Source organism: Luteolibacter flavescens (genome assembly GCF_025950085.1).
In the GTDB taxonomy this organism is placed as follows: domain Bacteria; phylum Verrucomicrobiota; class Verrucomicrobiia; order Verrucomicrobiales; family Akkermansiaceae; genus Haloferula; species Haloferula flavescens.
Genome location: NZ_JAPDDS010000021.1, coordinates 1 through 54,810, shown reverse-complemented (window position 1 = coordinate 54,810; position 54,810 = coordinate 1). Strand labels below are relative to the sequence as shown.

Genomic DNA, 54,810 nt, shown 5'->3' with positions numbered 1-54,810 from the left:
CGTCGGCCTCGTCCATGTCCGCCACCCGCCGCAGCGTCATGATCGACGCCGTGCCGGTGTTGAAGGTCCCGCCTGCAAATTCCAGCCCCAGCGCCGCCAGGGATTGCCCGTTGATTGCCCAGTTCGTGCTCATCGGTTGTTTCCGTGGGGGATGTCGTTCGTGCGGAGCGCCTCGCCCCTCCAGCGGGTCAGGTCCTCGATGCCCTGGCCGAATTCGAATTGCCTTTTCGCGTCGTTCTTCAGCTTCTCCTTCACGATCTCCAGCATCTTGATCAGTTTGTCGAAGGTCTCCGCCGAGGGATCGGCCTCCACCGCATCCCCCGCTTCCTCGATCGCCTTCGCGGCCCTCGGCATGTCCTTGAGGATCGACTTCGCGATCGTCTCGCTCCGGCCCTCCGCCTGCCGGCCAATCCCGGCCACGCGCCGTTCTTCCGCTTGCACGCGCCGCGCCTCCTGCTCCTCCTCCCTCCTCTGCCGGTCTTCGGCACGGCGGGCTTCTTCCGCCGCGCGCTCGTTCGCGCGGGTCACCTGGCTCGCCGTCGCGGTCGCCCGCGCCTGCTGGTCCAGCGGGGCCGCGCCCACGATGCCCTGCCGCTCGATGGCGCTCAGTTGCTTCGTCTCGTCCCGATTCCGGGCTTCCGCATTGGAAGCCTCCACCGCCGCGGCGGCTTTCTCTTTCAGATCCGCCGCCGTATTCTTCAGACCGGGGATCGTTTCCTCGAGTATCTTCAGATCCAGCACCTCCGCCTCGGTGGCCACGTTGCCACTGGTCCTGAGATTTTCGACGTTCTGCAGCGCCTCCTGGAGTCTCGCCGCCGCCTGATCCCTTTCTGATGGGCCGAGATCGGAAAAGGGGGAGATAACTCCCCGGATGGCCCGGTGTGCGCTGGTCTCCTTCCGATCAGCAGTCTCGAATTCCTGCTGTGCCCTCTGCGCCGCTGCTTCTGCGGATTGCAGGTCATTGCGGGTCGCCACCCGGCCCAGCAGCCTTTGCTTCTCGGCTTCGGCATTGGCCACATCGTCCTCCGCATCCCGGGAGGCGGTGTTGGCAAAGCGCGCCGCCATGGCCTTCGTCTCGGCATCCGCATCCGCCTGACGGTTCCGGTCGGCCAGGTTCTGCAGCTCTTCTCCCGTCCGGCGGGCCTCTCCCCGCTCGCGGATCTCCGCCCGGCGCTTGATCTTCTCGGCTTCCGGAATCGACTCATCAGCGTCGATGGCCGCCAGATCCGCCCGGTCCTTAGCATCCGCCACCGCGTTGTTCGCATCGCGGCGGGCCTTCTCGAGCCGGATCGTCTTCTCGACCTCGACGTTGACCTTGCGGTAGCTCTCCGCGTCCTTCTCCAGCGCCTCGCGGTGCTTGTCATTGGCTACCCGTGCACGCTCGATCGCCACGTCCGCCAGCCGGTCGCGCATCCGCTCGAGGTCGTCGTTGATCTTCTCGTTCGCCTTCGCGGCATCGATCTCCATGTCGAGCCAGGCGCGGGCCATTTGTCCGAGCAAGCCGATGGTCGCGCCCACGGCCGCACCGATGGGTCCGAAGGTCAGCATCCCCGCCGCGGCCCCGCTGGCCACCGCGCTCAGCCCGTTGGTCACCTTGGCCGCTTGCTCCGCATTCTCGGCCAACTCGGGGTTGACCTCGCGCAGCTCCTGCGACGCTTCCTTGAGCCCGGCCGCAAGCTGGCCGAGACCCTGTGCCGCCATGTCGAGACCCTGCCCGATCAGCAGCGTGCGCATCTGCCGGGATTCCTCGCTGAAGGCCTTCGTCTCGTTGTTGAGATCCTCGGTTTCCTTCTTCGTTTTCTTCTGCTGCTCGCCCAGCTCGCCGGTCGCACTGGTGCGCAGGCGGATCATCTCGACCGCCTCACGGCCGGCCCGCTGGGCTTCCTCGTCGCTCGCCCCGCCTACCCGCGCATCGTCAAAGGCGAGGTTGTAGGCCGCCAGCTCGTCGGCGGCATCCGCGGAGACATGGGCGAGTTCCTTCTGCGCCCCGGCAAGGTTCTCCACGGCTTCCGCGGCCTTGTTGGTCGCCTCCGCTCCCTCCTGCACCCGGTTCATGACCTCCAGGGGCATGGCCATCGGGTTGATATTGCTTTCCGAAAGCCCGTTGATGACCTTCTGCAGGTCCCCGCGGTTGCCGACGGCGATGTCCTCCGCACCGAGCAGCGCGTTCAGCCCCCCCTGCGTCGGGTTTCTCCGCGCGAGGTCAATGTTGCTGCGGATCGCGGCTTCGGACGCATTGAGCTGGTCCGTCAGCATCCGCAGCGAGTCCGCGTCCTTCTTGTTCGCGTTGGCCCGCAGCTCCCTCACCTGGGCCTGCTGGCTCTCGATCTCCATCAGCGCGCGCTCGGCCTTGGCCACCGCTTCGGTGACGTCCAGCTTCTCCTCCAGCGCGCGGGTCGATTCCTCCGCTCCCTTCTTCTCGGTATCGGCCAGCGCATCGACCGCCTTACCGGCATCCTTCGCCGCCTCCTCCACCTCCTTGAGCGCGTCGGTCACGCTCCGCGTCGCGTCCGCGGTCTCCTTGCCGGACTTCCCGGCCGTCTCCTTCAGGTCGTCCAGCGCACGCTTCGCCGCCTCGGCTCCCGACGTGTCCGCCGTGATCCCGATCTTCAGGTCCTTGTCATTGCCGGATGCCATGCGTGAAAGCTGTTAGATGATCACTCCCACTCCGCCCCGATGGGATACTCAACGAGCTCGAAGCTGCTCAGCGAGTAAGCGTAAAACGATGTGGCTGAGACCCCGCTGTAGACCGCCGGCGACATGTAGACCGCCCACGACGGCAGCGGATTGGGGCCCGTCGGAGTGAACCACACCTCGGGCGCGTAGGGCACACCTTGGTAGTTGCAAAGGAGGCAGGAAATTCCCTCCTTGGTCCTCTGGATCGTCACCTCCGAGTTCGCGGAGATCGACGCGATCGGCACCGTGGTATCGATCACATACACCGAGGTCCCGCCGCTGATCAGCTCCAGCTTCACGGTCGTGTCCGGGGTGCCGGACGTGTCCACCCGGATCCCCACGCCGTTCTGCGGCTTGACCGCGGATTCCAGCGAGTAGATCCCCATCCGAAAGACGGCCGCCGTCTGGAGCTCCAGATTGAACTTCCACCGCATCCGCCAGTATTTCTGGTTGGGCGGCTGGAGCTGTGCGGACGCGAGTGCCAGGCGACCGACGTTGGTCGACGTGTTGTTGCCGGAGGCGATGCGCACCATCCCGGGATTGATCGGGTTGTTTCCGGCGGCGAGGCTCGCCGTTCCGGAAACCCCGGTCAGGATCCACCCCAGCTCGCAGTAAGGGGACGCCGCCTGCCGCGAGATGAACTCATCCTTGATCACCGTGCCATCCTCCATGTCCCGCAGGCTCGCATAGACCCGCCGCACCTTCTCGGTGCGGCTCAAGGTGGCGAAAGTGTTGTCGGTGTACCGTCGGATGCGGTTGAGACCGCCCAGAGCGATCGGGATCTGTGTGTTCGCGGTATCGAAGATCGCGAACCCGGCGCTTGAATTGATGCGGACCGAGGTCTGGTGCTTGGTCGCCTCCGGGATCTCGTTCCGCACCAGCACCCCGGTGGTCGCGCGCAGGCCCTTGACGTAATCGACCGACAGGTGAACCTCGTCGCCCGTCTGCTTCATGACGAAACAGTTCCCGGTCAGGTCCTCGACGTTGATGGTGCCCACCGAGAGCTGGCTATCGGACATCTCGACGACGGTCGTCATGTAGTTGAAGTTCCCGTTCTGGAGGACCACATTCTTCGAGCCGCCGACCTTGAAGGTGGTGATGGCCGTGGTGGAACTGCAGTTGCGGATCAGCACTCCGTCATGCCTCCAGATCTGGAAGGCGATGTTGCAGTCATTTGACCAGCAGTGCGAGATCTCACCATCCACCGCGTTGCTTGACGCAATCCCGATATTGAAACCGTCCGTGTTGCAGTGGTGGATGAGCGTCCGGATGTTGCCGAAGTATTCTCCGGACACGCCATAGTCCTCACCAAGCTTGATCCCGTAGCCGGTCCTTTTCACCGAGCCGACCACCGAGATGCCGACAATCTGCGCACCGAACACTCCCCCATTGGTCACATCCCCGTAGATCACCGGCAGCGTGGCGACCGCTGGCATCATTGCCGTCGGCAGCAATTGGCGCGACGCCAGGTAGTCCATCGTCGGCAGCCCGTGCAGGAGGTTGGCGCGGTAGCAGCCGGCAAGCCTCACATGGCTACGTTGCCGCACGTTCGCGAGGAAGATGCCCGGCGGCACATACACCTCGCGCACCACACCGGAGTTGTAGGCGTCATCGAGCGCGGCTTGGATCGACGCCGTGTTGTTCGTGCCGAAAAAGGCCGAGCGGGCCGCGCCCGTGAGCACCGTGGTCCCGGCATTGGCGGCCAGCGTCACCTGCGTGGCCGATTGATAGCTGGCGATGGTCGTGATCAGGTCCGCGCCTCCAGGCCCGGCATTTTCGACCCTGATGTATTTGCCGACGTAGTAGGGAGTGAAGACTCCCGACGCGCTCGTTAGCACCGCGGCGCCGGAGGTGATCGCCACGTTGTCCGTGCGCATCCCGTCCCCGACCGCATTGTAGGGGGCCTTGGTGACATCGATCGTGTTGGCCTTGCCGTCCACCGCCGCCTGCGTCGCCAGCGTCCCGGTCGTCGGCAGCGTCACGTTCGTCGCGCCGGTCGTCGTGAGCGTGAGCGCATTCGCCCCGCTGGTGACGAGGTTCCCGCCCAGCGTGATCGTCCGCCCGCTGTTGTTCACTCCGGTGCCACCCTTCGCCGCGGAGATCAGGTCCCCGTTCCACGGCACCGGCGCGCTGAAGAGTTCGGCCAGCGTGATCTTCTTCGAGCCTGCGGCACCTGCGGACACGTCCACGATCGGCAACACGTCGGTAGCAGCGGCACCCGCGCCGGTCAGCGCCGGCAGTTCGGAAATCTTGGTCTGGCCCGCCGCGAGCGCGGCAAGGGCCAGATACGATGAAAGTAGTAGCTTCTTCATGATCATGATTCGTCGGTGATGATTTCCCCATCCTCGGTCACGAGGTATTCGCCGTCCTCGGTGCCCAGCGACTCGGGCGGCACCTCGCCCCAGACCGGCCCCTCCACGTAGCTCCCGGCATCGAGCGTGATCTCGCCGCCCAAGATGCTCACCCGCTGGCGGCAGACGTGGTCCTCATGGTCGTGAGGCCAGCTCTGCACCGCGCAATTCTTCACGCGGAATTGCCGGCCTCCGGCGAAGGACAGCAGCACGTCGGCTTTCCCGCGGGGAAGCTGCAGCGCGTCGGTGAAATTCGCCTCCACCGCGGCCAGCGGCGAGGCCTTCACCCGTGCGAGTGCGAAAGCGATTGCATGGGACTCGTTGCCCCGCGGCAGGTTCACCACGCCCTTGGCTCGCACCGGGGCGGTCACCTGCACCTCCTGACGGCCGTCCACCTTCACGGGCTCCCACATCGGCGCGCCATAGGGCACCAGGACGAGTCTCACCCCGCCCGGGTCCCACATGACTCTCACCGGGGAATCCCATAGGTCCATGCGAAGGGGTTGTTAGAGAGCGATCGTCTCGGGTGGCAGCGGCAGCCCTCCGGTCCCACCGGCCAGCGCCGTGAAGGCCATCGTTTGCACCAGTCCCGCGCCGGTGTTGCCGGCCTTGTTCGCCACCGTCACGAGCTTGGAAGCCTCGGCATGGCCGTCGATGGCCGCCTTGACCTGCGTCGCGGTGCTGGTGATCACGGCTGAGCCGTCGGTCGCAAGCAGTACGGTGATGTCCCGGCCCTCGACCTGCACGGCCGTCGATTGGTTGGAGAGGTTCGGGTGCTGGTAGCGCACGCGCACGTCATTCCCCAGCCGCCCCGGCAGCTTGCTCGTGAAACTCAGGTCGTCATTGGTCCCGGACAGGTTGGTTTCCATCACCGCGAACGTCGTGGTGCTGGCACCGGCAAGGTCGAGATCCACCGGAGCCGCCTGCGTGCGGGTCAGCGCGGGCGTGCCCGCACCGCCACCCGCTGCCGTCCATGTCGCCACGTCCCACGGCCACAGGCCTGCGCCCGTGAAGCGGTTCGTCGCGCTGGTGCGGATCGCCCAGTTTCCCGGGCTCGTCTGGATCACCTCCGCGGTGCCCGCCCCGGCATAGCGCCAGGCGCTGCCGTTGTAGGGCGCGAGGGTGTAGGCCACGTTCAGCGCCGCGGCATGGGTTCCCGTCACGCCCGCGAGCGTGAAGGCAGGCCACGGGCCGCTGCCACCCGCGCCGAGATCGATCGAGACCGGAGGATCGGGGACCATGGCGGGATCAGGAGAGGTTGGAGACTTCGCCGGTGTTGAGCGTGCTGGAGAGCTGGCGGACGATGAAGCGGTAGGCCGTCAGGTTCTCGCCAAAGGTGTAGGGCTCCACGCGCGCCTCGCCCCACACGTTCAGCGCGAGGATCTGGTTGTTCTCGTGGTCGTATCCCTGGATCAGGAACCAGCCGCGGATGTCCTCGGTCGCCCCGTTGGGGACGAAGACACCGGCCACCGGCGCGGAGCCGCCGAGCAGGCCCTCGGCCAGCGTCATGTCGCTCCACTCCTGCAGACCCAAAACATACTCGATCTGCTGGTTCGTGATGATGACCGCGCGGTCCTGGAAGCGGCCCGGATCCGGCGAGCGGCGCACAAGACGGTTGCCCGTGCGGCGCGGCTCGAAGCTCTCGCAGTGCGCCACGCGGGTGTAGTTGCTCTCCGGACTCGTGTCCGGTTTGGCGTCGTCCGCGACGGTCACGCCGTCGATGACAGCGCCTTCACGGGCGAGGAAGATATGGTAACCGGCGATGATGTCTTTCATGGCAATCGGAAATGAAAAGGGGTTCGTCTGTCAGGTCGGGGAAAAGGCATCAGGCCACGTCGAGGATCTCGGCCTTGCCGGTCTCCACCAGGTGCTTCGCGTGCTCGAGCGACACGCCTTCCACCACCTTGCCCTTGGCAAAGGTGAAGCCCTTCGCCTTCAGCACATCGCGGCACAGGATCTTCGCGATGGACCCGCTGGGAGCGCGGGGCACTGCCCCGCTTGGCAGGTCGGGTGTCTTGGAGGCGGCAGGCGTGGCAACAGGATCGTTCATGGCTCGATGAGGGAAACGGGTTCGGAGGAAAATTGGACGACGCTCTCGGCATCGATGCGGATCACGTGGAAATGCTCGGCATCCGCCGTCTGCATCCCGGTCACCTCGAATCGCACCTGGCTCTTGGTCGGTGTCTCCACGGGAAACCAGTGGTGCATCGCGCGCGCGGCCAGCTCGGCCACGTCCGCGGGCTCCTTGCTGCCGTCGCGCGGGACGCCTGCCTTGATGACCGGCTTGAAAAACAGGGTGACACTGTAGCGGGCCGCGAGCCGCACGGAGTTCAGGTTGCGATCCTTGTTGGTTCCCCCGAGGAAACGGATCACGCCCAGCCCCAGCTTCTTCGCCGTGGCCTTCGTGAATTCGCTGTCGAGGTTCCGCGCCCGCTCCACCATCCACGTGATGCCCTGCAGCCCGTCCACTGTCATCAGGTAGGCGGCCAGGGCATCGGCGCGGGAGAGTAGGACGCTCATGGGGTGCGCAAAAATCAGAAGTCCATCAGCGGCTTGCTGCCCCACGAGCCGGACACCGGCACGGGCGGCACTTCCGGCACGTCGGCCAGCACCTCGCAGCGCGCGAGCTGGTCGAGATACCGGTAGGCCTCGCGGGTCTCCGCGGCGCGCGGATCGGTCTGGCCTTCCATCGTGGGCTGCGCGGCCACAAGCCCGGCTCGGCACAGGCTGACCGCATGCCACAAGGATCCTGACGGGATGGTTCCCGCGGGTCCCATGGTATTGCTGGAACAGCTCGCCACCTTCGACCGGACCAGAGAGGTCACCTGCTCGATGATCCCGCTGAGCTTGTCCGTCGAGGTGTCCTCGCCCACCGCCTCGAATGCCTCCTTTTCGTCCGTCGTGAGACGGGCGAGGACGTGCGTGCTGGTGAGCTGGACCCATGACATGGAGGATGCGGATAGCGTGTGTGAGGGAAGCAAAGCCCCGCCCGCCGGAACGGACGGGGCCTCGACTCGTAACCAATGGACCGACCCAGGAAGATGTTAGGCCGAGATGGTCAGGCGGACCGCCGCGTCGGCGTTGTTGACGTAGGCAGCTTCGGTCCACTCGGTGATGACCTTCTCGCCGAAATCCTTCTCCTTGATGCGGACGCCTCCGAAGGGATTCGCCTGCACGCGGAAGGTCTTGAACGCGGAAGCATCGAAGGTGTTTGCACCGTCAGCAGCGAAGTAGATCCACACCTCGGGATTGGTGGCGGTGAGAGCGTTGGCCTTGCTGACCGGAGCATTCAGCTTCCCGTTGTCAAACACCACGGTGCTCAGTTCGCATCGGGTGTTCGGGTTCAGAAAGAGGGAGCCGACATCCGCCAGCTTGGGAGCAACCTCTGCGGCACCGGGATGGCGGGCAATCACCTTCGGGTGATTCTTGAAAATCGACCATGCTCCGAGGGCGAACACGACACGGTTGGGCAAGAGCCCGAGACGGTCCGCGATCACCTTCATGTAATTGTCGATGTCCTTGATCGGGTCTTCGGCATCCGCCCAGGATTCCGGAGTGGCAGCAACGCCGGCGCGCAGCACCGTGAGGGTTTCATACAATCGGCTGTTCCCAGCTTGGGACACCAGGTTGCCGACGCGGGCCTCACGGAGCAGGCGGGAGCCTTCGCCGGTGGTAGCCTTGTCGAGCTCGTGCTTGTCGATCATATCGTGCAGCGCATAAGGCTGCAGCGAAATGTTGATCTTCTCGCCATCGGTCACGACGGCCTTGGAGTCTCCACCGATCGCTCGTTTCGCATTCGGCACCTGGAAGGCCGAGCGCTTGGCATAGTCAATGATGCTGAACTCTGCCGCGCCGGTGACAACCACGGGCGCAAGGAAGTCCGCAAGGGGGCTCGCCGAGCTCTGGAAGAGCCCCTTGGCGAACTGGTTGAGGGTATTGATGTTGGCAGGCGTGGCCATGATTCAGAGGGATGAAATGATGAGTGATGTTGGGGCTTGGCCCGCTTACGGCAGGATGATGTAGCCGGGCGAAAGCACGGCCTCGATGAGCTGACCCGCGGCGGTGGATGGCTCCAGCGCGATGGCGAAGACCTTGTGCGTCGCGGTCGTGCTCTTGTTGCACTGGCCATTGGCAGCCGGCACCAGGTTGTCTCCGATGGCGATGCCGCTGGCGGAGGCTTCCACCAGCACGATTGCGCCGGATCCTGCCGGGGCCACGCTTGCGACACCGCCCGCAGCGGTGTCCTCGGTGATGACGCCGAGAGCGGCGTCCGTCGCAGCGGTCGTCACGATACACGTGCCGGCGGAGGCCTTGACGATCTTGCCAAGCGTCACGTTCGCAGCGCCGTTGGGGATCGGAACGATGGGGACTTCACGGGAAAGAGCCATAATCGGAAGAGATGATTGTTAGAGTGGATGGCGGGACGCCTTACACGAAGGCAGGCGGGTCGATCTCGGCGGCACGTGCCCAGACTTCGGAGAAGTTCGCACCGGGCCCGAGTTCGTTGCGGGCCTTGGTCTGCGCGGCGGAGATGCGCTGCTCGTTGTTCTTCGCCCCGCCACTGTCCCGCGCGGTGACGATCGGCTTGGTGATGTCATCGTCATCATCGCCTTTGCCCGCTTCCGCGGCGGCCACCTTCTCGGTAAGCAGTTCGAGGGCGAAGCTGTCATCGGCTTCGGCGGCGCTGAGATACCTGGCCTTGCGTTCGGCATCGTCGGCCTTCTCCAGCCCGGCAGTGACGGCACGCTTGAAGAGCGCGAGACCGGCCTTCTGCTTGCCGTCCTTGACCTCGCCCTTGAGCTTGGTCACTTCGCCTTCCAGCCCCGGCACCCTGGCGGCGGCCGCCTGGATCTCCTGGAGCTTGGTGAGGCCCGCCTGATCCGCGTCGGAGCGGGAGTGGTCGATGCCGAGTGCGGCGAGGATGATTAGCGATGACATGGTCTGCTGAGATTCGGTTGGCTTGTCCGCGTCTGCATCAGCCGCGGTGATGGCCGGAATCTCCCGGAACGCTGGCTCGGTGCACAGAGCCCCCACTGGCCCCCTGTCCGGCAGTCCCGTCGGGACGCCATCGTCGCCGATGTAGAACTCCGGCGAAAAAAACCGCGCATCCCTGCCTTCCACCGCCTCGCGCCCGCTCTTCGACCACTCCACCGTCGCCACCACGCCCTGTCCGGGCACGTAGCGGAAGCTCGTCGGGTAGCAGGACACGGGATACTTGCGCGAGTGCTCGAAGTCGCACCACGCCGTCACGTTCTCACGCTTCGCCAGCGCCTCGTTGAAGGCCGCCGCCACCTGGGCCCCCTTATCCGCCGGCATCTTCACGGTGATGCCCTTCGGGTGCGACTGCGGCGTCAGCTTGTGCTCGCCCTCCGGCAAAAACACGAACTCCGACGGCGCTCCCTCCCCCTGCAACGCACAAGCCAGGGCCGAGAAAATCAGGACATTCGACATGCCCCGGTCATCTCACCCCGTCCCCGACACAGCCACCCCGCCCACTGGCCCCCGTTACATCATTTGTTTCCTCCAGACATGTGACTCAAAAACTCCCCTAGCGATGTTGGACCTCCATCATCTTTGATGATCCCGGACGTCGAAGGCCTGAAAATCGGAGCCAGGACAATCGCAACATCCTCTTTTTTAAGGCCCTCTTGAGCGGATGTTCGACGCAGCAATGCCATGAATGTGCGAATCATGATTGTCCTTTCTTCCGCGTCTGCAGCAAGATGAAGATTGCTCAACATCAGCTTTATTGTCAGCCTAACGAAAGAAAGGGCAAAAGTGCACACCAGAAGAAATATACCAAGAGATCTCCATGGCACCGTGTCTTTAGGGTAGAACTCTGGCAATAGAATGTAGGCGCTTAGACTGATCCCAGCAAATGCAGCCAACGAAGCAATAACCACCCAATTTCTGAGCTTTTCCATCTTTCTCGTGTGGAGATGATTTTTCCCGCTCCAATAAGATGCCGGAGCCTTCAACGCCATATGCTCGTCATAGGTGACTGTGAGAGCCTTCAAATCCTGCGCGCTTTCGCTCATTGTCTTATCAATCGAACTTTTATAAAAGGCTTCCAAATCCACAAACTTCCCCCTTGCTTCCGCATGAAAATCCAAAAGTTTTTGTGCCGCCTCCTTAATCTCTAAGTTCTGAACGCCAAAGTCATCCTTTAGCCCATCAAATGTCGCCTTATACCGTTCAAGCTCCTTATCCCACTTGCCCACCATTTTCGCGAACGCTTTATCATGAAACTCGGGACTTCTTTTATGACCTGCGGCAAATAACAACGCATCCATTCTACCCTTAGCATCTAACGAGCGCGGGTCTGGCCGATATTGACGAAGCTCTAAAAACTGATCCAGGGCATAAACCGCTTCCGCAGGATGTTTCTTCGCATATTTCTTCAAAAATTGCGCTTCGGGCTCTAACGAAAGTATCCGGGTGCCCGCCGATGCCACTGCCGAAACGACGACATTATGTAGGTCCCCACGTAATATCACCACTCGCTTTGCTTTCTCAGCAAGAATCTGGTCGACTCGTTCTAGTCCCTCCGCCCTTGCACCCTCTGTCGTGTTTGAGTGACTGATCCTAAAGTTCGCGTCATTTATGGATGAATCGAGTGCTGCCCACTCAGCCACAAATTGAGCGAGACACTGACTAACCTCACTCTCGAATTGGTGGAATCGATGCAGAGAACCAAACGTGTTCGCGTGCGTGCTGGACGGCTCTTCCCGCAAAAAGCTCCAGAACGCCACCTCATCTCTAAACCAATCCTCAAACTCGCCTAGGGTGGGAAAATCGAGAATTCCGCCCCTTGCACCGAGGTCGAGATTTAAGCCGATTCGAACTGCGCGAGGATCAACTGTGTGAGGATCGGGGAGGATCATGAATAAAGTTAGAATCGGGACCAATCCTGCCAAATGTCCGTCATGTCATTCATTAAGTATCGACCTCCAGAAAATCCAGCACCGCCTGCCGCGCCGCCGCCGACAGCTCCGCATCCGGCGGGATGATTCCGGGATCGGGCGGGTAGGTGTAGCGGCTCATCAGGGTATACATCAGGGGCCCCGCCCGCCTCAGCCTCGGCTTGCCCTTGTTCCGCCCTCGCGAGATCAAGCCGTCCTCGATCGCCTCGAAGAGATAGCCGATCACGTCGCCCTCCATCGCCCGGATGAAGGCCAGCTCGGCATGGTCCTCGCGGAAGCGCCCCGGCGCGATCCGCCTGCCGTCCACCACCGGCACCCGCTCGGACGGCTTGGCCAGGGCCCGCGTGAGCTTGCCCGTCCACGAGCTGATGCTCTTCCCCGGTGTCGTCGTGCCGCCGTAGTAGTAGAGCTCGATGAAATCCTGTGTCACCCGCACCATGCCAGCCTCGGCGCTGGACGTGCTCTCCAGCGACCGCTGCACGTCGGCCCAGTAGTCGAGCTGTCCCTCGTCCTTCGGTTTGTAGTGCGCCTCGAGGTGGGCATCCCACGCGAATTCCACCGCCGCTGCCGCCGCCAGATGCAGCGACTCCTTGTCGGCCGTCGCCGCCGCGAGCTGGTCGATCGTCAGCCCCAGCCCCGCGGCATCGATGGTGATCTGGATCATGGCTGCACGCCCTCCTCCAGCGTGATCGCGATCCGCCGCGAGACCGGATACTGCACGAAGTCCACCACCCGGAATACCTTCCCGCCCACATAGACGTAGCCGGGCTTTCCCGCCGGCCGCAGCGCGCGGACGTCCTTGGCCAGCGTCACCCCGCGCACCGTCAGCGTGACAATCCACCCCGCGCCCGGCTCGATCGTCGCGGCCCGCGCCGCCTCGGCATGGAAATCCCATCCTGCCCGGTCTCCCGGCACGCTCATCACCCGCCGGCGCAGCCCGGTCATGAGCTCGTCCGCCGCCTTCGGAGTCAGCGGGTAGCTGCGGTGCAGTTCCCGCGGCAGCGGCTCGGCATTCTGCAGCCGGTCGAAGAGCCTCCGCAGCGTCACCCGCGGGTCGGTCTTGTCCGGCGTCAGGCCACCGTCCCACGCCTCCAGCTCGTCGCGCTGGGAAACCTGGTCATACCCCGGCGGCGCGGGCTTGGCCCACACCTCCGCCAGCTTCTCCGCCGTGTAGGGCTTGGTCCCGTCAGGATCCGTGAAAACGATCTTGTCCCCCTCCCACTCGCCGAAGCGCCCGAGGTCCTTCGACAGCTCGTCCCGCGCCTCGGGCGTGGACAGCGGCGGCGTGGCCTCCAGCGTCTCGTTCAGGCTTCGCTCCTGCGGCACTGCCATCGGCGAGTCCTTCGGTGGCAGCACGTCCAATTCCTTCGCCTGTGCCCGTGGCACCGGTCGCACGCCCACCCCGCTCCCCCAGTCAAAGGGCGGATACGGCTGCTGGAAGGCCGAGATCTCGATCCAGATGGGATCGTTCACCGGCGCCACCAGTGTCCAATTGGAGATCGGGTCACCGGGCGAGCCACCGCCCTTCTCGATCCGCTTCGCCATGGTGTCCGATCCCAGCTTGTCCATCGCCGCGATCCACCGCGACGGCCACTGCCGTTTCTCCACCCGGTCGGAGACGCGCACCAGTTGCAGCGCCGGGAAGACCTTCAGCGTCTGCTGCATCCGCAGCCACCGCGCATGACCCCGCACCATGTCGAGGTTCATCGTCAGCACGACCGAGATGCGGCGCAGGCTGGAAAGATCCTGGAGCCCGCCCGCCTTCCCGGCTGGCGCATTGTAGCCCTTCGCCTCCAGCCAAGCCTCCAGCTCCTTGTCCAGCGTGTTGCGGTCCTTCCTCCCGGCCACGAAGTCATCCGCCGCCTGACGGAAGCGATCGAGGACCACCGCATCCTCCACCTTCGACATGAAGAACGACCGCTCCCGCAGCTCCCGCGCCACCAGCGAAAGCTCCTCCGAGTCCATCGACGTCGGCAGGTTCTCCCGCTCCGCGAAGAGCTTCATCGCCTCGGACATGTCACCGTCGCTCGCCATGGGTCAAAATTCTTCCACCGATCACGGATCACCGATCACCCGGCACATTCCCTTCAATCCACACCGCCGCCATCGCCTCGGCCACGGCATCGACATCGAGCAGCCCGTCCTTCTTCAGCTTCTCCATCCGCGCCACCATCTCCGCGGCGTCCTCCGCATCAGTGGCCTCGACCTTATCCTTGTCCTCATCCTCCTCCTGGGAGCGCGGGGCACTGCCCCGCTTGGAAGGTCCCGCCTGCCCCGGCAATGGCTTCCCATCCGGACCAATTCCCGGCACCTCCACCGGTTCCGGCTTCTCCTTGAATAGCTCCGCTCCCTCCTCCGGCATCGGCACCCCGTGGCGCTCGTAGAGCCATGCCTTGTCCACCGGCATGCTGCCATCGAGCAGGCCCAGCGCCTTGTCCCGGTTCGCCAGCGCCTGCTCGTCCTTCGCCTCCTCCCACTTCGCCCACATCGACGGCATCTCGTCCACGCTGTCGCCGTAGTTCGCCGCGACGATCGCCGGGATGAACTGGTGCGTCAGGATCTCCCCCACGAAGTCACACACGCCGGCCAGCAGCTCCTGCCGCACGCCCATGTGCACCTCGCCGAGCGACTGGCTCCCGCGCTCGCCCTGCGAGCTGGTGAGCGTCTGCCCGAGGATGAAGATGTCGCACTGCTCGTCCGCCAGCTTCAGCAGCTCGGCCTGAGCCAGCGAACCCGAGCCTTTGTTGGTGTCCATGAACTCCAGCTTCACGCCCTGCTTGAAGGCCGCCCACCCCTGCGAGCCCATGTTCGCCATCATTGAGCCCAGCTCCGCCTTCGCCTTCGCATCGCCGTCGGCGTACGTCGCCCAGCGGAAAGGAATGCCGAAGAGCTGCGCGAACTGCATGAACCACTTGAGCCCGTAGATCGCCGCCAGCCAGTAGCCCGCTAGCACGCGCAGCGGTGCCGAGTGCGCCGGGTGACCGCTGTGGCCACCGTTCACCGCGATCAGAAAGCGATGCGGCGGGAAGTCCTCATACGACGTCGTCACCATCGAGCCGGCACGATCCAGCATCAGCCGGTCAGGACCGTCCTCCATGGAGGGATATCCGTAGTAGCGCGGCGGCACCGGCAGCGTGGACACCGGCACCACCCGGCCATCGGCCCGGCGCTTCCAGTGCGGCTCGAGCACGTGGTGACCGAGGAAATACCCCATCGCCAGCTCCTCCACCGTCCCCTCGAAGCCCTTCAGCCCGCGCACAGGATCCGGCTTCATGCCCCACACGATGCGCTCGACCTCCTTGGCCAGCTTCTCCGCCTTCGCGTCCGGTTTCTCCCCGCGGTCCGCGAACCCGCACACCTGCCACGGGGCCTTGCGCGCCGCCAGCTTCACCTCCCGCAGTGCCTTCTGCAGCCTCGGCCACGTGTCGATCATCGCCTGGAAGAGCATCTGCTGCTGCCACAGCGAGGAAAACAGCGCACCCTCCAGCGTGTTCGCCACCTCGGTGGGCCGCTGCACCCGGTCGAAGATCTCCAGCATCCGCTCCCGCGCCTGCGGCACCACGATGCTCCCCGTGTCCACATCCCCGCCGATCACCGCGGACGGCGACGCCGCCCTCGCGGTCACCAGCTCATCCCGCCGCGCCGGCAACGATCGTCCCACAGGTGCAAAGCCATGTCCCATGCCAGACTTTGCCTCTGCCAATGGCCCCCGGTGCAGTCCACCCACTGGCCCCCGCCCCCGTGGGAACGCGGGGCACTGCCCCGCTTGGACGGATCTCCCTACTTACGTCCCGCGTAAGCAATACGCGTAATGCTTACGGCTGCTCACCGCCCGCTTCCTCCCCCACCACCGGAGCCTTCCGCGCATCATCAAACGCCACGATCGCCCCCATCGCGCCAAACACCCCGTGCATCGCGCCCAGCGCCTCCGGCACCGCCGCCACCAGCTCCCACAGCGGCAGCCGGATCACCCGCACCTCCGCATGGCAGATGTTCCCGGTCGCCTGGTTGTAGGGCACCAGCTCCGCGTAAAACTCCCCGTCCTCCGGGCTGTTGCTCGTCACGTTGAAACGCCGCACCCACCAGTGCGGGAATACCCGCTCCGCCGCCGCCGGGATCGTGAATGGATTTTCTGCTACGATGACCATGGTAAATCGAGGCTAGGTTGGATGGTTGGTTTGATGGATCGGTTGCCCGGCCGGACAAGGGATCAAGGCGCAAGGGTGAGGGTCGCACTGCGCACCACCCCGTCGCTCCCCTTGTAGCGGAACGTGAGCTGCGTGTTGCTAGTCGCCTCCATCACCAGGTTGCCGTTGTTCGCCGGCGTCACCGCGGCCGAGGGCGAGAGGGTAAGGTTGCCCGCCGTGACCGTGCCGGAGGCGGTGAGGTTGAGGGCCGATAGAGATGCATCGGCAGTGTTGGCGCGATTCCTGAGCTTCAGGAGCCCGTCAATGTCACCATCCAGAGTGTACCCCCTAGCGTTCCCGGAGTTGGTAACACGGAGCACCGTGTTGCCCAATGCCACAACATTAACTCTCCCTGACCATGACAACGTCTCTGCGGACCCAATGGTTAGCCCGGATGATAGCGTTAGGCTAGATCCTGTCGCCGCCCCGATGTTACCCCCGCTCCGCACGAGCCCCCCCGTCCCCGTCGGAGCAGCCCCCCCCAGCGCTGTCAGCCAAGTATCCCGCGACGCCGCCGTAAGGCTCACCGTCGCCGTGTCCGGATAGCTCGACAGCCCGTTGACCGTGATCGCATCGACCGTCTGCACCCCGCTCCACGTGTTCCCGCCCGCCAGATTCGCCTTCCCGTCCAGCGTCGTCTGCAAGCTCGCGACCTTCGCGATGGTGAGGCTCCCGTCCGCGATCCGCGCCGCCGCCAGTGTCCCCGTCAGGTTCGCCGCATTCGTCCCCGTCGCAAACGGCCCCGTCCCCGTGATCGTCCCGATCGCCTGCGTGCCCGTATGATTACCCCGCTGCACCGCATACGCCTGCGCCGCCGCCGCCGATCCCGCCGCCTCGAACCCGCTCACCGCCAGCGCCACCGGCTGCTTGCTGCCATTCCAGCCGAGCAGCGAGTTCGCCGGTGGACTCACCAGCGCTCGCTCCCATGAGTCCCCGTCCCAGCGGAGCAGATAGATGTCATCGGTCGCCGGCGGTGCGGCCATCACTGGCAACACCGCAGCGAGGGCGAGGAATAGATGGATCAGCTTATTCATGATGGTTCTTGGATGCGTGCCGCCACGCGGTAGGTGACGCCGTCCACCTCGGTGACCAGCTCGCCCTCCGCGGCGTCATATGCGAAGGCCTGCCCGCCCCCGCCACCGATCACCGTGTCTTGCACGGCGATCTTCACGGCAGTGACCAGCGGCCTCACGATGACCTGGATGGCGGGCTCGCTCATAGGGGCGGTTCGGTGATGGTTGGTCCGAGGTCCACGTCGCCGGTCACCCACGGCCGTCCCGCGTCGTCAATCAGGTCCCACCGGGCGCGCCCCTTGGCATTCGTGGTCTGCGCCTTGGAAAGGCTCAGCGTAATCTTCCCGGCGGCGAGCTCCGCGTTGTCCACCGCGATCTCCGCAATCAGCGGATCGGTCCGCTTCATCGCCCGGATCTGCGCGCGGAAGGGCCCGTAGGCCGTCAGCGGCAAGGCCGTGCCCGCGGCATCGGTCAGCTCCAGCGTCTGCTGGAACTGCGACCCAGCGGGGATCTTCAGATGGTAGATGCCGGGTTGGATCATCGTTGTTCGAGCCGTTCCAGCCGGCGCTTCACCTCGCGGATCTCCGTGGCCGCACGATCCACCTCGCGGCGCGTGTTCGCCCCGTCCTCCGCCACCTTGGCCAACCGCTGCAGCGCGTCGGTCTGCACCGCCTGCACGTTCTGCATCGTCCCCACCTCTTTCTTCACCTCCCGCATGTCATCGGGCAGCGTCTGGAGCGGGGCGAAGTAAAACGCCGCAGCGACAAAGCCGCCTATCAGCGTGCAAAGCCCAACCACCGTGTTGAGGTTGAAGGTCCGGGATGTCTCGCGCGTGGGCATGGCTTAGGAAATGGGCCCTTCGATGAGGATGTAGGGAAACTTGGTCTGGCTGTAGCGCTTGATCTGGTCGGTCACGAGCGCGTGGAAGGCCGCCCACTGGGAAGGAGGTACCGTCTGACAACCGGCCGAGCTGGTGGTGGAGGTGCCGCCGCGGTGAATGTTGATGGCGACGCCCGGGCGCTTGCTTGGCACGGCGGACTCGCCATCTCGCTTCACGGGGAGCTCTTCACCCTTCGTGGCCGGACGGAAGGCCGGGTAGCCGCCGCCGGGCTTGCTGATACCATGTTTTCCCGGGCGATACCAATGGACACCGGGAAGCAAACTGGCCACCGCGGCCTTGAAGGCCGAGGGATCGGTGTTCGCGTTGAAAGCGGCAAAGGTCTCTGGTCCGCAAACAAAGATCGCATCATCGTAGATACCACGATCATTCATGCCGGGCTTACCCATGGTGTCCCGGTAGTAGCCTCGCACGCCTACCAGGAAGACAGGTGGGAGATGCACGCCACCAGCCGCCACGATTGCCTTGGCGGCGAGGGCCTCGACGATTGCCTGTCGGGCGGCAGGGCGGGATACGGGGATGGTCTTGCTCATGGAAAGAGTTCGTTGGAAAGGGTCCCGGGCCGCGGTTGGCCACTTTGCCGGGTCAAGGCGCAAAGGGAGTGACACCTCGGCACTTCGCGGACACTCACGGCTTGTCCGTCTTGTTCGTTCGCTGTCTCGGTTGCTAGGGCTGTCGCACAAAAATCTGGGGATCACTTCCCGCCATCCACGGCAGGGATCACGATCGGCTTGGTGGGCGGCGGGATCACCACCGCGTTGCCATTCTCGTCAAAGCTGATGGTCGTCCCCGCGAGGTGCTGGCAGGCCACCATCCCGAAGCACATCACCGACAGCACCAGGAAGAACGCGATGGCCTTGAAGCTGCCGTTGATCTGGCCGTCATCGAAGGCATCGCCGAGGGCGCGGATCAGATGGGTCAGCACCGCCAGCGCAGGGAGTGCCGTGGTCAGCCCGGTCGCCACCTCGTTGGGGAAGAGATGGATCATGCCCGACAGGTCGAGCCCGCCCAGCACCGTGAGGAATGCGGCAATCGCCGCGAGGATCGAAAGGATGCGTGCCTTCATACGCCCATCACCCTGCCCTCTCCCCCTCAACTCTCCCAACTCACCCACTGGCCCCCGCCCGCGTTCCCGTAGATTGACGGCCAGCCGCGAAATCCCTAACACGCCACCGTGAAAGTTTTCCTCTCCTGGTCCGGCGAACGCAGCAAAGCCGTCGCCTATCTGCTCGATGACTGGCTGCAATCCGTGATCCAGACCCTGCAACCATGGATCTCTGAGCGGGATATCGACCGCGGCGCGCTGTGGTTCAGTGAGATCGGCGACCAGCTACAAGAGGTGAAAGCGGGCATTGTCTGCGTGACAGCCGAGAACCGGGAGAAGCCTTGGATTCTCTTTGAATCCGGCGCTCTCGCACGCGGCCTGCGTAGCCAGCGGGTCATCACCTTCCTGGTCGATGTAGAGAAGTCCGAGATCCGTCCTCCGCTCTCGGAGTTCAACCATACCCAGCCCACTAAGGCGGACATGTGGCATCTTGTCCGAACGCTGAATTCCCTTCTATGTGACTCCAGCCTAAAGGAAGGCAGGCTAAATAGTGCGTTCAGCAAGTATTGGCCAGACTTTGAGGAAAGGTTCGCAAAGATTCTGATTGATTGCCCTGTCGGCGCTCCGATGCCCGCACGTTCGGAAAGCGACAAAATTGATGAGATCCTCCAGCACATGCGCGGCATGGATCGCCGGATAAGAGAAATCGAAGAAGCTTCTCCCACCGCCAAAACAACTTACATTCGCCCTCTACAGGCAAAAGCCCCATCAACGACGTCCGCGGCAATGTTTTCTTTGCTCAAAGACATATTAGATGCTCACAGCGTATCAACGGAAGACACGAAACAACTTGTGACCCGGCTCATGTCCGCAGGACTGCCGAAGAATAAAGCCACAGCATTAGCTGGGTTGCTAGAGCTTACAGAGGATTCTAATGATGCGTTGAATCATTACCAAATGATGTATTAAAACACCTCCACCCTCGTCCCGAAGTCCCCCGGCTCCGCCAGCACGCTCCCCACGTCCTCCGACGTCATCGCGCCGCTCATGTGGCTTCCCACCATGATCGCCCCGAGCAGCGCGTCCGCCCGGTCCGGGCTCTTCACCCCACGCTTGGCCATGTCCTCCTTGCTCTCCACCTTCTTCTTCCCGTTCTTGGCATAGTTCAGGTAGCGCGTCGTGAGCTGGCGAAACGTGTCCGGGTCCAGCTCGCCCAGGTGCAGGTTCCCGCGCTCGATCTTCCGCACGCCCTGCAGCCACACCTCGGTGATGAGGTTGGCGTAGTTCACCGGGTCGAGCGCCGACTGCCCGCCGTGGAATTCATTGATGGGAAATCCCTCGTCCTTGAAGATGTCGATCATCGGCCCGCCCAGCCCGTCCGCATCGCCCCACACGCTCCCCGACGGTACGGACGTGAAGTCGTTCCGCGGATCTTCCTGCTTGAGCAACCGGATGAACCGCCGCACCGCCTGCACGCCGTCCTTCTCGCGCCACGCATCGATGATCCGGACGTCATTCCCCCGCCGGATCGCCAGCACGTTCTCGTCCCGCCCGCGGGCGAAGTCGCAGAAGGCCACCGTCTCGCCCCGGTGCGGCGATCTCGTCTGGAGGTCCAGCGCCGCCCGCAGCGCCAGCGGCGTGATGATCAGGAACTCCCCGCCCTCGGTGAATTCCGCGAGGTGCATCGAGCGGTAGATGTCGCTCGTCTCCCCGTGGATCTCCCGGTCCCGCTCACGCTTCCAGCCCGCGATGTGCGGGCACTCCACGCTCGGCACCTGACGGCTCCAGTAGTATTTCCGCAGCGAGTGAAAGCACTCGAAGAACCGCCCCGACGGCGGCCCAGGCGAGCTGATGATGAGCTGGTATTTCAGCGTGCAGCGGTCGAAGGCCGACCAGATCGCATCCGGTACCGTCTTCGCCTCGTCGATCAGCAGCATCACCGGGTCCACGTCCGGCGAGATGGTCGGGTGCCATCCCTCCGCGCGCCCGGCTTCCTTCGTCGAGAAGCCCGTCCCCTCGCCTCCCTGCGGCGTCTCGATCCTCAGCGGGGCCGATCCCCGGCGGATCGAGTAGAAGTCCGGCAGGCGGCTCTCCAGCGCCGGCCACGTCTGGTTCTGCAGCTGGTTGAAGCTCGATGACGTCGCCACCAGCTTCCCCCGCGGGTGCTTCCAGAAAAACCAGTCCACCGCATTCCCGGCCAAAACGGTCGTCTTCCCCGCCCCGTTGCACGTCGCCACCGCCGTCGGATACCCCCGCCCGAAGGCCTCCAGCGCCTCGATCTGCCACGGGTAAAGCTCCCGCCCCCGCGCAATCGCCCACTGCCAGGGAGTGAGGTTCATGCGGCGGGTGCGTTGCCCATCATCTGCGCATAGGCATGGAGAGCATCCACGAGCCCCTGCTGCGATCCGTGCTCAAGGAGATTCCCGATGATGTCATCCTTATCCATCCAAAGGAACTCGACCTCGCCATCCGGCCATGTCGCTTCGATTCTCGCAGCTCCTTTACCCCGCGCCGCTCGCCGGGGATTGAAGCCCACAAGGACCATGAGGGGCGTCTCTTTCGGCCCGTCTTTGGAAGCTTCGTGGACCTTGTCCGCCATGAAGGCATAGACCAGGTTGGTGAGTTGGTGAACATACACCCCGACGATGCCCGACTCCCATGGAGCTTCCGGATCACGCAGGTTCCAGCTTGCCACGATCTCAGCCAGATCTGTCATCCCATTCTCCTGAGAGCATTTCACGTGCAGGTTGCGCGCGTCCTCGACGCTGAGGTGCCCGTGCTTGGTCAGATACTCGATGTCGAACGATCCTTGTGCCGTAGTGCTCATGATTCTTCGTTTGGTTTCCGTTTGCTGAGTTCCGCCGCCGGAGCCTCCACGTTCGCCGCATGCGCCGATGCCGCCGCGATCTTCGCGATGGATTCCGGCGTGATCACCAGCTCCATCGGCTTCCCGCCTTTGCCGGAGATCTCCGTCTGCACCTTCGGGCCAAAGCGGTCCGGCTCGCGCTTGCTCAAGATCCACATGCGCACGTCGATCTGCACCTTCGACCGCTGCACCGCGGCGATGTTCGGCTTCGGGCCGAATTCCGACGGCACCAGGTCCTGTGACTTGTCATCCGCCAGCCGCAGCATGTCCTCCACCATCAGGTCGGATCCGTCCTCGCACGCGCGCGCGTATTGGCCGGAAAACCCCTCATGACTCTTCCGCCACTCCCTCACCGTGTCCCGGTGCGGCATCGCCCCGTCCGAGCAGATTTCCCGCATCGACTTCCCCTCCGCCAGCAGCTCGCAGATCCGGTCCGCCAGCACCTGCGAAAAGATCGTCGGCCTCCCCGGCTTTCGCTCCTGGGAGCGCGGGGCACTGCCCCGCTTGGAAGGTCCAACTTTCACAGCCCCCGCCTGCTTCCCCGCCACCTTCTTCGCCTGCTTCCTCGCAACCACAGCTTTCCCCGCGACCGGCTTTGCCACCTTCCGCGCCTTCGCCGTCTTCTTGGCCGCCACCGCTTGCTTCCTCGCGGGCTGCTTGCCCTTGCCGCCAGCCACGCGCTTATCCTTGTCCTTCATGATCCGTTCTCAATCCCGCCCGCTGGCCCCGGTTTCAGTTGTAAAGGATTCCTTGAGCACTGGCTGAGTTCCCTTCGCCCGATGGCTCTCCCCCTTGCCCTGCTTCCGCTGCCTCCGCGGCTGCACTGTCAGCCCCAGCTTCCTCAGCGTGGCCAGCACCAGCGTGCGGGCCTTCAGGGCGGTATCCAGGTCCTTGGTGGCGAGATGGAATTTCATACGCTTGCCGATGACCTTGGATCCTCGGCTGATCGTCAGGCGCAGCACCCATCCCTTGTGTTTTTCCCAGTGGAGGTGATGGCTGTTGGAGAGCGCCATCCGCTGGCGGCGACCAAGGCCGGAGGCTGGGGCTGATGACGGCTCCAGCATCTTGAGCACTGCACGCTGCACTAGGACGCTAGGCACTATCTTTCCGGTCTCCCAGCGCCACCACGTGCTGACATCTACAGGCACCATTTGCGCAGCCATATCCTGCGTCAAACGGCGCGATTTCCTTTTTGCAGCAAGGGTTTCCGCGAATGAAAAAACTTCTAAAGGCGCTTCGCGAAAACCTGCATGACGCATAGTCGCGCCCTCGCCCGACGCAGACCGAACCGCCGCAGCGACCACGTCAAAGAGATGTAGCTGCACTTCCTTCATCCGCGCCTCCCTCCGATTTCTGGTGCCTCGATGTTCCATCCGCGGCTCGCCTCGAGGATGCGTCCGATGATCGGTCCGCCGCGCTCCACGCTGATCGCCTTGGTCCGCAGCAGTTCCGCCAGCGGGGTATTCGCGGTGATGATCGTCGGCAGCAGCCGCGTCTTGCGGTGGTCGATGAGTTCGAAGAGCCGCGCCTCCAGCGAGGGCGTCCACGTGTTCTTGCCGAGGTCGTCGAGCACCAGCACCGCGGCGTGCTTCCACTCGCGCAGGGCCACCCGTGCCGCCTCCACCGTACCGTGGTGGTTCGAGCGCAGGTCCTCCACCGCCACCTGCAGCTCGATCGCTGTCGTCCACACCAGCCGCACCCCGTCCATGATCATCTGCTTCGCCAGCAGCGAGACCACGCGCGTCTTGCAGCGGCCCGGCAGGCCGGTGATCAGCAGCCAGCGGCGGGTGGCCGGCGTCCACTCGCACACGAGCAGCCACAGCGCGCCGTTGAAGGCCACGTGGCCGGTGCGGGTCTCCAGCATCTCCGGCGGGATGGTGGCATCCAGGCGGGCCAGCCGGTGCCGTCGCTCGGCCAGTTCGGTCTCTTCCTCCACCCTCGCCGCGCTCTCGCGCTCCGCGGCCTCGTAGCACGCCGAGCAGAGGTCCGGGGAGAGCGATGGGAACCACTGACGGATCTCCAGCAGCGTGGCGTCCACGGGTGCTCCACAGCCGCACAGCGGCCCCGTGGCTGCGGCATCCTGCCGCAAGCCTTCCGTGCCCTGCCCGAGGATGCTCGCGGCATCCCTGCCGCCGGCGGTCTTCGCCTCGCGGATCGCCTTCTGCCGGTCGATGTCGTGCTGGTAGCTCATGGGTTGGAAAATTCTCAGTAGTCGAGTCCTCTGCCGCCGAGTTGCAGCGCCACCTCTTCCGCGCTCATCTCGCCCTTCCCTACGTGACCGTTCACCGCGCCGGCAGGCGGCCGGATCAGTGTCGCTGGATCGTCCATCCACCGCTTGTCCTCGAAGAACCTCAGCGCGCTCGGCGAATACTTGTTCGCTGCCGCGCTCGGTGCCGTGGCCAGGAATGCCGCCGCCGCCTTCGTGCCCGCCAGCATCGCCTCGAAGGATTCCCCGGAGGCAAGCTGCCGCTTCACGCTCATCAGAGCCTCGGCATAGCGCTCCCGCCGCGGGAAGGCCGCCACGATCTGCTCCGCCTTTCTGGCGATGTCAGCGTCGCGCACGCTCTCTCTCTCTCCTATTACCTTTCCTTCCCTTACCTTACTATTACCTTCCGTTGGGTTTTCGCTTGGGTCCTGTTTGGCTTTTGCTTCGGTTTCTGCTTCGCCCTCAGCTTGGGTTTTGCTTGGGTTTTTGCTTCGCCCTCCACTGCGTCCGTTGACTCGGGCCGCTTGGGTCTTTGCTTCGGATGATGCCTGACCTCCCAGCCTCCCGGCCTCGCGTTTCGCGCGCAGCTTTTCCTCCTGCGCCAGCGGGTAGAACATCACCCGCAGGTCATCCCCCTCGAAGCTCCACAGCGCGCAATCGCGCAGCATCTCGTGCCGGGTGATTCCCAGCACCTGCTGGCACTTGCGGTCCTTCCATTCCTTCGCGCCCGCGATCAGGCCACCGTTCTCCTGGTGGGCGCAGTAGCCGATCAGCGAGAGCCACGTCCCCCGCTCGACGGGTTCGCTTCCGCGATACTCCTCCGAGTTCAGGTCCGCTAGGTCGAGGTTGAGATACTCCATTTGCTTGGGTGAAATTTGAAATCTTCCATCTGCGATCCTCCATCTGCCGTCTGTTAGACCAATCCCCCCGGCAGTCCGTCGGTGCCGCGGGGTTGGAAGATGGTGAGGGTGAGGGGCGGGACGTCGCCGCCGCGGACCTTGAGGTAGCGGTTGGCGATCATGCCCTCGCCGCCGGTGAAGCGGATGAGCAGGTAGTCGTGCGCGCGGTTGATGCACGCCTCGCAGCGCGGGAGGCGGGCGACGAGCTGGAGGATGGCGAGCGGGATGTGCATGCCGTCGCCGGTCCACACCGGCTTGTCCTTCGTCATGCGGCCGTCGGGGAGCCACAGCTCTTCCAGCCCGTAGCGGTAGAGGTCGCCGCGGATCGAGTCGAAGGATGCCCACGGTGCCGGGCGCATCCGCCGGGCCTGATGCTCCGGGCCGAAGCGCGCCCACGGCAGGCGGTCGAGCCGCCTCTTGAAGTCGTCGCTGGCCGGCGGCAGGCTGTCGTCGAAGGTCACGGGCCCGCGGGTCACGCGCAGCGCGATGCAGCCGTTGGCGACCATCACCGTGCCCGTCGCCGCGTCGCGCAGGACCCGCGAGAAGACGCGGCATCGCGGCGACGTGAAGGCCTGCAGCGATGCCGCGGAAAGCGGGTGCGGCAGCGGCGTGCGTGAGGGGGCGTGGGACATCAGGGGAAGGTGGAGAGGTCTAGCCAGGCACCGATGAACTCCGCGGCGGCTTGCGGGATGATGGCATTGCCGTAGCCGCGCAGTCGTCCCACTCGGGCGGGAACCCCATGAGCCAGCGGGAATGAGCCGGGTTCAATGCGCCGCGCTTTTCCGTCGGCACAGGAGATGAGGTCGAATAGCGACCAGTGACTTGGTTGGTGAGGCAGGTATTGAGAGGGCCGCCCGCTGCCTCGCAGTCCGTAGCCAGAGGAGTCGCCCAACCTACCATCTGCACCTGGTGTGCAAGGGCTGTCGCCACCTTCCCGCAGGGATGACTTTCCTTCCGGGCAATCGCTTGCTCCGGCGTGCCGCCCGGCGTGTTGGCTGTCGGTGTGCCCCAGCCCGCTATCAGTGCCTCGATGTTTCGTGCCGCCCGGCTTTGAAGCCACCATGGAACTCCTTCTTTCCACGGAGCCGGTGGGCTGATGCTGGCGACAGGGGTCGGCCAGCCAGAAGATGCGTTGCCGGATGTGCGGTGCGCCGACGCCCGCAGCGCACAGATCGGCGGCCCCGACGGCATAGCCCAGTCCTTCCAGGTCAGCGCGAACTCCAGCGAGCCAGTCACGCCCAGCCTTTGACGCAACCTGCTCGCCAAACGTGACTGTAGGATCGCCGAAGGTGATGAGGTCGCGGAAGACCGGCCAGAGGTGGCGCGCGTCTTTCGTGCCGAGTCCGCGGCCTGCCTGCGAGAAGGGCTGGCAGGGGCAACTTCCTGTCCGAACAGGTCGGTCGTCGGGCCAGCCGGCAAGCCGGAGGGCGAGAGACCATCCGCCAATACCGGCGAAGAAATGCTGCTGGGTGTAGCGGGTGAGTTCATGAGGTCGGACATCGATGATCGAGCGTTCATCCACGTCCCCCGCCGGGATGTGCCCTTGCGCGATCAGCTCGCGGAGCCAGGCGGCGGCCTTGGGATCGTGCTCGTTGTAGTAGTTCACGGGGCGGGGATCGGAGCGGGTGCGGCGACGGCCGTCGCCCTCGCGCGGAAGGTCCACGGGGCCTTGCCGGTGGTGGTGGATTCGGTGATGGTCCAGTGCTCGCCGTAGCGGGCGAAGGTGTCGCCCGGCTTCGGCAAGTGGCCGGTGTGCTGGCCGATGAAGGCGGGGGCCTGCTCGTCTGGAGGCGTGTCCGGATACCCGAAGCAGACGGGCGGGGTTTGGTAGATGGTGTGGATCACGGGGAAGGTGCCGGGTGATCGGTGATCAGTGATCGGTGGGGGAAAGGCGCTTGAACTCGACCACCCACACCCACGGGTTGGCGTCCCATGAACCGGGGCCGTTGATGGATTCCCAGAGGGACTGGTAAGACCGGACAGGCTTACGATTGTAGTTCACGATCTGGTTTTCCTCCGGAGTCCACACCTTGCCGCGCTTGGCGATAGGGCCTTCAAATCGATAGTTCTTCCAGAAGGTGCGATCCTCATCGCGGTGCGTGCATTCAATGCCCTCTGCGATGGCATCCTCCTCGCTGATGTCCTGCAGCCGCTCGACGCGGACGGAGACGACTTCGAGGGTGATGCGGCTCGCCTTCCGGGGCATGTGGATCGACGGGCGATAGCGCCAGCCAGCTTTCTTCCCGTCCGCGGCGTAATAGTAGCGATCCTTGTGGAGGGCTCCGATGGCTGCGTAATCGGCTCGATCTCCAAATGTCTCCCGCACCCACAGCCGGTCCCCTGGTGCGCCATAGGGACAGCACGTCAGAGGGAATATCTTCTCGCCGATCTCCCGGCCCTTCCAGAGGTAAGCAAATGACGTTGCTTCCGGCTGCGGAGCGATGATTCGCCGCGTCTGTGTCTTTGTGCCGTCGAGGAGGGCGCGGACCATGGGGCCGCTGAAGAGGATGGGGCGTTCCTTGATCGTGCTCGTGCTCATGCCGCGGTCGTGTTCGGGGTTTCGGCTTCGGTCTCCGCCTGCATCAGGTCGAGCAGGGTGGGCAGGGCGACCTCGTTCTCGGCGGCCTCGCCGTAGCCGGCGGCGGTGCGCCAGTAGTCGCGGTTGAGCTCGATGCCCCAGCCGTGGCGGCCCATGCGGATGGCCTGGTGGAGGGTGCTGCCGATGCCGAGGAAGGGATCGAGGACGATCTCCCCGGCATTGGTGTAGCGGGTGACGAGCCGCTTGATGATGTCGAGCTGGAGCGGGCAGACGTGCTTTTCCTCGGCCCGGCGGCTTTGCTCGCTGTTCAGCGTGTTGATGCGGGCGATGTCGGTCCAGACATCGGGATTCCGCGAGATCGGCGGGAAGAGCATGAAGGATCCGGGCAGCGCGCCCTTCGCCTCGAAGGCCTGGTTGATCGCGGCGTGGAGCTCGTGGGAATACGGCGCCGACTGCGAGTGGGCGATCCACAGGCGCTTCGCCTGCTCGAGCGGGAGACCTGCCAGCAGGTGCGGCTCAATCAGGCGGTTGCCATCGGACCGCCACAGACCGGCGGCATCGATCTGCCAGTCGCCGCAGGGGTAGTCGGCCTTGGCCTTCGCCACCGGGTCATCGGCGTAGCCGTCGCTGGTGTCCGTCGGAGGCTTGCGGAAGATCAGCACGTATTCCGGCATGCCCGCGCCCATCTTCGTCCCGTCCTTGCACTGCTCGGTCCAGCTCAGGCGGTAGGTCTGCGAGTTTTCCCGCACCACGTCGGTGTCGATCGTGATTCTCGCCATGAAGGCGAAGCCGTGCTTCACGAAGCACTCGCGGGTCATGTCGCTGAAGGGCTCGACGGTCGGGAAGCCGATGCCGGTGACATTGCCGAAGCGGATGCGGTCCTTGACGTGGATCGCGGCGACGCGCCCCGGCTTGAGCACGCGCAGCAGCTCGGGGACGATGTAGTCCATCTGCGCGAAAAAGGCGGCATTGTCGGTATTGTGCCCGAGGTCGTTGTAGGTGGGGCTATACTCGTATTGGTTGCCGAAGGGAATGGACGTGACGATGGCATGCACGCTGTCGGCCTCCCAGGTGGGCAGCTCGAGGGCGGTGTCATTGTGGATGGCCCGGAAGCGGTGGCCGCGCGCTTCGGCGCGGTCGTCCCCGGTGACGAGTGAGCGGAGGAGTTCCATGGGATTGTCGGCTTTCAGGCGGTATTCGCGGAGCAGCGCGGTCTGGCGGGCGACGAGCTGGTCATGCTGACGCCACTTGGCTTCCAGCGCGTCCTTGATCGGCGTCTCGCTATCGAGGTAGATGATGTGGATCTCCACCTGGTGGCGCTGGCCGAAGCGGTAGATGCGGTGGATGGCCTGGATGAAGTCGGCGAACTTGTAGCCGACCCCGAGGAAGATCGCCTTGTGGCAGTGGCGCTGGAAATTGCAGCCGCTGCCGGCGAGCGAGGGTTTCGTGGCAAGGATCCGGTACCGTCCCTCGGCGAAGTCCACGATGCGGTCCTCGCGGGCATCGAGGTCTTGCGAGCCATAGACGGTGCGGCAGTCGTCACCGGCGAAGAGCCGCTCAATCTCGTGGCGCTCGCTTTCGAGGTCATGCCAGAGGAGCCAGTGCGGCTGCGGCTGGCAGGTGGCCACGGCTTCGTCACCGGCGGCATTGATGATCTCCCGCGCCTTCGCGAGCCGCTTGTCGATCGAGCCTCGCTTCGAGGATGCGGCCTCTTTTAGGCCGGCGGCCTCGTCGAGGAAGAGCGCGCGCTGGCCGTCGCGGTCGGCCTTCTGCCATGCCTGCGTGTGATCCACGTCGAGCTTGTGCCAGTGGACCTTCAGCGCGGGCATGTCGTAGCCGGTGTCCGGGTAGCCGAGGTCGCTGGGGCGCTGGATGAAGACGCTCCAGGTGGAGAGCCAATACCAGAACTGCCGCTCCATGTGCGGGTAAAGCGTGAGGGTATTCGCCTGCGAGCTGTCCCGCTGGAAGAACCTCGTGAGCGCCTCGCCGCTGTCCATGACGCCGAGGAAGGCGGCGTAGTGGATGAGTTCCTTGTAGCGGTTCGGGCTGGGCGTGGCGGTGAAGACGAAGCGGTAGGGCACCGGGCGGCACACCTGCAGGAAGGTCTGGTAGGTCTTGCTCCCGTAGCTGCGGAGCACGGCCGCCTCGTCGAGCCCCACGCCGGCGAAGCGGGTGACGTCGATCTTCCCGTCGCGGACGCTCTCGTAGTTCGTGATGAAGACGCGCCCGCGGGTGGCATCGACCTCCGCGGTGGTGCGGACGAAGTGGACGGGGATGCCCATGGCGGGCCCGTCGTTGCGGGTGAATTCCTGTCGCACGCCGAGCGGCGCGACGATGAGGTATTTCCCGCCGGTCTGCTCGGCCACCCACCAGCCGAGCTGGAGGTTCATGCGCGTCTTGTGCAGGCCGAAGGATGCGAAGACGGCCGCGCGGCCCTGCCGGATCGCCCAGTCGCAGATCTCCCGGGAATGCGGGGACAGCCCGGCATTGTGCGGGGAAGGTGGGGCAAAGCCCGTCTTCTCGGCGGCAGGGATCTTGGCGCGGAGGAAGTCGAGGTAGGGGGTCATGATCTTTCCTTTCCGTTGCTACCTGATGCGAGGCGCTGGATCTGGGCGGACCACTTCCGGAAGGTGTTCCATTTTCTCGCCACGGACATTGGCGACATCGCCACCTCCCGGCGGCTAGGTCCCACCTCCATCACGAGTCGGGGAAACCCATGCTGCACCATCACGTAGAAGGGCTTTCCAAGCTCGCGGTAGAAGGCGAGGCGGAACGCCATTCGCCAGTTGTCGGCATGCTCATCCCCGCGTGCGCGGCGGACATAAGGGCGAAACTTTCGGGTCTTCATTGGTTATCTAACAGGAGTTGGATTTCCGCCTCGATCGCCGCGAGTTGTTCGCCGCGGAGGTCGAAGGCCTGGCGGTCCATGCGGTGGCGGTCCTCGGACCACGCGACCGTCGGCGCGAGGCCGCGTCGGCAGTGGGCCAGGATCATCCGCAGCGTGCCGGTCGGCACCTCGGTGGTCTCGGGGCGGTGGATTGGGGCGGAGCCGGAGGGCATGGGGATTGTGCCGGGTGATCGGTGATCAGTGCCCTTTCAGAGCTCCAACGCGGCGTGCGTAGTGCATGTAGGCCTCGACCTTGGATTTCTTCAGGCTGGCCTTCTCCCTGATGGTCTCCATAGACATTGAGAGGCCGAGATCCGGAAGGATCTCCATATCCACGCACATCTGATAGATGGCAATCAGGTCAACCATCTCTGCCGCGATCTTCGCGCGATTCGTAGGACCCTCGGTCCCCCGCGGGCCGTTGGGATCGATGGTAAGCTGATCATAGATCCCGAACCGGAGCGCCTTGCAGCATTCCTTGGCGACCTCCCCGCATTCTTCGGCGAGGCATGTTAAGAGATGTTCAATGCGATCCATGGTGGTGGGTCAGTGAGAGGTTGCAGCTTCCGGCCGGGGTTTCTCGGTGGGCGGATTGGCTCATGCGAAGTGGCTGAGCGGCTGGTAAGGTTTCCCCGGGACGGCTTGCTTCCGCTCGCCGGCGGGGCGGTAGGTTTCGTCGCGGTCCCGCAGCCAGCGGTCGCAGGCGCGGTCCACGTCGGTGAAGTGTTCATTCCGCTCCTGCTTGCCGACCGTCCGCTGGTGTCGGCGCTTGCGGCACTGGGGTTGCGGGCCTTGGTTGGGATTCATCGGGTGGATGGATCGGGTTCGTTCGGGTTTGGAAATTTCAGCCGGCCCCGTCCCTTCATGGGACTGCCTCCGCTGTGGTGGGGCCGGCGTCCGTGGAGAGTCAGGGAGCGAGGTGCAGGATCACTTCCATCCGCGGCTCCGTGCGGTCCTTCTCGTGGATCAGCTCGCGGAAGCGCAGCTCGCGGTCATCGATCTTCAGGGCCTCGCAGATGCCATCCAGGTAGGCCTTCCCGCTGGCGATCGCGTTGTCATCGTCGCGGCGGTTGCTTCCCCAGTGGTAGCGGTAGCTGTAGGCCACCGGGCGCGGCGGCTTCTCCCCGCCCAGCAGCTCCAGCATCCGCCAGAAGGCGAGCGAGCGATACTTCCTCACCAGCTTCGCCTTCGCGCGCCACCCCGCGCGGCCGTTCGGAGTCACCTTGCGGGAGGGGATGGGAAGTACGATGGTCATCGTGGCAGGAGCGGCGGAGGCAGGGTCGGACATGGTCGTGCGGTGAGGGATGCAACCCGGGGCGGCGCCGTCTTCGGGGGGACGGGGTGGGCGCGCGCCCCGGGCCGGTTTGGTTCCGGGGGAAAAGTGTTAAGTCAGGCGGAGATCTGGGGACGGTGCTCGAAGACGGTGCAGCCCTTCCGGCTCTTGAGCTGGGACCGCTGGTAGTAGCTTTGTTCGCCGGTCGCCTTGCTCTCGACCTCGATGGTGTGAGTGTCCTCCTGGATCATCATTGGACCGCCATCGAGCGGCCCCCCGTAAAGTTCGACCGGGATGCGGCGGAGCTCCGTGGGCTGTGCTGCAGGTGGTGGCGATGCCGCCAGCTCCCGCGAGGCATTGCGGCCCACCCGGTCGTAGTGCCGGGCCTGCGCCATCTCGTGGATGAAGCCGCCGGCGAAAACGACCGCCGCCGCGATGCAGGCGAGCAGCATCATCCCCGGCCCGAGCGAATCCCCCACGGCTGCACCCGCGAGGGCCATGATCACGGCAAATCCCAGGAGGAAGCCCGCCATCTGGCGGCAGTCCTCGGCGTGTTGACGGGCGATACAGGGTTTCATCGGCGTGGGTTCAGGGGATGGGGTTTCATCGGTTTGCGCGGGTGGGCCTCCAGCAGCGTCTTCGGTGTCAGGCCGCGCACGCGGATCTCCACGCGCACCGCCTTCAGTCGCTCCGCCTGCTCGCGCACCCAATGGTCTGTCAGGTCGCTCAGGTTCTTCGTGCTGAGGTCCCGGTAGGCATCGGCCAGGTAGGCGTCGGGATACTGCGACACGAACCACCGCATGTCCGTGCGCTCCGGCTCGGGCAGGGCCATCCCCTGCCGCAGCATCTGCAGCGGGGACAAGCTGCCGCCCCTGGTCGCACCCTTCGCCGTTGCTTTCGCCCGTGGCATCGGTGCTCCAGTGGTGGGGACCTCCCCCGCCTCGGGCGGCGGGCGATAGTCGCGGACGGTCGAGACCGGACGGCGGGCTTTCATTGGCGCACCTCCTGGAAGTGACGGAAGAATGCCTCCGCTGCCTTGGTCCGCCCCTCCGGCGTGGAGTCCGGGTGGCGGCAGTAGTCGATGGTCTGGCAGGCCTCCATCAGCGCCGCGCGGAACACGCCACAGCGGAAGGATGCGTTCCCGACCATGCCGGGCTCGGCAGGCGGCAACATGGCGACGTGATCGGGGTATCCCTTGATCTGCGCCTCGGTGGGAATGGGAAGTGGCAGGATTTCAGACATAAACGGGGAGATAGGGGAAGTTCATGTTAGAGACGGCGGGGAGGTCGGGTGAGAGGATCGGCCCGGCCGGCGTGTCGCAGGTCCCCCTCCCCGAGGACCGCGCGCCGGCCGGGCGCGAAAGTTTCAAGACGTGAGGGCGAAGTCCGGGACCACCGTGGTCTCGCGCTCGCCGGTCTCCCGGGCTATCAGGCCGATGCTCTCGCGGTAGGCGCAGGCCTTGTCCTCGTCCCGGTCCGCCCAGAAGCCGGCGTGTTGCCGGAGCTGGCGGAGCACCCGCCCTGCGCTCCATGGCTTCGCGCAGAGCTTCGCGGCGTGCTGGAATCCGCGCATGCGGGACAGCGATGTCGGCTGCGCGGCAGCGGCGCGCGATTGTAGCCCGGGGATGACAGCGGTGAGGGAGTTCACGAGAATGATCAGGTTTCAGGTTGCTCCGCCCCTACTCGGCCACTCAGCCTTTCGGGGTTATGGAAAAGGTAATTTCTGACTATCTTGAGATGGTCTCCGGAATGGCGACCGTGGGTGACCGGGAGATCTCTTTGGGGCGGGTGGTGCTACATGTGCTTCCCCGCGTGGATGCCGATCCTCCCGAGCGGCTGTTCATGGAGATTCCGGGGGATCTCCGCCCTCAGGAGGCTCTGGCTCCGATGGCACTGAAGGCCGCGCTGGTAGGTCACGAGGGCCTTCCTGCATTCCTTCATGAGCTGAAAGCGGCTCTTGCAGCGGGGAAGGAGTATCGGCACCAGGCTGGCAAGTGGCGGGTGACGTGCTCCGAGAAAGGCTCGATGCTTTCAATAGAGGCCAGGTATCGACCATGACGTCGTAGGCGCTGGGCGTGCTCATCTCAGGCGGGGTTCGGGGTCTTCTTCTTGCCGCGGAAACCGGAGGTGGCGGACGGCTGGCTATCGATCCACGCATCAAGCGATTCGCGGTCGATGAGGCGCACCGCTCCGACGAGCTTGCTCGCAAAGCATTCCTCGCTGAGACGGCGCTCAAGCGTCCGCACGGACAGTCCGCAGTGACGGCTTGCGAGACGAAGCTTCATCCAGCGGGGAGTAATCTCGGAGGGTGGCATGTAGGGAAATGAGTTGGTTGTTAGACCGGCATGTGCCCGGGCGCTTCCGGTCCCATTCCCTCGAATGGGGTCCGGTTCATCGGGGCGTGTTCTTCGCTCCGCACTCCGAGCTTCTCTTCCATCCAGACTTCAAGCTGGGCAGAGAGGGACCGGCGCTGTGCCTTCGCCTCTTTGCGGGCTGCTTCGAGCAGCTTCGCATCCAGTGAGATTGTGGTGGCGTGTTTGGCTTTCATGGTGGCGTGTTGCCGTTCGTTGTTGGTGTGATACACCATCCTACACCAAGAGCAACAATTTTCTTTAATGGTTAGTAGGATGGTGTATTAAGCGGCCATGCCTAAGCCGAAACCAACACCCGCCTCACGCCACGGGACGCGGGCCGACGGAAAGACCCAGACGAGCATCAGCATGCGCGCGGATCTCTTGGAGAGGGCCAGGGAGGCGGCGGGCGCAGATGGGCGCACCTTGTCCAATTGGATTGAGCAGCTCCTGAAGGAGAAGTTCCCGGACGTGGAGGATTCAGAGGGGAAGGGGAAATGACTCATGTGTTCATTCGAACACCTTTGACTTGCGCGCTCCAGTACTTCCCGTCACTCTCTTAGGGTTCTTCTTAGGAACCCTAAATCACTACCAACTTCCTCCCCATGAAGCTCAACAACAAGACCTCTCTGACCCTCTCGGATCATGAGGTGGCGATTCTCGATATCACGGCGGCCCGGAACGGGATTTCGCGCAATGAGGTGATGCGCCACCTCATCATCTACCAAGGCCTCTGTGGAGGCGACTTCCCCCTCACCGCCCGGATTCTCGGACTACCCCCGAAGGACCGGGAGCTCGTGGTCGCGGAGATCCGCCGCAAGGCGGAGGCCGGGGAATTCGTGAAGCCACAGAGCTTCCGTATCTGGATCAAGGAGACCATCGGCACGGATGATCCTGCAGAGATGGAACGCGGCATCGACGCCCTGATTCGCAAGCTGAAGGAGGGCGACCAGTGAGCTACACCCACTTCATGCTCGATATCGAGGCTCTGGGAAAGCGGCCCGGGTCCGCGATCGTGGAGCTGGCCGCGGTCACATTCGACCCTGAGACCGGAGCCACGGGCGAGGAGTTCCTTGTGCGACTGAAGCCGGAGCTGCCTTTCGTATGCGACTACGAGACGATCCGGTGGCATCGCGACCACGGCACGACCATCGAACACGCTGATGCAATTGAGCCGGCCAAGGCCATCGCCGCTCTCTGCGCGTGGCTGGATCAGGTTATCCCGGATCGTGAGTCTAGGGTCCCTTGGAGCTGGGGCATCACCTATGACTTTCCCCTTCTAATGCCCCTTCTGGATCTTCGCCCGCCCGGCTCTCCCGAGCCTTGGCGATACTACCAGGTGCGGGACGCTCGCACAGTCTGGAAGGTGGCCTTCGGAGACCAGCGGCGTGCGACGCGGCCCCATGAGGCACTCGCCGATACCAAAGCTGCGATTGCCGATCTATTCACGGCCTTGTCTTCGCTCCGCGCCGACCGGATCTGAGGTCCTCTACCAGGTTCTGCCATTCAGGCAGGGACAGCCTCCCCTCTCCCGGCCACGGAGTAAATGCCGGTATCGCCGGTGAATCCTTCATGATCCCTAGGGTCATGGCATCCCTCCGCCCCACGGGTCTGATGGTGATAGCTCCGCTCCCCTCCCAATAAGGAGGGGTTAGAAATCCTTGGTCGGATAAGAAAGGTTCAAAGGGCCGACCGAGATCCGACATTTCTAGCCACACCGGATGGCCAACGATCGCCGCCAACCGCTCACCGCACACGGTTCCCATCTCCGTGGTCTTTGCGAGGCCGGTGCGCCATCTCTCCTCGATCCACGCCGGGCGAGGGGCTGGATCGAACGGCCACAGGGGATAGTGCTTCCACACGATCTCCCAGGCAGGGAAAAGACGCGTCGTCTTCAAAGCCCGTTCGAGCCTCCGATGCCCCCTCCTCAGATCCCGCTGAAGGTTCATGAGGTGAACAAGCACCGTAACGGAATTCCAGCCGTCCCAGCCCTTCGAAGGCAAAATCCCATGAGACTCCAGCCACATGGAAATCTCCTTGTCCAAGGTCATGACGTCCCTCTCGCCGCGGAAATTTAGATCCGCAGCCTCCTCGATTCGGTCCCATATTTCCTCGTCAGAAAGCATGTTCGCAAAACCGTCCACATCTACTGTCCACACCCTCAACCTCCAGAAAACACCAAAGGCGCAAACCATTGAGGATGCGCCTTTTAGATTGGCTCCGGCGGTAGGGATCGAACCTACGACCTAGTGGTTAACAGCCACCCGCTCTACCGCTGAGCTACGCCGGATTTTGGAGAACCAACCCCGGGAACCGGGGCGGGCGGAAGATGGGACTACGACCCGTGAGCTGGCAAGGCAAAAATGGAAGGTTTCTGAATCAATTTACTCCCGACCGTAACGTTCGCGGAATTGGCGCAGGAGATCGTCGATGCGATCCCCTCCAGCAGCGGCGACAGGCTCGGCCGCGGGCTTCGACTCCGCGATGGCTTCCGTCTCCCCTTCCCCGCTCTTCTCCAAGGCGTCGGGAGCAAAGGGCGAGACCATGGGACGGGCCGCGGGCTCGATTTCCGCAGGGGTCTTCGGCGCGATGCTTGCGGCGGCAGGGGCAGAGAATGATGGAGCGGCCTCGACGGGTTCGGAGGCGAACGGTGACTCGACCTTGGCCGCCGGCTCTTTGAGAGGCGGCGGGGTGATGGGCGAAGCCTCAGCGGGTTCCGGTGTCGAGGCCAGGGCTGGCGCTGGTTCCGGGGTGGAAACGAAGTCAACGCGCTCCGGGGCGGGAGCAGGCGTCGCCGCCATGGCAGGCTCGGGCACAAGAGTAGGTGCAGGCTCGGCAGCCGCAGCTTCCACCGCTGCCGCAGGGATAGCAGCAGGAGTCTGCAGAGCTGCGGGCATGACCGCAGGCACCTCCGGACCTTCGTCATCCAGCTCCGCCACCTTGCGCAGCACGCGGCGCGGGTAGAATTCCGCGGGGAAAAGTCCGAGCCTCTGGCGCAGTCCGCTGACGCGGCCGGGGGTGCGGGCTTCCAGCAGGGAAACCAGCGCATCCTCGTCCATCGGCTCCAACCGCACCTCCACCTCGCCCAGACGATCCTGCAGACCGCCGCTCAGCGCGGGCTCGAAGGCACTCTGCCAGACATCGTCATTCAGCGAGACGATCGCATCCACCCGCGGGGCCTCCTGGCGGACGCTGGCAAGGAAGCTGGCGAAGCGCAGCGCCGCGGCACGATCCGCGTGCAGGCCTTCCAGATCATCCGCCACGATCACCACCCGCCCAATGAGCGAAAGCATGGCGAGCAGCGCGGCAAATCTTTCGACACCCGCCTCGGCGATGGCCGACTGGATGATCATGCCCGTGCGCCCCGGATGCTCCGGCGTCGCGACGGCGAAGCGGAAGAGCGCGGCGAGCCAGTAGGAAGACTCATTCAGGGAAGTGCCCGTCAGGCGGCCCAGCTCCAAGGCGAGCCGGGGGCCGAGCACTTCGAAATTCTCCTTCGTCCAATGGGCCGTGACGGCTTGGGAATGGTGGAAGTCAAAGGTTTCCACCGGGCGCTGGCGCAGGGCGGAGAGAGCTGCCTCCCGGTCCTGGCACGGGACTTCGCCCGAGCTGACCAATGGCTGCAGCGCGAGAGCGAAAAGCCGACGCGCCTGGAGATCCAGCGAGGTGAGCCCACCACCGGCCGGCAGCGGACGTGATAGGCGGCGCAGCGCACCCTCGATCGCGCCGGCTGGATCCACGCGGGAACCCTCGACCGGGTGGATCGGCAGGAATTCATGGGTCGTGCCCAGACGCTGCTGGAGATGGGAGAGCAGGTGGGATTTTCCGAATCCCGCACGAGGCGCGCGCAGCAGGATGCCACGGCCCGGCGCATCGACCGGTGACTTCAGCACCCGCTCCAAACGGGCGGTGGCGGCCGCATTCACGCCCGGGGCGTGGGGAGCGCAGGCCTGGCCGAGGTGGTCGAAAAACGGCTGGACGGTGAGTTGCTCTACCATGGGGGTCAGGATCGCCGGTAGCTTGGGGCGCAAGTTAGAGTGTCACAAGGAAAGAAAGGTCTCGCGGTGCATTCTGCCAGCACCTTGCATGCCCTTGTGCAGCCATTGTCCGAGTGCGCGGGGAAGCCCGATGGAAATACGCCGAGAACTTCGGACGGATTTCCGATTGACACCCCTTGCGTCGCTCCCTAGCTTGCGCGCCCCTTCGCCGCGAGACGTGAACCGTCGCGCCGCTGACGGGTATTTTTTCAGTTCCATCCAATGAAGACGTTTTCCGCGAAGCCGACCGACATCGAGCGCAAGTGGCATGTGATCGATGCCAAGGACAAAATCCTGGGCCAGGTGGCTGTGGAGGCCGCCCGCCTGCTGCGTGGCAAGCACAAGCCGACTTTCACCCCGCACATCGACACCGGTGACTTCGTCATCGTCGTGAATGCAGACCAGGTCGTGCTCTCCGGCACCAAGGAAAACGACAAGATCTACACCCGCTTCACCGGCTACGTCGGCGGCAAGAAGGTGGAAACCCCACGCATGGTGCGCAAGCGCCGCCCGGTCCTCCTCGTCGAGAACGCCGTCTGGGGCATGATCCCGAAGAACCGCCTCGGTCGCCAGCAATACGGCAAGCTGAAGGTCTACGCCGGTGCCGAGCACCCGCACGAAGCCCAGCAGCCACAGGCCTACGAAATCGCCTGAACCCTGAACTCTCCTTTCTGAAATGAGCGAAGCCAAGAACCTCAGCGCCACCGGTCGCCGCAAGAACGCGGTTGCCCGCGTGACCCTCACCGAAGGCAGCGGCCAGATCGTCATCAACGGCCGTTCCTTCGAGGAATACCTGCCGACGCTGCCCCTGCAGAACACCGTGCTGGCCCCGTTCCAGCACGCGAACATGCTGAACAAGTTCGACGTGGTCGTCTCCGCTTCCGGCGGCGGCACCCACGGTCAAGCCGGTGCCATCCGCCTCGGCATCGCCCGTGCGCTCACCATCTTCGATGCCGAGCTGCGCAAGGTGATCAAGCCGCACGGCGTGCTTCGCCGCGACCCGCGCATGAAGGAACGCAAGAAGCCAGGCCGCCCCGGCGCCCGCAAGCGCTTCCAGTTCTCCAAGCGCTAATCGCTCACGATCTCACGAAAGCCGCATTCCGAAAGGGATGCGGCTTTTTCGTGTTCACCCTTCCCCCGCCACGCATGACTCTCCTATATCAGGAGCATGCGCAAAACCCTCGTCTCGCTCCTGCTCGCGCTTCCCCTCGCTGCCGCGGATCTGGAGTTCAAGGAAGCCTTCGCCGATCCCGCCACCAGGGACAGCTCGCTCACCCGGCTGGTCCCACAGACCCGCGATTGGTTCTTCTACCAGGCACTCCATCACCAGCTCGCCGGACGTACCGATGACTTCCGCCGGACCATGGATGCGTGGAAGGCCGCGATGCAGAGGGAGGACAGTCCGGTCGATGCCGATGGCTTCCAGACTCTGGAGACCCGCGAGCTGCTGCTGCGCTACGAGGCCACGCCGCAGAAGACTGTCGATGGACTGGTCCGCCTGCTCGACCTCAAATTCGACGACAGTAAGCCCGATGCCCGCGCCGATGAGAAGCTGCCGGATCAGCTCGATCCCGCCCTGATTTCCGCCCAGGCCTTCGAAGCTGCCGCCAATGCCCGCTCGAACAACCAGGCCTACCGCGGCTACTCAAAGGAGCGCCTGATCAGGGAGCTGGACCGACTCGATACCTTCGACGAGGCCAAGCTCCGCCACTTTCATCAGGAACTCGACCGCGCCGACCATCCCGCCGTGGTGCCGCTGATCGCGAAGGTCCTCGAGCTGGAGCGCGGCCCCGACTTCAGCTCCGCGAGGATCCACAATCTGCTAACCCGCCGTCAGCTTGAGGAACTGCTGGTCGCCGTTCCGGAATTGCAGGCGAGCGAGGCATTCGCCGAGCGCTTCCTCACCACCCTGCTGCCGGGCTCGGAGGTGAATTTCACGCTGGAGCCCTCCGCCCATGCCGCACACCTCGCCGCCTGCCGGGATTTCCTGAAGAATGCCCCGCCCGCGCTGAATTCGCTGAAGGCACACGTGCTCTACCACCACCTGCGACTCCAGCGCGAGATGGGGGAAATGCCACTGGAGGACTTCCTCGCCTACCTACGGATACCCCGCGCCGATCACTCGATCTTGAAGGAAGCGAGAAGCACGCGAGACATTCCGCGGATCGCCTTCGACGCCAATTTTGAGCCATCAACCTCCTGCGGCCCGATCGTTGACGACCGCGAATTGATCGAGGCCTATCTCCAGCATTTCCTCGCGACAGCAGACAGCCCGAACGCATTCGAGGATCTCATCGAGGAGAAGACCCTCCGCGTCCTCCACGCCCGCGCCAAGCTCCTCGCCGGGGCGGACCCGGCACGCTGGGGCGCAGAGCTGGATCCCTCCGAGGTGCAGGCCATGCAGAAGGAAACGCGCATCGCCTTCGCCCCCGGCCAACCCGTCACCCTGCCTGCCGGTGCGGCGGTGAAGCTGGCGCTCGACCTGAAGAACACGCCGGAGCTGCTCGTCCGCATCTTCGAGCTGGATCTGCCCGGCTACATCGAGCGCGAGGAGGCCGAGCCGCCGGTGGAGCTGGATCTGGAGGGCCTGGTGCCGCACCATGAAAAGCGCCTCGCCTTCCCGCAGCAGCCGCTGGCCATCCACCGCGAAGTACTAGACCTCCCGGAGTTGGAGGGAGCGGGCGCGTGGATCGTGGAGTGCGTGTCGCGCGGCGTCTCGTCGCGGGCACTTGTTAGAAAGGGCCGGCTCATCCCCTACGTGGATCGCCAGGCCGACGGCCAGAATATCCGTGTCTTCGATGAAGGCGGCACCTTGCTGAAGGACGCTACCGTTTCCCTCGGCAGCGAGACCTTCACCGCCGGTCAGGACGGTCGCATCGTCATCCCGGATCGCACCGGAGCCTCCCGTCAGGTGGGGATGGTCCGCCAGGGCAAGCTTGCCCTTCCACTGTCACTCCAGCCGCGGCGCGAGCAGATCTCCCTGCAAGCGCGCTTTCACCTCGATCGCGAGCAGCTCATCGCCGACAGTCAGGCGAATGTCCTGCTGCGCCTGCAGCTCACCAGCCACGGCCACGCCCTGCCGCTGGAGTGGATCGAAAAACCCTCGCTCACGCTGATCGCCACGCTCAGCGGAGGAATCACCACCGAGCGGGTCATTGGCGGCGACCTGAAGCTCGCCCCCGTGATGTCCTTGCCCTTCCAGGTGCCTGCCGACGTGACCTCGCTGAAGCTCCGGCTGACCGGAACCGTCATCCCGCGTGATGGGGCGGACCCGCTTCCCCTCGCCACCGAGTATTGGTATGCGATGAATGGCATCCTCTCGACCGGCCGCATCGGTGCTGTCTTTTTCACCCGGGATACCGATGGCCATCGGGTCGAGCTGCGCGGGCGGAATGGCGAACCGCTTCCCTCCCGCCCTCTCACCTTCGAGTTCAGGCACCGCAATCATCTCGAGTGGATCAAGCAGCCCCTCCGCAGCGACGACCGCGGCCGCATCGCGCTGGGCAAGCTCATCGACATCGCCGAAGTCCGGGTCACGGGTTCCGACATCGCGCCCGCCGGGTATTTCCCGGATGAGGACGGAGGATGGGCAGACCTGCCGAATCAATTCCACCTTTCCACCGGGGAGGAACTCCGTCTGCCGCTGGTCCGCTTCATGGCCGCGCCGGAACATGCACGGGTGAGCCTGACGGAGGAGCGGGACCACGTCGTGGTGCGGGATCACTTCGACAAGCTCGCCGTGGAAAACCGCCGCCTCATCACGCGCGGACTGCCTGCGGGCGACTTCACGCTCACCCTCGATGGCAAGGAGATCGAGGTGAAGGTGTCCGGGGGCGTCGATCGGGATGGCCTGCTGGTCTCCCCTACCCGACTGCTCCCGCGCCATCTGCCCTCGCTGCCTTTCATTGCAGCGGCCACCGAAGAGGCGGGAACGCTGGTGGTCCGAGTGGAGGGAGCCACACCCGGCACACGGGTGTCGCTGGTCGGCTCGCGCTTCACTCACTCATGGGACTCGGGCAGTGCCCTGCAGCCCTTCGCTTCGCCTTCATCTGAAGTGGCCCATCCCGGCTTCACGGGCCTCGCTTTCCAGGAAGGCAGCCGTGTCGGCGATGAGATGCGCTACATCCTCGACCGACGCTCGGCGCTGACTTTCCCCGGTTCAATGCTTCCGCGCCCCGGGCTGCTGGTGAACCGCTGGAGCACCGATGAGATCGACCAGATGCGGCTGGAGCCGCTGGGCGGCGGTGGTGGCCGCGGCACGGGCAGCGGCTTGGCAGCCGACAACCGGGGCAAGCCCACTCCTCCTCCGGGCACGCGGCAGGCGGGCGAAGATGGCAGTCCCTCCCTCGACTTCCTCGCCGCGCCATCGGTGCTGCGCTACGATCTGGAAGTCGGTGCAAATGGCCGGGTGGAGGTGCCCGCCGCCGACTTCGCGAATTGCCAGGTCATCGACATCGTCGCCGCAGATCCCGCCGGACGCCATCATCTCGTCTTGCCACTGAAGTCCACGGACACGCCGCTGCGCGACCGGCGTCTCGCGAGGCCGCTGGACGCAGGGAAATATCACGTTGGCACCCGGCGCGCCGCCGCTCTCGCCAAGGGCGCGGAGGCCACCATCGAGAGCGTGATCGATGCGGACTGGCGCGCCTTCACCACGCTGGAGGAGGCCCACCAATTCCTCACCGGTGCCACTGGCGATGCTCTACTGAATGACTTCCTGCCGTTGCTCGACTGGCCATCGCTGGACGAGGGCAAGAAGCTCGCTTTCCTCTCCGAGCACGCGTGCCACGAGCTGCATCTCTTCCTCGCGAAAAAAGACGCCGGGTTCTTCAACAAGCACGTGAAGCCGATGCTTGCCGAGAAGCGAGAGCCGAAGGTGATCGACGACATCCTCCTCGGCCGCGACCTCTCCAAGCACCTGCGGCCCTACGCATGGCAACGCCTCAATGCCGCCGAGAAGGCGCTGCTAGCCCAAGCGATGCCCGACATCCGCGAGCGCATCACGACGGAGCTGAAGCAACGCTGGGAACTGGAAGCACCGGCACCGGAGCAGGAGACGATGCTCTTCACCCAAACCCTGCGCGGCACCGATCTCGCGACGATGGACTCGCTGGGACTCGCCCGGAACAACGTGCTTCCGCCGACGGACGGGACGATGGCCGGGGACAAGTCATCCATCATGAACAAGCTGAGTCGCATCATCATCCCGGTGGTGGACTTCGAGAACGCCAGCGTGGAGGAAGCCATGCATTTCCTCGGCTCGCAAACCGGCATCAACTGGGTGATCCGGAAACCACGTGGCGGCACGGCAAATACCGGGCTGGGCGGGCTCACGGACCCGGGAGCACTGAAGATCGACCAGCTCGAACTTCGCAACGTCCCGGTCGCCGAGGTCCTGCGCTACATCTGCGAGAAAACAAGACTCCGCTACAAGGTGGACGACTACGCCGTGACCTTGCTCCCGGCAACTGGGACGAGTGAGGACTTAATTACCCGCAGCTACTCCGTTTCGCCTGACTTCATCAACGAGCTCGTGGAGTCGATGACCCCAAGCGAAACGGACCCCGACGATCCATTTACTAGCGCGAGCGGGGGGGGAACGACACTGATGGCGAGGAGAAGCATCGGTGAGCTATTAAAAGCAAATGGAGTGGTGTTTCCTGAAGGAGCCACGGCCAGTATTTCAGGGAACCGCCTTGTCGTCCGGAACACCCAGACCAACATCGACTTGGTCGACATGTTAACCAGCGATGTTCATTCCGACGAGGATGCCGTGCTAGGTGCAGCACCGGGGTCCTCGGGAGATGATCCCTTCGCTCCCGCCGAGCTACCCGCCCCCGAGGGGATGTCGCGGGACAGCTTGGCTTTCACCAATCCCGATGAAGAGCGGACAGCTCGTCCCTCATGGAGCTCCGAGCGTGACCAGACGCGGCTGTGGTTCGAGTCGAACTACTACAAGCATCGTGGCAGCACCGATGAGTCATTCATCCCGCTGAACGGTTTCTGGCTCGACCTCGCGGAATGGGATGGCAAGGGCGGCTTCCTCTCGCCGCATTTCAATGCCTGCGCGGGCGGCGTGAACGAAGCGCTATTCTGCCTGGCGATGCTCGACCTGCCATTCAAGGCCGGGCGCCCGGAGACCAGCGTGGAAGGCTCCACCCTGCGAGTGAAGGCCCGCGAACCGATGCTGCTTTTCTACAAGGATACCCGCGAGACGCAGAAGATCGCCCCCGATGCCCCGGTGCTGGTCCGCCAGACCTTCCACCGCCTCGATGACCGCTTCCGCACCGTGGAGGGGCGGCAGATTGAAAACAGCATCACCGGCGACTTCATCACCGGCGTTCCTTATGGCGCGTCGCTCGTGGTGACAAACCCCGATGGCGTGGGCCGCCGCGTGGACGTGATCTCACAGATCCCCGCCGGAGCGATCCCGCTCGGCGGCCAGCCCGCGACACTCTCCGTGACGCACGAGCTACAGCCGTATGGAGTGCTGAACCTGCGGCTTGCCTTCTACTTCCCCGCCCCGGGGGATTTCGCGATGTATCCGCTGCAGGTCTCGGAAGGCGACACCGTCCTCGCCCGCACTGCCACCCGCACGCTGCGCGCCACGTCCGAGGTTCCGCCCGTGGACGCAAGCTCGTGGCCTTCACTTGCCCGCGATGGATCGGCGGACGCGGTGCTGGAACGACTGCGCACGGCGAACCTGGGAACCCTCGATCTGAAGATCATCCGCTGGCGGATGAAGGAGCCCGACTTCTTCAAGAAGGCATCGGCCATCCTGCGCGATCGACTTCACCACTCGCCGGATCTGGCATCCTTCGGCTTCTTCCACAGCTCGGTGCCGGAGATGCGGGAATATCTGGAAGGCACTCTAACGGAGCACACGAAAGGCTTCGTGGCGGAACCGGGATACAGCGTCCTGCCCCCGATAGAGGGAGAGAGTTCACTCGAAGCCGGAGACTGGCTCGATGGCCCGCTGTTGGAGATCCGTCCCGTTACCCACCTCGGCTGGGAGACACTGGAATTCGACCCGCTGGTCAATCCGCGCGCCCATCGCTTCGCCGACAAGGAGCGGCTCACCCACGAAGCTGCGGCCCGATATTATGAGGACTTCATCGATACCCTGTCGTGGAAGCCGACGTGGAATGACGGGGACAAGCTCGCGATGACCGCCCATCTGCTGATGCAGGACCGCATCGCGGAAGCCCTGGCCCGCTTCGATGAAATCGACGCGACGAAGCTGGAGGGCAAGCTGGCCTACGACTACATGAAGGCCGTCGTCCACTTCCACCGGTCGCAGCCTGAAGAGGCCCGCACCATCGCGGCGAATCACACGGACCTGCCGCCGGGACTTTGGAAATCCCGCTTCGATGCCATCGTCGCCCAGGCGGACGAGATCGTCGCGCTCAAGGCCCCGCGCCCTGCGGATGAGGCGAAGCCGAAGGAAGAAGCGCCGTCGCTCGACCTCGCACTCGCCGCAGATGGAAAGCTGCACCTCACCCATCACCGCCTCGACAAAACGCTGCTCCAGCTTTTCAGCGTGGATCTCGAGGTGATGTTCTCGAAGGACCCTTTCCTCTCCGGAGACGAAACCTCGCTGCCCGGAATCCGCGCCAACGATGCCCGCGAGGTCGCCCTACAAGGTGGGCAGACCGACGTGGAATTGCCGGAGGCCTTCCGCCGCGGCAATGTCCTCGTCGCCGCCCAGTCCGGCACTACGAAGGTATTGCGCGTGCTCGACAGCCGTGCACTCGAGACCGTGCGGCAACCGCTGGATCGGACCATCCAGATCTTCGACAGCGCAACCCGCCTGCCGCTGCCGCAGACCTACGTGAAGGTCTATGTGCAGGGCGCGAACGGCCAGGCCATCTTCCACAAGGACGGCTACACGGACCTGCGCGGGAAATTCGACTACCTCAGCCACACCGGCAGCAATCTCGGAGAGATCCGCAAGATCGCGGTGCTGGTGAGCCACCCGGAAAAGGGTGCCCGCATCGAGAGCTTCGACCTGTAGCAGCCGCTACGCCCCGGTCCCGTCCCGACGGGCCTCGACTGCCAGGCGAAAGGCCTGGCGGTCACCGTGGCGCTTGATCGAGAATTTCACGCTGCGCCGCTCGCCCGGCGACGGGCACCACGCGGCCTGCCAGAACCAGTATTCGGTGCCATTCGCGGCGATGATCCGGATCTTCGATACGCCCACCACGCCGGATTGATTCCGCGGGGAGGGACGGCAGATGCGGGCTTGGGCTTCCTCTGCCGCGAATTGTTCCACGACCTCCTCGCGCCATTGGCGGGCAGCAGCATAGGCCTCGCGGGGCCCGCCGAGTTGGCGATCCGCGAAAAATTTCCCATACTTCACGCCACGACGCTGCAGCCGCACCTGCCAGCCGTGCGTCCCGGCACGTGGCAGATCGATGCGCGTGATGGCGTATGTATCCTCAGGGACCCACATGAAAAAACCCGCCCCCGACGATTTGCGCCGGGAGCGGGCTTGTCAAATTTCCTCGGGACCGGAATCAGCGGCCACGGCCACCGCGACCACCGCCGCCGCCACCCCAGCCACCGCGACCGCCGCCTTCGATGATGCGCTGCTTGGCCTCATCGCTGAGCGTGGTGGATTGCTGGATGTAGTTGGTGGCAGCCGCGCTGTCCTGCTGCATCCAGCGGCGCGTGGCCATGAAGATGGAGCGATTGCGGTCGCCCTCGTCGGAGATGCTCTCGGCGAGCTGGATGGTGCTCTGCGGATCGGAGCTGCGATTCGTCCAGATGTAGGTGCCGATCGCCTCGTCGCGGACCTCGCCTTGTGGCTGGGACTGGATCCAGGAAAGGGCCGCAGCGCTGTCGCGACCGGCCCATGCGGAGACCACCGAGCGGACAGCGTCATCCATGTCTTCCGTGGACTGCTGGCTCACCCAGGCGGCGGCAGCGGCGGGGTCCTGGCGGGCCCAGCCTTCGGCCACGCGGGCGATCGCACGGTCGCGATCGCCGCCTTCGGACATCTGTGCGATCTTGGCAGCAGCGGTCTGCGGGTCGGTGCGTGCGAGCACGTTCAGCGCATCGGACAAGGCACGCTCGCGGGCTTCGGCAGGGAGACCATTGATGAAGCTCTCGGCGGAAGCGAAGTCCTTCGCAGCCAGCTTCTCGGCGATGTCGCCGTAGGCGGCGATCTGCTCGCGACCCGTGAGGGTGGAAGCGATCTGGGCGGCCTTGGTCGGGTCGGTGTTGGCGAGCTCGCCGACGATGGAGCGCAGAGCGTTGGACTGGTTTTCACCGGTCAGGCCATTCGCCCAAGCGAGGGCGGCGTCGGGATCGAGCTTCGCCCACTCCGCGGCGATCGTGGAGGCGGGATTGCCGCCACCGCCGGGGCCGCCGAAGCCGCCCATCATGGCGAATTCGCCCGGATTCTCGCTGAAATACTTCGCGGCATTTGCCGGGTCCGTGCTGGCCCAGCTCTGGAGGATGGTCGGACGGGCAAACATGCCGCCCGGGCCGAGGGTGGCCGCGTGGGCAAGCGCGCCCTGCGGGTCGATCTCACCCCAGCGGGCGAAAAGGAGCATCGAGGCCATGATGCGCTGGGACATCGGCAGGTCTTCCAGCTTGCCTGCGGCATCCGCGAGCTGGTCGGCATTCATGCCGGCATAGAGATCGATGAGTCCCTGCATGCGAGCGAGTTGACCCGGCTCGCTGAGAGCCTCGCTGGCATTGCGCGGACCCTTCTTCGACGCATCGGAAGCGGACGTGCTGCCGGCGCGGTTGCTGGACTTCGTGCCCTGCATCGTAGACTCCGCCGCGGCGGTCGCCTCGCTGCCCGTTGAACCGGATTTTCCGGCGAGATAACCCCCGGCAGCTCCGGCGAGGAGGGCCGCAATTCCGATGGTGGCGGTGTTTTTCATGATAGGTATCGATCTCCGGTCGGCTCAAACCCGGCCGTCCGGCAGAAGTTGCGCGGGATCTTTCAATTCGCAGGCCGCGGTTTCAAATCCAACTTCGGGGACTTCCGTTCCCCCTTCCGCTCGATGGAAACGAAAAAGGCTCCGAGGATGCGGTCATTGAGAAGCTGCCCGTCAAACCAAGCCTCCAGATCAAGCGGCCCGGCATCCAGGTCCAGCGGCACCTTCAGCAGGGTGGCCCCTTCCTGCACCATCATCTTGGCCTCCTCCTGACCGGCTCGGACGTGCGCGACTCCCGGCCGCAAGCGCCCGAAGGCCCGCCGGTCCTCTGCCGGTGCCTCCGGCGGGACGAGACCAAAGGCGATCTCATAGTTCCCGTCGCGGGCCACCTCCAGCTTCCAGTGGCCGGAGGTGGATGGTAAAGAATTCCGCGTCCCGGCGACCTGCGCATTTCTCAGAAAGGTGCGGATCTGCTCGTGGGTGACCACGGTCTCGGCACCGCGCACCTCGTCAGCCTCCTTCGACGGCCACCAATCGTGCGCCGTCAACCGGACCACCGGTGATGCCTCGGCCCCGATCACGTATCGCACCGGCTCCCGCACGGCAGGCAGCACCTCCTCCCACCAGCGTCCGTAGGCCGTCAGGAGTCGCTGCGCCTCCGCGGGCTGCTCCGGGAAGAGGTCGGTCTTCTGCCCCGGATCTGCCAGCAGGTCGTAGAGCTCCAGCCCGACGAGGCACCAGCGGTCGTCACGGACCGAGAAATCCTGCGCGCGGAATCGCCCGGCGGCAGCATCCCCCGGCCAACGCCCGACCTGGGTGAAAAGCAGCCGGTTCTTCGGAAACTCAGCCTCTCCCCGCAGCGCAGGCGCGAGGTCAACGCCATCGCCGGTCCATTTCTCGGGCCGGGCGACACCGGCCAAGTTGGTCAGGGTGGGCAACAGGTCGAGATGGGCGGTCACGTCGCGGACCACCCTCCCCTCTCCGATTTTCCCGGGCCAGCGCACGAAGCAAGGCACGCGCACGCCCCCTTCATCCGGGCTGCCTTTCCTACCCTTCATCCCGGCATTCGCCGCCGCTCCCGCCGAACCGTTGTCGGTCGTGAAGACGACGATCGTGTTCTTGTCCGCACCGCTTTTCTCCAGCGCCTGCATCAGCCGGCCGAATTGCGTGTCGATGTCCTCGATCATCGCGTGAAAGGCATCCACTCCGGTGAGTTTCGAATCCTTCTGCGGAGGGATGTAGGGAGAGTGCGGCGCATTCGTGGCGAGCTGCAGGAAGAAGGGCTGCTTCGCCGCGACGCGCTCGTTCACCCAGGTGATCGCCTCCTTGAAGAAGACCTCCGTGCAATAGCCGCTGGTCTTTTCCCAACCGGAGCGCCGCCGGATCATCGGGTCGAAATAGCCATTCCCCCAATAGTCCGGTGTCTGGCCGATGCCCCCGCCGCCGTGGACGAAGACATCATCGAAGCCACGGTCTTCCGGACGGCACGGATAGGCATCCCCGAGGTGCCACTTTCCGATGATCCCCGTGCGGTATCCCGCAGCGCGGAACATCTCCGGCAGCGTGGGAATGCCCGGTCTCAGCAAACTGCGCCCCATGAGGGTATGGCTGACCCCGCAGCGGAACTCGTGCAGGCCCGTCATCAGCGCCGCCCGGGTGGGCGCGCAGGTCGGGCTGGCATAGTAGCGGTCGAGCGACGTGGACTCGGCGCGGAACTTGTCCAGCGCCGGCGTCTTCACCTTCGTGCTGCCATGTGCGGAGATGTCGCCGTAGCCCTGGTCATCGGTGATCACCACGATGACATTCGGCCCGGCCGCAAACGCGACCGACAGCAGGACCTTTGCGATTGCCGCGAGCGCGGGAATGCGGAGCATGCCGGGAGCTTTTCGCGACCATACCCGCCGACCGCAAGCTCTTCCGCGTCCTCGCTGTCCGATGATGGCGGTGGGGCGGCTCAGGGCTTCTTGACTTCCACCCGGACGAATTTCGCCTGTTCGTCCGCCAAGTGCTGAATGGTCACCCGCTCCCATTCGCCATTGATGGGGGTGACAACTTCGTTCCCCATGTTTGGAAACATTTGGGTGAAATCCCTCAGATTCACAGACGACTGCGGCGTGTAAATGAGTCCGCTGCCAACGCGACGCAGATAGGAGACATGCAGGATCACCACTCCAAGGCTGGTATCGACCTCGATCAAAGGCAACCCCGCCGTGCCCTCCGCAGTGAGCATCCGCCGGTCCGGCCGGGTCCCGTCCATATTGAATGCATACTTCAAGAGATTCGGAACACCGTCTCCGAATGGAGTGGCCGACGCCTCGGCCGCGGCACCGGTCAGCCCCGCATCCTGCGCCCACTTGCCATAGGCAGAGCCCCCGGTCAGGAGCACGTCGAAGAAATCCGCCGGACTCCCCGCGTTGCTCGCGATGCGGAGCACTGCCGTTCTCACGCCAGCATCCAAAGGAGTGAAAGTGATCGTGAAAGTCGTGCTGCCGCCCGGAGCAATCGTCATCCCCGCAGGTGACCCCACCACGAAGTCTCCGGCATGTTCGCCCTCCCTGGTGATGCCGCCAAGAATCAGATCGGCGTTGCCCGGATTCGAAATCGTGAAGGTCTTCGTAACACCGACACCCACCGCGGGATCTCCGAAACTCACGGGCGAGGTGCTCCCGTCGATGAGCGTGGAGGATCCTTCTGCTAAGGTGACCAGCGGACGCGGGGATGCGCCCTCGGTCAGTGAACCGGGAATCATGGTGACCGCTCCACCGCTTACAAAAGCAGCGTAAAAGACCCCTGCATCTTCATCCGGAATGATGCTGCTGAAGCCCGCGTCGGCCGCCTCGCCGGTGATGCTGTTGGCGGCAGTCACCGGACCGGTGAGCCCGGTCAAACCGCTGCACCAGGTCGCGGCACCGATGTTCCTTACTTGACCGTGATCCCATCCCCGGCTGGCCACGACATAGTTCCCATTGGTGAGGTGCGTGATACTGGCTCCCACCGCATCGCTCTCCGAGGTGCCTACCAAGCTGTTCGATGTCGAGACTGCACCGGAGACGCCGGAGGTGCCGCTACCCCAGGTCACGGCACCCGCGTTGGCCACGTTCCCGTTGTTCCAGGCCGGGCTTGCCACGACGTAGTTGCCGTTGCTCAGGATTCGCACGGTCTGCCCGATGCTCTCATTGGCCCGGCTTCCGACGAGGCTATTGGAACTGCTGATCGGACCGGTCGTTCCCGTCACGCCATTGCCCCAGGTGACTGCTCCGGCATTCACTGCCGTTCCGTTGTCCCAGGAAGCAGTCCTGACGAGATAGTTTCCGTTTGGGAGAGTGGAAATACCACGGAATCCGGCTTTGTCATCCGCGCTGGCTCCGACGAGACTGTTCGACGGACTGACGGTGCCGCTGATGCCGGTGGTGCCACTTCCCCACGTCACCGCCCCTGCGTCCACGATGCTGCCATTGTCCCAGTCCGTGCTTTCGACAAGATAGTTTCCATTCCGGAGGGCAATCAAGGCACCCACATTGTCGTTGGTCCGGCTACCCACCAGACTGTTCAAGGGACTGACCGTAGCGGCTGACACGCCCGTGCCCGGACACCAGGTGGCAGCCCCTGCGCCCGATGCTCCTGCATTGCTCCAGAAGCGGCTTGATACGACGTAGTTGCCGTTGTTCAGCGGCAGGACATTCGTGCCCACCTGATCGCTCGCCGTGCTGCCGACCACGCTGTTGGCCGTGCTCACGACACCGCTGGAGGCAGCATTTCCCGGGCGCCAGGTGGCAGCTCCGGCTCTTGCAGCGCCGGCATTGCTCCAGTTCGGGCTGGAGACCACATAGTTGCCGTTGGTCAACGCGGTCACCTGACTTCCCACACGGTCGTTTGCCGAACTGCCTACCAGGCTATTGGCTGCGCTGAGAACGCCGGAGGTTCCCGTCCCCCCATTCATCCAGGTGGCGGCACCCACGTTCGAGACTCCGTCGTTATCAAAATCCGTGCTTCCGATCACGTAGTGTCCATTGCCCAGCACCGCCAGCGACGTGCCGATCCGATCGCCCGCAGCCCTTCCGACCACGCTGTTCTCCATCGTGATAGTGCCGGTCAGCCCTTCGGTTCCATGCACCCAGGTCACCGCCCCTGCATCAATCACCGTATCGCGATCCCAGTCGGGGCTGCGTACCACAAAGTGCCCGCCCGGAAGAGGGAGCACTTCTGTTCCAACCTTATCGCCAGCTTTGCTGCCGACCAGGCTGTTCGCGCTGCTGACCACGCCCGCCAGACCCGCAGAGCCTGAGCACAATGTCACGGCACCCACATCGGTGAGGAGACCATTGTCCCAAGCCGGGCTCGTGACGACATAATTGCCGTTTGCCAGCTCGGTGACCACTCCGACCCCGTCATTCGATTTGCTACCGACAAGGCTAATCTCAGGCCCGACCACCCCGCTCACCCCAGTAGCGCCGCTGCCCCAGGTGACGGCACCCGCCCCTCCCTTCCAGGCTGAACTTCTAACCACGTAATTTCCGTTCGCGAGCACGGTCAGTCCACCGTTGCTCACCCGATCGGAGAGCGAACTGCCCACCAGGCTATTCGACGCGCTGACCACGCCACTAACCCCGCTGACGCCGCTGCCCCAGGTGACAGCACCTGCATTCACGACCGATCCATTGTCCCAATCCTGGCTCCGGATCACAAAATTGCCGTCGCCGACCTTCGTCACCCCATCCGAACCAATTCGGTCCTGATAGGAGGAACCATGCAACTCACTGATGAGCGCTCCGGTCTTCCCGTTGAAGAGATAAACCGAGCCGGATCGGTATCCGTTGTAACTCGAAGAGGGAGCAGTGACCACGACATTGCCCGTGCTCAGCAACACCACCGAAGCTCCGAACTCGTTCCCTGCAGTCGGATGCGGGTCCACGAACCTCACGATGGAAGCGGATGCTTCCGCTCCTTGCAAAAGGGCCACCGAGAGCATTACCAGGCCGTGGAAAAGAAATGTGGCTCGAAGGGGGGAAGAAGAAATCATGAGAAGCGGTTTGGCAGCGATACGGCATCGGTCTTGGACCAATTCTTCAACATCGCAACAAGAACAAACTCATCTCCCCTATAAGCCTTCGACCGCTACAAACCACGGGAGTTTTTCCGACTCCACGATATCCGATGCGCGCCCGATCCCAAGCGGCGGATTTTGCCATTGCCGCTCGCCCGGGAATCCTGACCATGACCGGAACCCCGACCGCCAATGCCCGCCGACCGCAAGCCCTTCCGCGTCCTCTTCGTCTGTATGGGGAACATCTGCCGTTCCCCGGCTGCCGAGATCGTCTTCCGGAAACAGGTGGACGAAGAAGGGCTGACTGACGCCATCCACATCGATTCCGCGGGCACCATCGGTTACCATGCGGGCAAGGGCCCTGACCCGCGCATGGCTGACACGCTGCGCCGCCGGGGCTACGAGATCACCGGTCGCTCGCGTCAGGTGACGTCGGAAGATTTGCGGGACTTCGATCTCGTGCTGGCCGCCGATGAGGACAATCTCAAGGACCTCCGCCGCCTCGACCGTGCGGGGACGTATCGGGGAAAAATCCGCCTGCTGGTCGAATACTGCGTTGAAAAGGAAGCCAGCCACGTCCCGGATCCCTACTATGGCGGCCAGCGGGGCTTTGAAGAAGTGGCCGATCTGGTGGAGGATGCCTGCCAAGGGCTGCTGGATTCCATCAAGCGCCAGATCGGCTGACATCCCTCCGAACAACTCTCTCCAGATTCCCTAGCATGCTTTCCTTCTCCACCTGCTGGAACAACTCGCGCCATCACGAGGGCGAATCGATGATCGATGAGATCCTCGAGCTCGGCTTCACGAATATCGAGCTCTCGCACGGCATGACCATCGCGAAGCTCCCGGGGATCAAGAAGGCCTACGCCGCCGGGAAATTCACCTGCTCGGGCGTGCACAACTACTTCCCCTCGCCCGTCGAGGTGATGATCGATGCGCCGGACGCCTACGAATACACCTCGCACCGCCCGGCGGATCGCGAGCGGGCGATGGAGATGACGATGAAGACGCTGGAACTGGCCGCGGAATTCAAGGCGCAGTACCTCGTGCTCCACATGGGCTCCGTGCCGATGAATCCGCGCAAGTGGACCAAGCGGCTGACTTCCATGGTCGCTGAAGAAGGCAGGAACGGTGCCGAGTATGCAGCGGAGAAGATCGCCTTCGTGAAGAAGCGCGAGAAGATCGCCCCGCTCTACTACCAGCGCGCCATCGAGGCGCTGGAAGAGATCGCTGAAAAGGCGGCGAAATACGGGGTGAAGCTCGCTGTGGAATCACGCTCGCGCTTCGAGGACATGCCCAACGAGCGGGAGATGGTGCGCCTGCAGGAGCACTTCGCGGACAATCCTTGGGTCGGCTATTGGCATGACTTTGGCCACGTGCAGCTCAAGCACAACCTCGGCCTGCTGGATCACGTCGAGTGGCTGCGGAGGATCTCCCCGCACCTGATCGGCGGCCACCTCCACGACGTGCAGTGGCCGGAGCGAGATCACCGCACCCCATTCATGGGCACGCTGGATTACCAATCGCTGCTCCCCTTCTTCCCCGAGGGCTGCCCCATCATCTGGGAACTCAGCCCCAGCCAGAGATCGAAGGACATCAAGGAGGCCTTCGCCGTGTGGAAGCACAAGTTTCCCGAGCGCTGCTAGAAGGTAAGCGTGGTCCGCAGCACCGTCCGTAGGTTCTTGGAGCTGGGCAATCGTCGGTGTCGGATATCCGACACCTATGG

At 64.3% G+C, this 54,810-nt stretch carries 61 protein-coding genes and 1 tRNA gene (1 of these 62 only partly in view); 10 read left to right on the top strand and 52 right to left on the bottom strand.

The window, feature by feature from the left end:
• The 23 genes from OKA04_RS23520 to OKA04_RS23410 form a co-directional block, all read right to left on the bottom strand.
• Positions 1-133 carry the beginning of a hypothetical protein gene (locus OKA04_RS23520; protein ID WP_264503679.1) on the bottom strand. Its footprint begins 2,525 nt before the window's first position, so 133 of the gene's 2,658 nt are visible here — the first part of the coding sequence; it begins with the start codon at positions 131-133; the stop codon falls past the left edge of the window.
• The gene (locus tag OKA04_RS23515) at positions 130-2,637 is read right to left on the bottom strand and encodes a hypothetical protein (protein ID WP_264503678.1); all 2,508 of its coding nucleotides are present in this window, start codon (positions 2,635-2,637) and stop codon (positions 130-132) included. The genes OKA04_RS23520 and OKA04_RS23515 overlap by 4 nt, the downstream gene beginning before the upstream one ends.
• 20 nt (positions 2,638-2,657) lie before the next feature.
• The gene (locus tag OKA04_RS23510) at positions 2,658-4,988 is read right to left on the bottom strand and encodes a pectate lyase family protein (RefSeq protein ID WP_264503677.1); all 2,331 of its coding nucleotides are present in this window, start codon (positions 4,986-4,988) and stop codon (positions 2,658-2,660) included.
• A 2-nt stretch (positions 4,989-4,990) separates the two neighbouring features.
• Positions 4,991-5,521 (bottom strand): hypothetical protein, encoded by a 531-nt coding sequence (locus OKA04_RS23505; RefSeq protein WP_264503676.1) that lies wholly within the window; start codon positions 5,519-5,521, stop codon positions 4,991-4,993.
• 12 nt (positions 5,522-5,533) lie between these two features.
• The gene (locus OKA04_RS23500; protein WP_264503675.1) at positions 5,534-6,268 is read right to left on the bottom strand and encodes a hypothetical protein; all 735 of its coding nucleotides are present in this window, start codon (positions 6,266-6,268) and stop codon (positions 5,534-5,536) included.
• 7 nt (positions 6,269-6,275) lie between these two features.
• Entirely contained in the window at positions 6,276-6,803 is a 528-nt protein-coding gene (locus OKA04_RS23495; protein WP_264503674.1) for a hypothetical protein, read from the bottom strand.
• Positions 6,804-6,852: 49 nt separating this feature from the next.
• Positions 6,853-7,077, bottom strand: a complete 225-nt coding sequence (locus OKA04_RS23490) for a hypothetical protein (RefSeq protein WP_264503673.1) — start codon at positions 7,075-7,077, stop codon at positions 6,853-6,855.
• Entirely contained in the window at positions 7,074-7,547 is a 474-nt protein-coding gene (locus OKA04_RS23485) for a hypothetical protein (RefSeq protein WP_264503672.1), read from the bottom strand. Before OKA04_RS23485 ends, OKA04_RS23490 begins: the two co-directional genes overlap by 4 nt.
• A gap of 14 nt (positions 7,548-7,561) precedes the next feature.
• Positions 7,562-7,975: a hypothetical protein gene (locus OKA04_RS23480; RefSeq protein ID WP_264503671.1), complete on the bottom strand. Its 414-nt coding sequence runs from the start codon at positions 7,973-7,975 to the stop codon at positions 7,562-7,564.
• 96 nt (positions 7,976-8,071) lie between these two features.
• Entirely contained in the window at positions 8,072-8,986 is a 915-nt protein-coding gene (locus OKA04_RS23475; protein WP_264503670.1) for a hypothetical protein, read from the bottom strand.
• A gap of 45 nt (positions 8,987-9,031) precedes the next feature.
• The gene (locus OKA04_RS23470) at positions 9,032-9,415 is read right to left on the bottom strand and encodes a hypothetical protein (protein WP_264503669.1); all 384 of its coding nucleotides are present in this window, start codon (positions 9,413-9,415) and stop codon (positions 9,032-9,034) included.
• A gap of 40 nt (positions 9,416-9,455) precedes the next feature.
• A complete protein-coding gene (locus tag OKA04_RS23465; RefSeq protein WP_264503668.1) occupies positions 9,456-10,478 on the bottom strand; it encodes a phage protease in 1,023 nt (340 codons plus the stop codon).
• A 59-nt stretch (positions 10,479-10,537) separates the two neighbouring features.
• Positions 10,538-11,911 (bottom strand): DUF6161 domain-containing protein, encoded by a 1,374-nt coding sequence (locus OKA04_RS23460; RefSeq protein WP_264503667.1) that lies wholly within the window; start codon positions 11,909-11,911, stop codon positions 10,538-10,540.
• 52 nt (positions 11,912-11,963) lie between these two features.
• The gene (locus OKA04_RS23455) at positions 11,964-12,614 is read right to left on the bottom strand and encodes a hypothetical protein (protein WP_264503666.1); all 651 of its coding nucleotides are present in this window, start codon (positions 12,612-12,614) and stop codon (positions 11,964-11,966) included.
• Positions 12,611-13,984 carry a putative phage head morphogenesis protein gene (locus OKA04_RS23450; RefSeq protein WP_264503665.1) on the bottom strand — a complete coding sequence of 458 codons (1,374 nt, stop codon included), beginning with the start codon at positions 13,982-13,984 and terminating at the stop codon, positions 12,611-12,613. Before OKA04_RS23450 ends, OKA04_RS23455 begins: the two co-directional genes overlap by 4 nt.
• 28 nt (positions 13,985-14,012) lie before the next feature.
• Positions 14,013-15,611, bottom strand: coding sequence for a phage portal protein family protein (locus OKA04_RS23445; RefSeq protein WP_264503664.1), 1,599 nt, complete (start codon positions 15,609-15,611; stop codon positions 14,013-14,015).
• Positions 15,612-15,765: 154 nt separating this feature from the next.
• Entirely contained in the window at positions 15,766-16,098 is a 333-nt protein-coding gene (locus OKA04_RS23440) for a hypothetical protein (RefSeq protein WP_264503663.1), read from the bottom strand.
• A gap of 62 nt (positions 16,099-16,160) precedes the next feature.
• Positions 16,161-17,171 (bottom strand): hypothetical protein, encoded by a 1,011-nt coding sequence (locus OKA04_RS23435; protein WP_264503662.1) that lies wholly within the window; start codon positions 17,169-17,171, stop codon positions 16,161-16,163.
• Entirely contained in the window at positions 17,168-17,356 is a 189-nt protein-coding gene (locus OKA04_RS23430) for a hypothetical protein (protein WP_264503661.1), read from the bottom strand. Before OKA04_RS23430 ends, OKA04_RS23435 begins: the two co-directional genes overlap by 4 nt.
• Positions 17,353-17,691, bottom strand: a complete 339-nt coding sequence (locus tag OKA04_RS23425) for a hypothetical protein (protein WP_264503660.1) — start codon at positions 17,689-17,691, stop codon at positions 17,353-17,355. The genes OKA04_RS23430 and OKA04_RS23425 overlap by 4 nt, the downstream gene beginning before the upstream one ends.
• On the bottom strand, positions 17,688-17,990 hold the full coding sequence (locus OKA04_RS23420; RefSeq protein ID WP_264503659.1) for a hypothetical protein: 303 nt from the start codon (positions 17,988-17,990) through the stop codon (positions 17,688-17,690). Before OKA04_RS23420 ends, OKA04_RS23425 begins: the two co-directional genes overlap by 4 nt.
• 3 nt (positions 17,991-17,993) lie before the next feature.
• Positions 17,994-18,581 carry a hypothetical protein gene (locus tag OKA04_RS23415; RefSeq protein WP_264503658.1) on the bottom strand — a complete coding sequence of 196 codons (588 nt, stop codon included), beginning with the start codon at positions 18,579-18,581 and terminating at the stop codon, positions 17,994-17,996.
• A 161-nt stretch (positions 18,582-18,742) separates the two neighbouring features.
• Positions 18,743-19,114 carry a hypothetical protein gene (locus tag OKA04_RS23410; RefSeq protein WP_264503657.1) on the bottom strand — a complete coding sequence of 124 codons (372 nt, stop codon included), beginning with the start codon at positions 19,112-19,114 and terminating at the stop codon, positions 18,743-18,745.
• 108 nt (positions 19,115-19,222) lie between these two features.
• Between OKA04_RS23410 and OKA04_RS23405 the strand changes: the two genes are divergently transcribed.
• Positions 19,223-20,062 carry a toll/interleukin-1 receptor domain-containing protein gene (locus OKA04_RS23405; protein ID WP_264503656.1) on the top strand — a complete coding sequence of 280 codons (840 nt, stop codon included), beginning with the start codon at positions 19,223-19,225 and terminating at the stop codon, positions 20,060-20,062.
• On the opposite strand, the gene OKA04_RS23400 is transcribed toward OKA04_RS23405, so the two are convergent.
• The 20 genes from OKA04_RS23400 to OKA04_RS23305 form a co-directional block, all read right to left on the bottom strand.
• Positions 20,059-21,432, bottom strand: coding sequence for a hypothetical protein (locus OKA04_RS23400; RefSeq protein ID WP_264503655.1), 1,374 nt, complete (start codon positions 21,430-21,432; stop codon positions 20,059-20,061). The two genes, OKA04_RS23405 and OKA04_RS23400, sit on opposite strands and share 4 nt — an antisense overlap.
• Positions 21,429-21,920 (bottom strand): hypothetical protein, encoded by a 492-nt coding sequence (locus OKA04_RS23395; RefSeq protein ID WP_264503654.1) that lies wholly within the window; start codon positions 21,918-21,920, stop codon positions 21,429-21,431. The genes OKA04_RS23400 and OKA04_RS23395 overlap by 4 nt, the downstream gene beginning before the upstream one ends.
• The gene (locus OKA04_RS23390) at positions 21,917-22,657 is read right to left on the bottom strand and encodes a terminase small subunit-like protein (RefSeq protein WP_264503653.1); all 741 of its coding nucleotides are present in this window, start codon (positions 22,655-22,657) and stop codon (positions 21,917-21,919) included. Before OKA04_RS23390 ends, OKA04_RS23395 begins: the two co-directional genes overlap by 4 nt.
• 9 nt (positions 22,658-22,666) lie before the next feature.
• The gene (locus OKA04_RS23385; protein ID WP_264503652.1) at positions 22,667-23,293 is read right to left on the bottom strand and encodes a helix-turn-helix domain-containing protein; all 627 of its coding nucleotides are present in this window, start codon (positions 23,291-23,293) and stop codon (positions 22,667-22,669) included.
• Positions 23,290-24,150 carry an ATP-binding protein gene (locus OKA04_RS23380; protein WP_264503651.1) on the bottom strand — a complete coding sequence of 287 codons (861 nt, stop codon included), beginning with the start codon at positions 24,148-24,150 and terminating at the stop codon, positions 23,290-23,292. The genes OKA04_RS23385 and OKA04_RS23380 overlap by 4 nt, the downstream gene beginning before the upstream one ends.
• 14 nt (positions 24,151-24,164) lie before the next feature.
• Positions 24,165-25,025, bottom strand: coding sequence for a hypothetical protein (locus OKA04_RS23375; RefSeq protein WP_264503650.1), 861 nt, complete (start codon positions 25,023-25,025; stop codon positions 24,165-24,167).
• 53 nt (positions 25,026-25,078) lie between these two features.
• Positions 25,079-25,696: a hypothetical protein gene (locus OKA04_RS23370; RefSeq protein ID WP_264503649.1), complete on the bottom strand. Its 618-nt coding sequence runs from the start codon at positions 25,694-25,696 to the stop codon at positions 25,079-25,081.
• Positions 25,696-26,670, bottom strand: coding sequence for a DNA cytosine methyltransferase (locus tag OKA04_RS23365; protein ID WP_264503648.1), 975 nt, complete (start codon positions 26,668-26,670; stop codon positions 25,696-25,698). The genes OKA04_RS23370 and OKA04_RS23365 overlap by 1 nt, the downstream gene beginning before the upstream one ends.
• The gene (locus OKA04_RS23360; protein WP_264503647.1) at positions 26,667-26,909 is read right to left on the bottom strand and encodes a hypothetical protein; all 243 of its coding nucleotides are present in this window, start codon (positions 26,907-26,909) and stop codon (positions 26,667-26,669) included. The genes OKA04_RS23365 and OKA04_RS23360 overlap by 4 nt, the downstream gene beginning before the upstream one ends.
• Positions 26,910-26,934: 25 nt before the next feature.
• Positions 26,935-27,603 carry a hypothetical protein gene (locus tag OKA04_RS23355; RefSeq protein WP_264503646.1) on the bottom strand — a complete coding sequence of 223 codons (669 nt, stop codon included), beginning with the start codon at positions 27,601-27,603 and terminating at the stop codon, positions 26,935-26,937.
• The gene (locus OKA04_RS23350; RefSeq protein ID WP_264503645.1) at positions 27,600-30,170 is read right to left on the bottom strand and encodes a DNA methyltransferase; all 2,571 of its coding nucleotides are present in this window, start codon (positions 30,168-30,170) and stop codon (positions 27,600-27,602) included. The genes OKA04_RS23355 and OKA04_RS23350 overlap by 4 nt, the downstream gene beginning before the upstream one ends.
• Positions 30,167-30,382: a hypothetical protein gene (locus tag OKA04_RS23345; protein ID WP_264503644.1), complete on the bottom strand. Its 216-nt coding sequence runs from the start codon at positions 30,380-30,382 to the stop codon at positions 30,167-30,169. Before OKA04_RS23345 ends, OKA04_RS23350 begins: the two co-directional genes overlap by 4 nt.
• Before the next feature lie 65 nt (positions 30,383-30,447).
• The gene (locus tag OKA04_RS23340) at positions 30,448-30,663 is read right to left on the bottom strand and encodes a hypothetical protein (protein WP_264503643.1); all 216 of its coding nucleotides are present in this window, start codon (positions 30,661-30,663) and stop codon (positions 30,448-30,450) included.
• A gap of 25 nt (positions 30,664-30,688) precedes the next feature.
• The gene (locus OKA04_RS23335) at positions 30,689-31,027 is read right to left on the bottom strand and encodes a hypothetical protein (RefSeq protein WP_264503642.1); all 339 of its coding nucleotides are present in this window, start codon (positions 31,025-31,027) and stop codon (positions 30,689-30,691) included.
• A gap of 60 nt (positions 31,028-31,087) precedes the next feature.
• On the bottom strand, positions 31,088-31,297 hold the full coding sequence (locus OKA04_RS23330) for a hypothetical protein (RefSeq protein WP_264503641.1): 210 nt from the start codon (positions 31,295-31,297) through the stop codon (positions 31,088-31,090).
• A 100-nt stretch (positions 31,298-31,397) separates the two neighbouring features.
• The gene (locus OKA04_RS23325) at positions 31,398-31,778 is read right to left on the bottom strand and encodes a hypothetical protein (RefSeq protein WP_264503640.1); all 381 of its coding nucleotides are present in this window, start codon (positions 31,776-31,778) and stop codon (positions 31,398-31,400) included.
• 101 nt (positions 31,779-31,879) lie between these two features.
• On the bottom strand, positions 31,880-32,341 hold the full coding sequence (locus OKA04_RS23320; RefSeq protein WP_264503639.1) for a hypothetical protein: 462 nt from the start codon (positions 32,339-32,341) through the stop codon (positions 31,880-31,882).
• Complete coding sequence (locus tag OKA04_RS23315) at positions 32,338-32,757, bottom strand: hypothetical protein (RefSeq protein WP_264503638.1); 420 nt, start codon at positions 32,755-32,757, stop codon at positions 32,338-32,340. The genes OKA04_RS23320 and OKA04_RS23315 overlap by 4 nt, the downstream gene beginning before the upstream one ends.
• Positions 32,754-33,005, bottom strand: a complete 252-nt coding sequence (locus tag OKA04_RS23310; protein WP_264503637.1) for a hypothetical protein — start codon at positions 33,003-33,005, stop codon at positions 32,754-32,756. The genes OKA04_RS23315 and OKA04_RS23310 overlap by 4 nt, the downstream gene beginning before the upstream one ends.
• Positions 33,006-33,128: 123 nt before the next feature.
• Positions 33,129-33,410, bottom strand: a complete 282-nt coding sequence (locus OKA04_RS23305) for a hypothetical protein (RefSeq protein ID WP_264503636.1) — start codon at positions 33,408-33,410, stop codon at positions 33,129-33,131.
• Between the two features lie 59 nt (positions 33,411-33,469).
• Here OKA04_RS23305 and OKA04_RS23300 point away from each other — a divergent pair, with 59 nt between their 5' ends.
• A complete protein-coding gene (locus OKA04_RS23300; RefSeq protein ID WP_264503635.1) occupies positions 33,470-33,820 on the top strand; it encodes a hypothetical protein in 351 nt (116 codons plus the stop codon).
• A 26-nt stretch (positions 33,821-33,846) separates the two neighbouring features.
• On the opposite strand, the gene OKA04_RS23295 is transcribed toward OKA04_RS23300, so the two are convergent.
• Both OKA04_RS23295 and OKA04_RS23290 read right to left on the bottom strand, forming a co-directional pair.
• Positions 33,847-34,077 (bottom strand): hypothetical protein, encoded by a 231-nt coding sequence (locus OKA04_RS23295; RefSeq protein ID WP_264503634.1) that lies wholly within the window; start codon positions 34,075-34,077, stop codon positions 33,847-33,849.
• A gap of 20 nt (positions 34,078-34,097) precedes the next feature.
• A complete protein-coding gene (locus OKA04_RS23290; protein WP_264503633.1) occupies positions 34,098-34,349 on the bottom strand; it encodes a TA system antitoxin ParD family protein in 252 nt (83 codons plus the stop codon).
• A gap of 133 nt (positions 34,350-34,482) precedes the next feature.
• On the opposite strand from OKA04_RS23290, the gene OKA04_RS23285 reads away from it, so the two are divergent.
• The 3 genes from OKA04_RS23285 to OKA04_RS23275 all read left to right on the top strand — a co-directional run bounded on the left by OKA04_RS23285 (position 34,483) and on the right by OKA04_RS23275 (position 35,596).
• A complete protein-coding gene (locus tag OKA04_RS23285; protein WP_264503632.1) occupies positions 34,483-34,614 on the top strand; it encodes a NifU family protein in 132 nt (43 codons plus the stop codon).
• Positions 34,615-34,718: 104 nt separating this feature from the next.
• Positions 34,719-35,069, top strand: coding sequence for a hypothetical protein (locus OKA04_RS23280; protein ID WP_264503631.1), 351 nt, complete (start codon positions 34,719-34,721; stop codon positions 35,067-35,069).
• Between the two features lie 14 nt (positions 35,070-35,083).
• On the top strand, positions 35,084-35,596 hold the full coding sequence (locus OKA04_RS23275) for a 3'-5' exoribonuclease domain-containing protein (protein WP_264503630.1): 513 nt from the start codon (positions 35,084-35,086) through the stop codon (positions 35,594-35,596).
• On the opposite strand, the gene OKA04_RS23270 is transcribed toward OKA04_RS23275, so the two are convergent.
• The 3 genes from OKA04_RS23270 to OKA04_RS23260 form a co-directional block, all read right to left on the bottom strand.
• A complete protein-coding gene (locus OKA04_RS23270) occupies positions 35,559-36,239 on the bottom strand; it encodes a hypothetical protein (protein ID WP_264503629.1) in 681 nt (226 codons plus the stop codon). The two genes, OKA04_RS23275 and OKA04_RS23270, sit on opposite strands and share 38 nt — an antisense overlap.
• An 89-nt stretch (positions 36,240-36,328) precedes the next feature.
• Positions 36,329-36,403: transfer RNA gene (locus tag OKA04_RS23265), tRNA-Asn, on the bottom strand.
• Between the two features lie 94 nt (positions 36,404-36,497).
• Positions 36,498-38,111, bottom strand: coding sequence for a hypothetical protein (locus OKA04_RS23260; RefSeq protein WP_264503628.1), 1,614 nt, complete (start codon positions 38,109-38,111; stop codon positions 36,498-36,500).
• Positions 38,112-38,372: 261 nt separating this feature from the next.
• Here OKA04_RS23260 and rplM point away from each other — a divergent pair, with 261 nt between their 5' ends.
• From rplM to OKA04_RS23245, 3 genes are all read left to right on the top strand, one after another.
• Positions 38,373-38,804, top strand: a complete 432-nt coding sequence (gene rplM, locus OKA04_RS23255; RefSeq protein ID WP_264503627.1) for a 50S ribosomal protein L13 — start codon at positions 38,373-38,375, stop codon at positions 38,802-38,804.
• A 22-nt stretch (positions 38,805-38,826) separates the two neighbouring features.
• Positions 38,827-39,222, top strand: a complete 396-nt coding sequence (gene rpsI / locus OKA04_RS23250) for a 30S ribosomal protein S9 (protein WP_264503626.1) — start codon at positions 38,827-38,829, stop codon at positions 39,220-39,222.
• A gap of 96 nt (positions 39,223-39,318) precedes the next feature.
• The gene (locus OKA04_RS23245; RefSeq protein ID WP_264503625.1) at positions 39,319-46,164 is read left to right on the top strand and encodes a hypothetical protein; all 6,846 of its coding nucleotides are present in this window, start codon (positions 39,319-39,321) and stop codon (positions 46,162-46,164) included.
• Between the two features lie 6 nt (positions 46,165-46,170).
• Here OKA04_RS23245 and OKA04_RS23240 read toward each other — a convergent pair whose 3' ends face one another.
• The 4 genes from OKA04_RS23240 to OKA04_RS23225 all read right to left on the bottom strand — a co-directional run bounded on the left by OKA04_RS23240 (position 46,171) and on the right by OKA04_RS23225 (position 52,961).
• Positions 46,171-46,602: a hypothetical protein gene (locus tag OKA04_RS23240; RefSeq protein WP_264503624.1), complete on the bottom strand. Its 432-nt coding sequence runs from the start codon at positions 46,600-46,602 to the stop codon at positions 46,171-46,173.
• A gap of 64 nt (positions 46,603-46,666) precedes the next feature.
• Positions 46,667-48,043 (bottom strand): hypothetical protein, encoded by a 1,377-nt coding sequence (locus tag OKA04_RS23235; RefSeq protein ID WP_264503623.1) that lies wholly within the window; start codon positions 48,041-48,043, stop codon positions 46,667-46,669.
• A gap of 62 nt (positions 48,044-48,105) precedes the next feature.
• On the bottom strand, positions 48,106-49,914 hold the full coding sequence (locus OKA04_RS23230) for an arylsulfatase (protein ID WP_264503622.1): 1,809 nt from the start codon (positions 49,912-49,914) through the stop codon (positions 48,106-48,108).
• A gap of 80 nt (positions 49,915-49,994) precedes the next feature.
• Positions 49,995-52,961, bottom strand: coding sequence for a choice-of-anchor D domain-containing protein (locus OKA04_RS23225; RefSeq protein ID WP_264503621.1), 2,967 nt, complete (start codon positions 52,959-52,961; stop codon positions 49,995-49,997).
• Positions 52,962-53,276: 315 nt separating this feature from the next.
• Between OKA04_RS23225 and OKA04_RS23220 the strand changes: the two genes are divergently transcribed.
• Both OKA04_RS23220 and OKA04_RS23215 read left to right on the top strand, forming a co-directional pair.
• Entirely contained in the window at positions 53,277-53,768 is a 492-nt protein-coding gene (locus OKA04_RS23220; protein WP_264503620.1) for a low molecular weight protein-tyrosine-phosphatase, read from the top strand.
• A gap of 35 nt (positions 53,769-53,803) precedes the next feature.
• Complete coding sequence (locus tag OKA04_RS23215; protein ID WP_264503619.1) at positions 53,804-54,730, top strand: sugar phosphate isomerase/epimerase family protein; 927 nt, start codon at positions 53,804-53,806, stop codon at positions 54,728-54,730.
• Positions 54,731-54,810: the final 80 nt, after the last annotated feature.

Coding starts and splice junctions, on each gene's coding strand:
- rpsI (WP_264503626.1), top strand. CDS start 38,827: ATGAGCGAAGCCAAGAACCTCAGCGCCACCGGTCGCCGCAAGAACGCG.
- OKA04_RS23475 (WP_264503670.1), bottom strand. CDS start 8,986: ATGGCCACGCCTGCCAACATCAATACCCTCAACCAGTTCGCCAAGGGG.
- OKA04_RS23500 (WP_264503675.1), bottom strand. CDS start 6,268: ATGGTCCCCGATCCTCCGGTCTCGATCGATCTCGGCGCGGGTGGCAGC.
- OKA04_RS23300 (WP_264503635.1), top strand. CDS start 33,470: ATGGAAAAGGTAATTTCTGACTATCTTGAGATGGTCTCCGGAATGGCG.
- OKA04_RS23330 (WP_264503641.1), bottom strand. CDS start 31,297: ATGAATCCCAACCAAGGCCCGCAACCCCAGTGCCGCAAGCGCCGACAC.
- OKA04_RS23495 (WP_264503674.1), bottom strand. CDS start 6,803: ATGAAAGACATCATCGCCGGTTACCATATCTTCCTCGCCCGTGAAGGC.
- OKA04_RS23280 (WP_264503631.1), top strand. CDS start 34,719: ATGAAGCTCAACAACAAGACCTCTCTGACCCTCTCGGATCATGAGGTG.
- OKA04_RS23350 (WP_264503645.1), bottom strand. CDS start 30,170: ATGACCCCCTACCTCGACTTCCTCCGCGCCAAGATCCCTGCCGCCGAG.
- OKA04_RS23335 (WP_264503642.1), bottom strand. CDS start 31,027: ATGGATCGCATTGAACATCTCTTAACATGCCTCGCCGAAGAATGCGGG.
- rplM (WP_264503627.1), top strand. CDS start 38,373: ATGAAGACGTTTTCCGCGAAGCCGACCGACATCGAGCGCAAGTGGCAT.
- OKA04_RS23395 (WP_264503654.1), bottom strand. CDS start 21,920: ATGAGCACTACGGCACAAGGATCGTTCGACATCGAGTATCTGACCAAG.
- OKA04_RS23310 (WP_264503637.1), bottom strand. CDS start 33,005: ATGTCTGAAATCCTGCCACTTCCCATTCCCACCGAGGCGCAGATCAAG.
- OKA04_RS23260 (WP_264503628.1), bottom strand. CDS start 38,111: ATGGTAGAGCAACTCACCGTCCAGCCGTTTTTCGACCACCTCGGCCAG.
- OKA04_RS23290 (WP_264503633.1), bottom strand. CDS start 34,349: ATGGTGTATCACACCAACAACGAACGGCAACACGCCACCATGAAAGCC.
- OKA04_RS23420 (WP_264503659.1), bottom strand. CDS start 17,990: ATGCCCACGCGCGAGACATCCCGGACCTTCAACCTCAACACGGTGGTT.
- OKA04_RS23355 (WP_264503646.1), bottom strand. CDS start 27,603: ATGAGCACGAGCACGATCAAGGAACGCCCCATCCTCTTCAGCGGCCCC.
- OKA04_RS23320 (WP_264503639.1), bottom strand. CDS start 32,341: ATGAAACCCTGTATCGCCCGTCAACACGCCGAGGACTGCCGCCAGATG.
- OKA04_RS23345 (WP_264503644.1), bottom strand. CDS start 30,382: ATGGCGTTCCGCCTCGCCTTCTACCGCGAGCTTGGAAAGCCCTTCTAC.
- OKA04_RS23340 (WP_264503643.1), bottom strand. CDS start 30,663: ATGCCCTCCGGCTCCGCCCCAATCCACCGCCCCGAGACCACCGAGGTG.
- OKA04_RS23370 (WP_264503649.1), bottom strand. CDS start 25,696: ATGTCCCACGCCCCCTCACGCACGCCGCTGCCGCACCCGCTTTCCGCG.
- OKA04_RS23315 (WP_264503638.1), bottom strand. CDS start 32,757: ATGAAAGCCCGCCGTCCGGTCTCGACCGTCCGCGACTATCGCCCGCCG.
- OKA04_RS23460 (WP_264503667.1), bottom strand. CDS start 11,911: ATGATCCTCCCCGATCCTCACACAGTTGATCCTCGCGCAGTTCGAATC.
- OKA04_RS23430 (WP_264503661.1), bottom strand. CDS start 17,356: ATGAGCGAGCCCGCCATCCAGGTCATCGTGAGGCCGCTGGTCACTGCC.
- OKA04_RS23410 (WP_264503657.1), bottom strand. CDS start 19,114: ATGAAGGCACGCATCCTTTCGATCCTCGCGGCGATTGCCGCATTCCTC.
- OKA04_RS23415 (WP_264503658.1), bottom strand. CDS start 18,581: ATGAGCAAGACCATCCCCGTATCCCGCCCTGCCGCCCGACAGGCAATC.
- OKA04_RS23235 (WP_264503623.1), bottom strand. CDS start 48,043: ATGAAAAACACCGCCACCATCGGAATTGCGGCCCTCCTCGCCGGAGCT.
- OKA04_RS23455 (WP_264503666.1), bottom strand. CDS start 12,614: ATGATCCAGATCACCATCGATGCCGCGGGGCTGGGGCTGACGATCGAC.
- OKA04_RS23385 (WP_264503652.1), bottom strand. CDS start 23,293: ATGAAGGAAGTGCAGCTACATCTCTTTGACGTGGTCGCTGCGGCGGTT.
- OKA04_RS23220 (WP_264503620.1), top strand. CDS start 53,277: ATGCCCGCCGACCGCAAGCCCTTCCGCGTCCTCTTCGTCTGTATGGGG.
- OKA04_RS23470 (WP_264503669.1), bottom strand. CDS start 9,415: ATGGCTCTTTCCCGTGAAGTCCCCATCGTTCCGATCCCCAACGGCGCT.
- OKA04_RS23485 (WP_264503672.1), bottom strand. CDS start 7,547: ATGAGCGTCCTACTCTCCCGCGCCGATGCCCTGGCCGCCTACCTGATG.
- OKA04_RS23400 (WP_264503655.1), bottom strand. CDS start 21,432: ATGAACCTCACTCCCTGGCAGTGGGCGATTGCGCGGGGGCGGGAGCTT.
- OKA04_RS23240 (WP_264503624.1), bottom strand. CDS start 46,602: ATGTGGGTCCCTGAGGATACATACGCCATCACGCGCATCGATCTGCCA.
- OKA04_RS23295 (WP_264503634.1), bottom strand. CDS start 34,077: ATGCCACCCTCCGAGATTACTCCCCGCTGGATGAAGCTTCGTCTCGCA.
- OKA04_RS23515 (WP_264503678.1), bottom strand. CDS start 2,637: ATGGCATCCGGCAATGACAAGGACCTGAAGATCGGGATCACGGCGGAC.
- OKA04_RS23510 (WP_264503677.1), bottom strand. CDS start 4,988: ATGAAGAAGCTACTACTTTCATCGTATCTGGCCCTTGCCGCGCTCGCG.
- OKA04_RS23425 (WP_264503660.1), bottom strand. CDS start 17,691: ATGATCCAACCCGGCATCTACCATCTGAAGATCCCCGCTGGGTCGCAG.
- OKA04_RS23480 (WP_264503671.1), bottom strand. CDS start 7,975: ATGTCATGGGTCCAGCTCACCAGCACGCACGTCCTCGCCCGTCTCACG.
- OKA04_RS23450 (WP_264503665.1), bottom strand. CDS start 13,984: ATGGCGAGCGACGGTGACATGTCCGAGGCGATGAAGCTCTTCGCGGAG.
- OKA04_RS23270 (WP_264503629.1), bottom strand. CDS start 36,239: ATGCTTTCTGACGAGGAAATATGGGACCGAATCGAGGAGGCTGCGGAT.
- OKA04_RS23505 (WP_264503676.1), bottom strand. CDS start 5,521: ATGGACCTATGGGATTCCCCGGTGAGAGTCATGTGGGACCCGGGCGGG.
- OKA04_RS23375 (WP_264503650.1), bottom strand. CDS start 25,025: ATGGAGTATCTCAACCTCGACCTAGCGGACCTGAACTCGGAGGAGTAT.
- OKA04_RS23465 (WP_264503668.1), bottom strand. CDS start 10,478: ATGTCGAATGTCCTGATTTTCTCGGCCCTGGCTTGTGCGTTGCAGGGG.
- OKA04_RS23380 (WP_264503651.1), bottom strand. CDS start 24,150: ATGAGCTACCAGCACGACATCGACCGGCAGAAGGCGATCCGCGAGGCG.
- OKA04_RS23325 (WP_264503640.1), bottom strand. CDS start 31,778: ATGTCCGACCCTGCCTCCGCCGCTCCTGCCACGATGACCATCGTACTT.
- OKA04_RS23490 (WP_264503673.1), bottom strand. CDS start 7,077: ATGAACGATCCTGTTGCCACGCCTGCCGCCTCCAAGACACCCGACCTG.
- OKA04_RS23285 (WP_264503632.1), top strand. CDS start 34,483: ATGCGCGCGGATCTCTTGGAGAGGGCCAGGGAGGCGGCGGGCGCAGAT.
- OKA04_RS23440 (WP_264503663.1), bottom strand. CDS start 16,098: ATGGTCATCGTAGCAGAAAATCCATTCACGATCCCGGCGGCGGCGGAG.
- OKA04_RS23435 (WP_264503662.1), bottom strand. CDS start 17,171: ATGAATAAGCTGATCCATCTATTCCTCGCCCTCGCTGCGGTGTTGCCA.
- OKA04_RS23275 (WP_264503630.1), top strand. CDS start 35,084: ATGCTCGATATCGAGGCTCTGGGAAAGCGGCCCGGGTCCGCGATCGTG.
- OKA04_RS23390 (WP_264503653.1), bottom strand. CDS start 22,657: ATGAAGGACAAGGATAAGCGCGTGGCTGGCGGCAAGGGCAAGCAGCCC.
- OKA04_RS23215 (WP_264503619.1), top strand. CDS start 53,804: ATGCTTTCCTTCTCCACCTGCTGGAACAACTCGCGCCATCACGAGGGC.
- OKA04_RS23245 (WP_264503625.1), top strand. CDS start 39,319: ATGCGCAAAACCCTCGTCTCGCTCCTGCTCGCGCTTCCCCTCGCTGCC.
- OKA04_RS23230 (WP_264503622.1), bottom strand. CDS start 49,914: ATGCTCCGCATTCCCGCGCTCGCGGCAATCGCAAAGGTCCTGCTGTCG.